The following is a 57671-nucleotide window of genomic DNA, read 5'->3' on the forward strand; positions in this document are numbered from 1 at the left end:
CAGTCGCGCAGATTAAGGCTGAGCGTCTCGCGAGTTGTATCATTCATCCCACCTTTGGTCGCCATATTGACCATGTTGTCCTGGAACTCATACGGCAACTTCCAGTCGGGGGCTTCAACATTGAATACTTTGCTAAATTGCCCGGCAAATGTGTGGGTTTTCTCCATCAGATTAGCGCGGCTGCGGCTATTTTCCTCCAGGCGGAGAGCGGAATCGGCAAGCCGCTGCGTTAGTTTGATAACTGTCGCTTGCTGAGTAGAGAGAGCTAACAATGTTCTGGCGTTGAGTGAGCCGTAACGGGCTATTGCCTGCGTCAACGTCTCATTACGCGCCTGAAGCTGGGTAATAATATCGTTGGCCAAAATTGTTTCTCTTATAGATTGGTGATGGCCCGCTGGTTAGTTTTCTGAAAAATGGGCTGGGAAGAAATAAACCTGGCGGGCTTTGAAGAACTCGCAGACATCAGGTCTGCGAGTCATATTCGATCTTTATTTGAGCGCTGGCTTCATCCAGCCAGTTGCTAAAGTCATCTATGGTGAGCGCGTCTATCTCACTGGGCGGAAAGCGAAACCATCTCGCCAGTAACGCCATCGCTTGCCATAACAGTGGCGGATTCTGTAGCCACGCTAAGCATGGATTGAAATCGTTTCTGCAATGCCTGGTAATCCAGCAAATCCATTTCAGCTAAATCTTCTGGCACCAGTCCGGTCATTGCCGCCATTAGCGGTTCATCCCATTCTTCTGGTTTTTCGCTGATCCGGCGCGCGTTGCGCATATCTTTTACTTTCAGGCGACGTAATTGCAGCGTGTCGATATTATTTCCTGCTGCCGACGTAAATGGAAACTGCAAGATATAATGTTCTTTCATTTTGTGTCCTTATTTATTTTGCAAAGTTCGGGGCCGTAGCCCCGAATAACTTAGCCACCGATGTTATTGCGATAGGTACTTAATTGATCCACACCATTAACCCGGAAAATATTGGCCATATAATCAAGTTCAAGCAGCGTTTCACCATCAACTACTTGTTTAATATAAGTGCAACCAAAGGCGCTGCTGAATTCCGGGTTTTCATTCTGTTTAAATGTGCCCAGTGGATTCTTTTTAAACATCACGGTTAAATGTGTCACTAACGCTAATTGATTCGCTTTCCCCTGGGAGTTATAGCAATCAATACTGGAGCGGCACTGTAATGCCACCGCCTGCCACGGGTTTGCCGTTTTACGCATGACGTCCTGATAAAAGGAGTTCCATTTAATTTCGCCCTCCAGTTTATCGAAACCTGCCGGGAGTTCGATTTTGCCGACCATACCCAGTGCCTTATGCTCTTGCATAATTAAACTGACATCCGGCAATTTAATTTCGGTTGCACGACCTAAAAGGTTATTACCATCGAGATAAATATTGGCGTTGGTAATACGGTTAATTTGAATTTTTCCAGCCATTAGCTATTGCTCTCCAGAGAGACTAAATATTCAGAAGTAATTTCAGTTTCAAACGTCAGACGTTCCAGCGGCGGTGGCGGGGTGAATTTATAGCTCAGCAATAAATGCCCGGCGCTGAGTTCGGTCGGTGAATTTCGCGCCGGATCGTACCAGCACTCAAAGCCAAGCAGTGCGCCGTCGGCAATCAGCTTACGGCCCCAGGTATTTACCGATTCGGTCAGGGCATCAATCAGCGCCTGATTAATCGGCATATCAATATACTGCTGACTGAAATAACGGATTGACTCATTAATTACATCGCCTGTCCGGCGGGCGTTTTCAAAGTTACGCATATGGGTCACGGTAGGCCATGCCGCTGTGCGGTTGCCCCACAAGCGCAGACCAGAGCCGTAACTATTGAAAATAGTGGTAATGCCGTTTTCGTTGAGCTGATTCACTTCGCTTTGAGGATCATCAATCATTGCGGAAAGCGAACGTTCAATACCGGTAATACCCTGAATTTCCTGGTTTGAGTTGCTCCACCAGAAACCTTTTTCGAGGTCTACTTTGGCACGTAGCCCGGCAGCGCGCGAAGAGAGCGGTTCGAGAACTTCCTGGTTAGTGATGCCATCGTAAACTTTGACGTGTGGGTAACATAAACGCGCACGATCAGAGCTGGTGTTGAAGTTGATAGCCCCTTGCGAACCGCGTCCTGCCAATACCTGCTGGAATGTCGTCCCAATCGGGGCATCAATGTAGGTAATCGCACCAAGTTTTTCCGCTTGTGCAATCAGCTCGGTAGTTACTGATTTTTGCGTACAGAACACGGGAGCAAGCAGGATTTTGGCGTAGAAACCATACAGGTTATAGGTGTCCTGTAGCAGTTTCATCCCCGTGCGATCGCCTGCGGTATTAACGGCACCGATAATATCGGCTGCGGTGACCTTTGTAGGGTCGCACCAGGAATAATAGGCGCAAACTTTCGCACCAGGAGGAATGTCGGCTCCTGTACGGGTAATTATGCCTGTTTGTTCATCTACGCTAAATGCTGCGGTGTTATAGGTTGATGAATTTGATGAAGAGGGCTTTAGAACCACGTTACGCACATTGCGGTGAGCGAGTTTCGCCTGGTTGTTAGCGTCAAAAGTGATACTCTCATTGCTGATGTTGGAGCCATGTTTTGCCGGATCCAGCACGTTAATCACCACCACCGTACCGGCACCGTGGTCATAAATCGCCTTCAGTGCCTGCGGGATCGTAAAGTTAGCCTGAGTCGAACCAAACTGCGCAGCATCGCTTTCAGAAAGGCATAATGTTGGTTTATTTACCGGACCACAGGGGGCCGTACCGATTAAAGCGATGACGGCGGATTTTACCGCTTTAACCGGACGCGGGCCGGTTTCAATTTCAATGGTTTCTACACCGTGCAGATAATTAGCTGCCATGTACAATTTCCTCTCCGTTATTTTGTTCTTCCTGAGTGATGACAGGTGTCAGATGATTGCGGGCAATCATGGTCATGACCCACTCGTTGTCTTCTGGCAGATCAATTTCACTGTTCGGCCACAATAAGATTTCTTGTCCGTCGGCAAGGGTGACGCCGCTTGCCGGGCCGTTGTAGATGTATTTCATTCAGTTTCCTCGTAATTAACTTCAGTAAGCAGGGTAAGGTCCGTGCTTTCCCGTTTCGCGATAAACAGCGAGCTGGTCGCCATTTCCAGGATGTAGCGGCAGAAACCACCGCTCTCGCCTGCATTGATTTCTTTTTCAAGCCAAAGAAGACGCTCGCAATCAGGAAGCTGGATCCCCCCCAGTGCGCTGCGTATGCGGTCCAGTGCGTTTAACGCGTCACAATTTTTGCCAACAATAACGGTGGCAGTTAAACGGAGCGTTTGCTGTTGCACGAGAGCATCACTGCTTTCAGACATGGCAAATAGAGAACCGCTATAATTAATAATCACTGTAACTTGCTGCGTCTGCGGAATATATTTATGGGCATCAACCGATGAAATAGATACATCCATTTCGGGATTCTGTTCACATAATCTGGTCACAACAGAATTCATTACTGATAAAATTTCCATATAGGGTATCCCTTAATTATCGCTGATTCGTTAACGCTCACTTCGTTATCGTTGAAATGTATTCTGACGTAGTGAAGGTGAAGGATCTTTTAATCTGCTTTAGAGAAAAAATTGAATTTAATAGCTACCGCGTTGTAATAGCTCTATTTTGCTATATAAGGCATCCAGCTTTGCTTCTAATACTGCCTGGCCACGAAGATAATCTTCTCTGCGGACATAATGCAGCGGAAGCTCGGCACGAAATTCGAGAAATTCTCTTTCCAGTTTCGACCAGTTTGTTTCTGATTCCCGGCGCGCGTTTTCCAGAGATTCAAAACGCTCATTAAGTCTTTTTTCAATTTGCGCTAACAGCAATTTTCCGGCAGCAAACATTAATCCAACGAAGGAAAGCATAAGGGAGATCACTTCCCAAAAATCGATACTGAGTTTCATCGGCCCCTCTGATTAGTGAAGACAGCTTGCCTGTCCCCAGAGTAAATAGCGGGCGGCGTGTTGATAGAGAATCATCTTTGGATAGCGACGATTTTCTCGCCAGTTCGTGGCGCTGCGCCCGGCGTTGACTTGCTCAACATGACCAAACCAGAGAGTGGCATCTAGCCCTTTGGATACAGCCAGTTTTTTATCCCGATTAACCCATCCCTGACCGCCGTTATAGGCGCTTAGGGTAAACGCCATACGCTGACAATCATTTTTCGCAGAGATGTTTTTCCACAAATACTGGTCATATTGCACCAGCGCGCGAATCGCCCAGGTTGGGTTATACGGTTTGTTTTCACGCAACTGCGGATACAACTGGCTTACCCATGTCGCTGTAGCAGGCATGAATTGCGCCATACCTTGTGCGCCAACGGGGGAACGTACCATTGGCTGCCAGGCGGACTCCTGGTGTAATTGCCCGGCAAAGTCGGCCACTGGGGCATTCAGTCCCCAGACTTCTCGAGCGGTACGAATTAGTTCGTTTCGCCATGCCAGAGAGGCTCTCGGCGGTTCAGAGGCGTTGAGTGGGAAAAGAACGAAAATAATCATAGACGCGATATATTTCAGCCACATCACTATAGCCCTAACGCGACGGAAAGGCAGACGGCAGCAACGATGATAGCCCGGCGAATCATTGCCGCCGCGCAGCAACGCGGTTCCTTCCAGGGGCAAAAAGAGTCAGGCCGTGCCCAGGGGAACAAACTGCGATCGAGCCAGTATCCCAGCACCGCGGAAAGCGAAACCAGGCTTAGTTTATAAATGACGACCGGGATTTGTGCTGAAGAGGTCCAGCCGATCACGACAAACAGCGCGACGGAAGCGACCAGCCAGCCGGAAAGCCGGGGAAATGTGATTTTTTTCATACGATATCTCCTGATAAATGAGCGTTTAGTGTCGTCAGAACCCGCCAGTGAAGAATGAAAAAAGCTTTAATAAATAAGTTTAAAAAATAGATTCTCTATAAATGAACATGCCCGCTAATAAATCCACCCGTCAATAAAAGAGCAAAAGGTGACCTGGCGAACAAGTGCATCATTATGCAGGGGAAAGATGATGGTGGATCGTAGGAATATTCGATAGTTATTTGATTTTTAAAGTTTGTTTAAGAAAGTCAGCGACTGTGAGGGAAACGATCTTTTTACACTACAAGTAAAAATAATACTGTATGTGTATACAGTATCGTGTAAAATGATACACCTGTTGACAAGAAACATAACGCAAACAATATATCTATTTCATGAATTTATGGCGTTCATTAATATTAAAAATTTATATTTTTGTTAATTGTTTATTTGTTTGTTGAATGTATTGAGTAGCAGTAATGACAACTGCTTAGCGTATATCCGTGGTTTTACACGCATCGGGTCTTATTCAGGATGCAAGATATATGGAGATGAAAAATGATACGAAAATCAAAAGAGATGGCCCGGACACCGGAGATCATTAACGACCTGGCTTTTCATGCATCGCAAGTTCTGATTGAAAGCATCAATCTCGACAGTTCATCGGCAGAAAATGTGGGCTTTGCCATTGCCGACCGAATGATGCGTAACTGGGGCGGACAAAGCATTTATTTCCCTAAGGGGATCTCCGGACGAGCATCGGAGCGTGACTACCAAATCTATAGCGAGTGCGATGGGCGCAACTACGCCGAATTAGCGAAGAAATATAATCTGACGCTGCAATGGATTTATAAGATTGTGAAGCGGGTGCACGCAGAAAAACAGCAGCAACGTCGGATGTAAATCGTCAGCATAAATGAGTCATTTAAAGGCTAATATCAGAAGTGGCTTGTCATGGTGTAAGCGCTATAAGATAGCGCTTACACCAGCAAGACGATTTACGCCGCCGTGATATTGGGTTTAGATAATACGCCGGGTGTAATTCCCGGCGTTATTTCACGCCATCAGCCCTTATTATTCTTGTGAATTCCCGCTGATTTCATTCTGGATAAGCGTCGCAATATTGTCATTCGATGCCGCTTGTGAACTAAATATCATCTTCTCACGCGCATACACCGCAAACTTATCTGCCAGATTCGAAGCAAACACCTTACTGGCATTCTCTGTCAGCAAATCGGTGACGATATCATGGTGATTTTTATCCACTTTTCGGGCGATATTTCCCGCCTCTTTGTCCTTATTATACCGTTCATTGGTGCTTTCCCAGCTTACCGTCGCTGAGGTGGTTTTTATCATGACGTTTGTTTGGTAGCCTGCATCTTTGAGTTTTTTTAATGTTTGTAGCGGCGTAGCGGCATTACGAAATGTTCCTTCGACAACAATGTTGAGTTTACCGACTATCGCTCTCTCAATTGCTCGTTCGACCGTTTCGCCGGAAAATTTCGCCGTATGGGTAACAAAATCATCCCCATAAGTTTGGTAGATATAATTAAAATCAGGGTGTAGAAACCGGAAATCATCACCGTTAATAATCATTATATTATTCTTTGTTTCCCTTTTTGCTAATTCAATCAGCGATGATTTACCCGCTCCGGGTTGCCCACCTAAAACAAAACCAATGGGATGCTGTTGCGGTGTGACTTCATGATTTGTCAGACGCTGCCAAATAGAATCAAAAGATACTTTATTTTCTGAATGTGCAGTATTATTGAATTCACGCTGATATTGAGTTCTTACCTGCTGAAGGTGACTCTTTCCCTGTGTAAAATCAACAAATTCAGCTGGAGTGGAATAAAGATAATCGCGATAGCCGACTAATCGTGTGAGATCATCGACTGAATCCTGACATGACGAAATGGAGCGATTATCAACGATATTTGATAAAAACGCGATGCACTGACTGGCTCCGTTTAAAAGAGCATCTTTTTCCATTAATGTAGCCATTAACACTCCTGTTAAATGATATTTTTCGGTGATTATAATACTGTTCTACAGGAGTGATTTTATTTTTCAGATATTATTTGATCTATGTTTTCAGTGAGGATGGCGTATAACAATTGGTGAGCGTTATACGCCAGTAGGAAAATATTACTCAAACAAATTAAAATGCAGCTTCTGCACAACTTTCTCGGCATCTTCGCCTGGCACCAGGAAGCACAGGTTATGGCTGGAAGCACCATAGCAAATCATGCGAATATTAAACGGTTCCAGCACGCCAAAGACCTCTTTGCCAACGCCGCAGGCTTTTGACAGGTCATTACCAATCAATGCCACCAGCGCCAGACCTTCTTCCACTTCTACCCGGCACAGTGCAGACAGCTCCATCAACAGGGATTGTGTTAACAGGGTATCTCCCGTTGACGTCGAACCCGTAGTGTCGAGAGTCAATGCGATACTAACTTCAGAGGTCGTGATCAAATCAACCGAAATATTATGCCGTGCGAGAATGCCAAAAACTTCTGCAAGAAACCCGCGAGAATGCAGCATATTCAGGCTGTGCAAAGTGAGCAGAGTCTGATTGCGACGAAGCGCCAGCGCACGGAACAATGGCGGGTCTTCGGTTTTATTACACACCAGAGTGCCACCAGCACGAGGATCTTTGCTGGAACCGACAAACACCGGGATATCGCTGCGCACTGCAGGCAGTAACGTTGCCGGATGAAGTACTTTGGCACCAAAGGTTGCCATCTCAGCCGCTTCTTCAAAGGCGATTTCATCAATTCGTTTAGCATCAGGCACAACGCGCGGATCAGTAGTATAAATTCCCGGAACATCTGTCCAGATATCGACACGAGCAGCGTGTAATGCTTCTGCCAACAGTGCTGCGGTGTAGTCACTACCGCCGCGACCAAGTGTTGTAGTGCGCCCTTTACTTTCACTACCAATAAAGCCCTGGGTGATGACTAATCCTTCACTGAGACGTGGGGTCAATTGCAGCGCAGACAGTTCCGCCAGCGCAGCAATATCTGGTTCTGCGCGGCCAAAACGATCATTAGTACGCATCACTTTACGCACATCGAACCACTGAGCCTGAACATTGCGTTCACGCAGAATCTCCACAAACAGCAGGGTAGACATCAGTTCGCCGTGGCTGACCAGTTCATCTGTTAATGCCGGAGAAGTTGCCAGCGCAGCTGCTTCCGCCAGCACCGTAATATTCTCCATCAGCCGTTCAATCTCATCACGGATGACATTAGGGTAGCGCAGACGTTCTACAATTGAGAACTGAATATTGCGAATAGCATCGAGTTTTTCGAAACGTTCAGTAGGTTCCAGACCTTCAGCCAGTGCCACCAACAGATTAGTGATCCCGGCGGAAGCTGAGAGGACGACTAAACGTACATTGGTATCAGAAAGCACAATGTCAGCACTGCGATTCATGGCGTCAAAATCAGCAACGCTGGTACCACCAAATTTAGAGACAACAATATCGGGCATAACTACCTCGTGTCAGGGAGTGAAAGAAGCGACCATGGCACAAAGGCAGAACTGAAACCGGTGCAGGCGCAAACCGTATTTATAAATAAAAGGTGCGGGGGAGGCTGTCAACGCTGGGATTATGCGGATTTTTCATGCAGCGGGGATGCTCAGAAACTGTGCTTATAACAGCTATACTTTTTATCCTCTTTCGCAGTTCGCCGAGCTAACGGCACTAAAACCATCACATTTTTCTGTGACTGGCGCTACAATCGTCCACAGTCACAATTCTCAAATCAGAAGAGTATTGCTAATGAAAAATATCAATCCAACGCAGACCGCGGCCTGGCAGGCACTACAGAAACACTTCGATGAAATGAAAGACGTTACGATCGCCGATCTTTTTGCTAAAGACGGCGATCGTTTTTCTAAGTTCTCCGCAACCTTCGACGATCAGATGCTGGTGGATTACTCCAAAAACCGCATCACTGAAGAGACGCTGGCGAAATTACAAGATCTGGCGAAAGAGTGCGATCTGGCGAGTGCGATTAAGTCGATGTTCTCTGGCGAGAAGATCAACCGCACCGAAAACCGCGCTGTTCTGCACGTAGCGCTGCGTAACCGTAGCAATACCCCGATTCTGGTTGATGGCAAAGATGTTATGCCGGAAGTCAACGCGGTGCTGGAGAAGATGAAAACCTTCTCGGAAGCGATTATTTCTGGTGAGTGGAAAGGCTATACCGGCAAAGCAATCACTGACGTAGTGAACATCGGGATCGGCGGTTCTGACCTCGGCCCATACATGGTGACTGAAGCACTGCGTCCGTACAAAAATCACCTGAACATGCACTTTGTTTCTAACGTCGATGGGACTCACATCGCGGAAGTGCTGAAAAAAGTGAACCCGGAAACCACGCTGTTCCTGGTAGCATCTAAAACCTTCACCACTCAGGAAACCATGACCAACGCCCATAGCGCGCGTGACTGGTTCCTGAAAGCGGCAGGTGATGAAAAACACGTTGCGAAACACTTTGCGGCGCTCTCCACCAATGCCACAGCCGTTGGCGAGTTTGGTATTGATACCGCCAACATGTTCGAGTTCTGGGACTGGGTCGGCGGCCGTTACTCTTTGTGGTCAGCGATTGGCCTGTCGATTGTTCTCTCCATCGGCTTTGATAACTTCGTTGAACTGCTTTCTGGTGCACACGCGATGGACAAGCATTTCTCCACCACGCCTGCAGAGAAAAACCTGCCTGTACTGCTGGCGCTGATTGGCATCTGGTACAACAATTTCTTTGGCGCGGAAACTGAAGCGATTCTGCCGTATGACCAGTATATGCACCGTTTTGCGGCGTACTTCCAGCAGGGCAATATGGAGTCCAACGGTAAGTATGTTGACCGTAACGGTAACGTTGTGGATTACCAGACTGGCCCGATTATCTGGGGTGAACCTGGCACGAACGGTCAGCACGCGTTCTACCAGCTGATCCACCAGGGTACGAAGATGGTGCCGTGCGATTTCATCGCCCCGGCTATCACCCATAACCCGCTCTCTGATCATCACCAGAAACTGCTGTCTAACTTCTTCGCTCAGACCGAAGCGCTGGCGTTTGGTAAATCCCGCGAAGTGGTTGAGCAGGAATATCGCGATCAGGGTAAAGATCCGGCAACCCTGGACTATGTGGTGCCGTTCAAAGTGTTCGAAGGTAACCGCCCGACCAACTCTATCCTGCTGCGCGAAATCACTCCGTTCAGCCTGGGTGCGTTGATTGCGCTGTATGAGCACAAAATCTTTACTCAGGGCGTGATCCTGAACATCTTCACCTTCGACCAGTGGGGCGTGGAGCTGGGTAAACAGCTGGCGAACCGTATTCTGCCAGAGCTGAAAGATGACAAAGAAATCAGCAGCCACGATAGCTCAACCAATGGTCTGATTAACCGCTATAAAGCGTGGCGCGGTTAATTAAATAACCTTAATAACAATGCCGACTATAAGTCGGCATTGTTTTATCAGATAAATCCCCTTGTCTGTGATTTAACAGAAATCATACCGTGAGGTTAATCCTAAAATAGATTTTTAATTGCGGTTGATTTCGGAAAATACGCAGGTTCATTCCTTTTTGTTTTATTTTAAGTTTATGATTTTCAATGTTATTTATATATAAGGTGAAACTTATATTTGATAATCATTCCAATTATCTTAAAACCCCATCACTAATTACCCGCACCGTAATTCGCATGCTTTAGTTGTGTATACTCGATCCCGCCCGAAATGTTTTTGGGTAAATCTCCATTCATTCAATGAAGGGAAATTGTTATGAAAAAAGTTCTGTATGGCATTTTTGCCATATCTGCGCTTGCGGCGACTTCTGCGTGGGCTGCACCTGTACAGGTGGGCGAAGCGGCAGGGTCGGCAGCAACGTCGGTTTCGGCGGGTAGTTCCTCCGCGACCAGCGTCAGCACCGTAAGCTCGGCGGTAGGTGTCGCGCTCGCGGCAACCGGTGGCGGTGATGGTTCTAATACCGGGACCACAACAACCACGACCACCAGTACCCAGTAATAAAGTATGTATCCCCAAAATAATTTGAGTCATCGCATCTGTGGCTTGAAGTATGACGGGGATTAACCATAACCACACTCCGGTGTGGTTATTCTGCCCCTCTGGAGAAGAGTCGTGAAGCGACCTGCACTCATTCTTATCTGCCTGCTATTACAGGCCTGTTCAGCCACGACTCAAGAGCTGGGCAATTCACTGTGGGACAGTCTGTTCGGTACGCCAGGCGTACAGCTGACGGACGATGATATTCAAAATATGCCCTACGCCAGCCAGTACATGCAGCTTAATGGCGGGCCGCAGTTGTTTGTGGTGCTGGCCTTCGCTGAAGACGGACAACAAAAATGGGTCACTCAGGATCAGGCCACTCTCGTCACACAACATGGTCGTCTGGTGAAGACTTTGCTTGGCGGCGACAACCTGATTGAAGTGAATAACCTTGCCGCCGACCCGCTGATTAAACCCGCACAAATTGTTGATGGCGCAACATGGACGCGCACGATGGGCTGGACCGAGTACCAGCAGGTACGCTACGCCACCGCGCGCTCAGTCTTCAAATGGAATGGCACCGATACCGTCAAAGTCGGCAGCGATGAAACCCCGGTTCGCGTGCTGGACGAAGAAGTCTCCACCGACCAGGCGCGCTGGCATAACCGCTATTGGATCGACAGCGAAGGGCAAATTCGCCAGTCGGAACAGTATCTCGGCGCGGATTATTTCCCGGTGAAAACCACTCTCATCAAGGCGGCAAAACAATGATTAAACAAACTATTGCTGCGTTGATTATGAGCGTGGGAGCGTCATCGGTCTTTGCGGCAGGAACCGTCAAAGTGTTCAGCAATGGCAGCAATGAGGCCAAAACGCTAACGGGCGCAGAGCATTTAATCGATCTGGTAGGCCAACCGCGGCTCGCAAACAGTTGGTGGCCCGGAGCGGTGATTAGCGAAGAGCTGGCAACGGCGGCGGCATTACGGCAGCAGCAGGCGTTGCTGACAAGGCTGGCAGAACTGGCGGCAGACTCCAGTGCTGACGATGCTGCCGCCATTAACGCCTTACGCCAGCAAATTCAGGCGTTGAAGGTGACGGGCAGACAAAAAATCAATCTTGATCCTGATATCGTGCGCGTTGCCGAACGCGGTAACCCGCCGTTGCAGGGCAACTACACGCTGTGGGTCGGACCACCGCCGTCCACGGTCACGTTGTTTGGGCTTATCAGCCGTCCTGGCAAGCAGCCATTCACTCCCGGTCGCGACGTGGCGAGCTATCTCTCCGGGCAAAGTCTGCTTAGTGGTGCGGATCGCAGCTACGCGTGGGTGGTTTACCCGGATGGACGCACGCAAAAAGCGCCGGTGGCTTACTGGAACAAGCGTCACGTAGAGCCGATGCCCGGCAGCATTATTTATGTTGGCCTCGCGGACTCCGTCTGGAGTGAGACGCCTGATGCCCTTAACGCTGACATTCTTCAGACTCTGACGCAGCGGATACCGCAATAATGAAAAAAAGACATCTGCTTAGTTTACTGGCGCTGGGCATTAGCACGGCTTGCTATGGCGAAACATATCCTGCGCCCATTGGTCCGTCGCAATCGGATTTCGGTGGTGTAGGATTATTACAAACACCTACCGCGCGCATGGCGCGGGAAGGGGAGTTGAGTCTGAACTATCGCGATAACGATCAGTACCGTTATTACTCAGCTTCAGTGCAACTCTTCCCGTGGCTGGAAACAACGCTGCGTTATACCGACGTGCGCACTCGGCAGTACAGCAGCGTCGAAGCGTTCTCTGGTGATCAAACGTATAAAGATAAAGCCTTCGATCTCAAACTGCGTTTATGGGAAGAGAGTTACTGGCTGCCGCAGATAGCGGTTGGTGCGCGGGATATCGGCGGTACGGGGCTGTTCGATGCGGAATATCTTGTCGCCAGCAAAGCCTGGGGGCCATTCGATTTTACGCTCGGCCTGGGCTGGGGATATCTGGGCACCAGCGGTAACGTGAAAAATCCGCTCTGTTCAGCCAGTGACAAATATTGCTATCGCGATAACAGCTACAAACAAGCGGGATCTATCGACGGCAGCCAGATGTTCCACGGTCCGGCCTCACTGTTTGGCGGCGTGGAATACCAGACGCCCTGGCAGCCGCTGCGTCTGAAACTGGAGTATGAAGGCAATAATTATCAGCAGGATTTTGCCGGGAAGCTGGAGCAAAAAAGTAAGTTTAACGTCGGGGCGATTTATCGCGTTACCGATTGGGCCGACGTTAACCTTAGCTATGAACGCGGTAACACCTTTATGTTTGGCGTCACGCTGCGTACCAACTTTAACGATCTACGCCCGTCCTACAATGATAACGCCCGTCCGCAATATCAACCGCAGCCGCAGGATGCCATTTTGCAGCATTCGGTGGTGGCGAATCAGTTAACGCTGTTGAAATACAACGCCGGACTGGCCGATCCGCAGATCCAGACGAAAGGCGATACGCTGTACGTCACCGGTGAGCAGGTGAAATATCGTGATTCGCGTGAAGGGATCATCCGTGCTAATCGGATCGTGATGAACGATCTGCCGGAGGGGATCAAGACGATCCGCGTTACAGAAAATCGCCTTAACATGCCGCAGGTGACGACGGAAACCGATGTAGCCAGCCTGAAAAATCATCTTGCCGGAGAGCCGTTGGGCCACGAAACGACGCTGGCGCAAAAACGCGTCGAGCCGGTAGTTCCTGCGTCCACCGAGCAGGGCTGGTATATAGACAAATCACGCTTTGATTTCCATATCGATCCGGTGCTGAACCAGTCGGTCGGTGGCCCGGAAAACTTTTACATGTACCAGCTGGGCGTGATAGGAACGGCGGATTTGTGGCTGACGGACCATCTGCTGACCACCGGTAGTCTGTTTGCTAACCTGGCGAACAATTACGACAAGTTTAATTACACCAATCCACCGCAGGACTCGCACTTACCGCGCGTTCGTACCCATGTGCGTGAGTATGTGCAGAATGATGTCTATGTGAATAACCTGCAAGCCAACTACTTCCAGCATCTGGGCAACGGCTTCTACGGTCAGGTCTACGGTGGTTATCTCGAAACCATGTTTGGCGGCGTGGGGGCAGAGGTGTTGTATCGCCCGCTGGATAGCAACTGGGCGTTTGGTCTGGATGCTAACTACGTTAAACAGCGCGACTGGCGTAGCGCGAAAGATATGATGAAATTCACCGATTACAGCGTGAAAACTGGTCATTTGACCGCATACTGGACGCCATCTTTCGCTCAGGATGTATTAGTGAAAGCCAGCGTCGGGCAATATCTGGCAGGGGATAAAGGCGGCACGCTGGAAATCGCCAAACGCTTTGACAGCGGCGTGGTAGTGGGTGGGTATGCCACGATCACGAATGTTTCGAAAGAGGAGTACGGCGAAGGGGACTTCACCAAAGGCGTGTATATCTCTGTACCGTTGGATCTCTTCTCGTCTGGCCCGACTCGTAGCCGGGCGGCAATTGGCTGGACGCCGCTGACGCGCGACGGTGGTCAGCAACTTGGGCGTAAGTTCCAGTTGTATGACATGACCAGCGACCGAAGCGTCAATTTCCGCTAACAAGCAGCGCCGAATACAGGAATCGTATTCGGCGTTGAACAAAACATACACAAAAAATATAGATCTCCGTCACATTTTTGCGTTATACAGGAAGCTCGCCATTGTGAAGGAGGTACTGCTATGACGTCACTCTCTCGTCCGCGCGTGGAGTTTATCTCCACCATTTTGCAGACCGTTCTCAATCTTGGCCTGTTGTGTCTCGGCCTGATTTTGGTTGTCTTCCTCGGCAAAGAAACGGTGCATCTGGCTGATGTGCTGTTCGCGCCAGAACAAACCAGCAAATATGAGCTGGTGGAAGGGCTGGTGGTTTACTTTCTCTATTTCGAATTTATCGCGCTGATTGTGAAGTACTTTCAGTCCGGTTTTCACTTTCCCTTACGTTACTTTGTCTATATCGGGATCACCGCCATTGTGCGCTTGATCATCGTCGATCATAAATCACCGCTGGATGTGTTGATCTACTCGGCAGCGATCCTGCTACTGGTGATCACCTTATGGCTGTGTAATTCGAAACGGCTGAAGCGGGAGTAAAAAGACAGCACGCCGAACTGGCGCGGCGTGCTGGACAGGAAGATTACAGCGTAGCAGTTTGTTGTGTTTTCTTCGTTTCCGGTTCCCAGAGCGCTTCCAGCTCCTCAAGGGTTTTACCTTTAGTTTCCGGGACAAATTTCCACATAAACAGTGCCGCCAGAACGCCCATACAACCGTAAATCCAGTAGGAGAAACCGTTGTGGAAATGGGCCACCAGCCAGGAGTTTTTGTCCATCATCGGGAAGGTCCAGGAGACGAAGTAGTTCGCCAGCCACTGGGCCGCCACCGCGATTGCCAGTGCTTTACCACGAATGGCATTCGGGAAGATTTCCGACAGCAGTACCCAGCATACCGGACCCCAGGACATGGCAAAGGCGGCAACATAGAACAGCATCGATAGCAGCGCCACAATACCCGGTGCCTGAGTGTAAAACGCAGTACCGAGGCTAAACATACCGATTGCCATTCCGAGCGCGCCGATAATTTGCAGTGGCTTACGACCAAATTTATCCACCGTCATAATTGCCAGAACGGTGAAGGTGAGGTTGATAACTCCGACAATAATGGTCTGCAACAGCGCGATATCGGTGCTGGCCCCCAGCGTTTTGAACACTTCCGGCGCGTAGTACAACACCACATTGATGCCAACAAATTGCTGGAAGATGGAGAGCATAACGCCGATTACAATCACGCCCACGCCAAACATCAGCAGACGACCACCGGTTTTGCGGCCATGATCCAGGGAGTGTTTAATTTCCTGTACTGCCTGAGTTGCAAGGGTGTTGCCCATAATTTTGCGCAGGATACCTTCCGCCTGTTCCTGTTTGCCGCGCGACATCAGCCAGCGAGGACTTTCTGGAACGGTATACAGCAGCATTAAGAACAGCAGTGCAGGGATACATTCCGAGGCGAACATATAACGCCAGCCGTCAGTATTCAGCCAGGTGGCATCGCCGGAACGGGCAATAAAATAGTTCACGCAGTAAACTAAAAGTTGCCCGAAAATAATGGCAAACTGGTTAAAAGAGACCAGTTTCCCGCGAATATGAGCTGGAGCCAGTTCCGCAATATACATTGGCGAGAGCATTGAGGCTAAACCAACACCAATACCGCCAATAATGCGATAAATAACAAATTCCGGGACATAACCTGCCAGATAAACAGGCACTGTGTTGTCCGGGTTTATTGAGGTAAAACCAAGTTCTGGCCAGGCAGAACCTACACCAGAAATAAAAAACAGGACAGCAGCAATCTTAAGTGAATCACGACGACCGAAGCGGTTACTGCAATAACCACCGAGGGCACCGCCGATGATGCAACCAATCAGAGCGCTGGCTACGCAAAACCCTAACAGGGAATTGGCAGCGGATTCACTTAAGTTTTGTGGAGCAACAAAGACGGTATTGAGTGACTCAACAGTACCGGAAATAACGGCGGTGTCGTAGCCAAATAATAAACCACCTAATGTAGCGACTAAGGTAATCGAAAATATATAACTGGAATTATACTGGGTACTCATTCAGACCTGCCTTAGGCTATTCCATTATTTTATCAGTACATTGATGTTGGAATTGTCTGGCAGTTATGACAATTATCATTTTTTACAACGCTTTTACGTTATGTATTTTCTGTGATCTTAATTCGGAAAATTTGTTGCAATTGATGAAAAAAAGAGTGTTGCCGTGACTCAGAGCACGAATAAGAATTATCGTAAGTATAAAAACATATAACGTAATAAATTTTGTATATTGGAAAATATTAATCGTTGAATAATAAAACTTGTGATTGGACGAAAAAATGGCGCTCCGTGGAGCGCCGAATAACAGTCACAAGATGGAATAACAGACTTGAGGGTGCAGTGGCATAGCCCGTTTCCGGGCTGGGTTACAGCTAAATATCGACAACAATTAACCTTTCACACCACCCGCCGTCAGGCCGTTGACCAGCCAGCGTTGGGCCAGCAGGAAAACCAGAGTGATAGGAATGGCTGACAGCACCGCCGCTGCAGCAAAGTCGCCCCACAGATAGTTTTGTGGGTTGAGATACTGCTGCATACCAACAGCCAGCGTGTAGCTGTTTACATCACGCAACAACAGTGATGCGACAGGAACTTCGGTGATTGCGGCGATAAACGACAGAATAAACACGACTGCCAGAATCGGTACTGACAATGGCAGTAGTACCAGACGGAAGGCTTGCCATGGTGTTGCGCCATCCAGCGCCGCAGCTTCTTCCAGTGACCCATCGATGGTTTCGAAATAGCCTTTAATTGTCCAGACATGCAGGGCAATACCACCGAGGTAGGCGAAAATCACACCGCCATGAGTGTTCAGACCAATAAACGGGATGTACTGGCCGAGGCGATCAAACAATGCATACAATGCCACCAGCGAAAGCACTGCCGGGAACATCTGGAAAATCAACATTCCTTTCAGCAGTGTTGCTTTCCCCGGAAAACGCATTCGGGCGAAGGCGTAGGCGCAAGTGGTGGAAAGCGCCACAATACCCAGCGCGGTGATGCCAGCAATTTTTACCGAGTTCCACAGCCACAACAGTACCGGGAAAGGTGGTGGTGTGACGCGACCGTCGGCGTGCTCTACGCTGAAACCTAATGCCAGTTTCCAGTGCTCCCAGGAGATATGTTCCGGGATCAGGCTACCCGTGGCGAAGTTACCTTCGCGCAGGGAGATGGTGATAACCATCAGCAACGGGAACATAATTGCTGCGATGAAAACCAGTAACCCTACGTGGGTGATGAATAAACGCAGTTTTTGCGATTTAGGTTGGACCATTGCCATATCTATTGTTCCTTAATCAAACTTCATCCGCGTGGCTTTCAAATTCACAATCGCCAGTGCACCAACCAACAGGAAGATCAGCGTGGCAATCGCTGCCGCAAGCCCAAAGTCCTGCCCCCCGCCACCTTCAAAGGCGATACGGTAGGTGTAGCTAACTAACAAGTCGGTGTAACCGGCTGGCGTGGTGGTGCCGAGTCGATCAGGTCCGCCATTAGTCAACAGCTGAATCAGTACAAAGTTATTGAAGTTAAAGGCGAAGCTGGCAATCATCAGCGGTGTCAGCGGTTTGATCAACAGCGGTAATGTGATCTTGAAGAAGTTCTGTAACGGACTCGCACCGTCCATTGCTGATGCTTCGTACAGGTCGTCAGGAATCGCTTTTAACAAGCCCATGCACAAGATCATCATGTATGGATAACCGAGCCAGGTATTGACGATGATAATCATCAAACGGGCGGTATTCGGATCGCTGAACCAGGCCGGTTTAATGCCAAACAGCGAACTGAGCATCATGTTGATTTCACCGAAGCTCTGGTTAAACAACCCCTTGAAGATCAGAATCGAGATAAATGACGGCACGGCGTAGGGCAATATCAGCAATACGCGATATATCGCTTTACCTTTTAACGCTTCCCATTGCACCAGGCAGGCCAACACCATGCCTACCGCGACGGTCAGCAAAACTGTTAACACTGAGAACACCACGGTCCAGGCGAAGATGGCCAGGAACGGCTTCTGAATACCTTCATCGGTAAAGACGCGGGAGAAATTGTCCCAGCCGGTGGTGACGGTATAACCGGGACTTAATTTTTCATCGCCCCAGTGACCATCAGCGGTCAGTGACTGGTAGTAACCAATCTCATTGTTCGGGCGATATTTCACGCCGCTCTGATTATTGGTCAATGTGCCATCTTCAGACAGCGTGTAGAGCGGCTGCGTGCCGGAAAACTGGCGCAGCGAACTCATTATCACTTTGTTGTCATTAGGCAATATGGCGGTGATATCGTTTAATGCCTGGCGGTTTTGCGTGATAACGCGCAGTGTTGCGCGTTCGCCTTCAGGAAGCGTATCGCTCTCTTTCAGTTGTAGCTTCTGCACGCCGCCAAATTTAAAGGCATCTGAAAGATAATATTTGCCACTTTCTCCATCAGTAAGGGCCAGTTGCCACTCATCACCCGCTGGATAAAGGCCAAAGTTATAGGTTTTTCCTGACTGCCAGGTACGGTCTAACAACACTTCCTGCGCGCGTTCAAAAGTCAGCTGGTTAGTGCTGCTGTAGTTGGTAAAAGCAATAGCGATGGTACAAACCAATGGGAACAGGACAAATAGCCCCATACCCGCCATACCAGGGTAAACATAGCGCCAGGCGTAAGTCTTACGATTGGCAAAAATATACAGGCCAGCAGAGCTTAAAATCAGCGTCATGATGGCGAACAGGTATTCCCCTTGTGCGTACATTAAAACAACAAGGTATCCCACCAGCAGACTTAGCAGACCAATAACTGACCATTTCAGTGTGTCGCTTTGCCACCAATGTTTCTTTTTAATGACATCCATGGGGATCTTCCTCATTCCAGAACGGATAAAGCGTTTACGCTGCATCCGACAACAACCGCCTGATACGACGCTGACGCGTCTTATCAGGCTTACATTCGTTTCGGTTTTGTTGGCCGGATAAGGCGTTCACGCCGCATCCGGCATTTCACAGCATTACTTGGTGATACGAGTCTGCGCGTCTTTCAGGGCTTCATCGACAGTCTGACGACCGCTGTCAGCGTTAATTACCGCAGTACGTACCGCATACCAGAAGGCAGACATCTGCGGAATATTCGGCATAATTTCGCCTTTCTGGGCGTTATCCATGGTGGCGGCAATACGCGGATCTTTCGCTAACTGCTCCTGATAAGATTTCAGTGCAACAGCGCCCAGCGGTTTGTCTTTATTCACTTCTTCCAGACCCTGATCGGTCAGCAAGTAGTTTTCGAGGAACTCCTTCGCCAGTTCTTTGTTCGGGCTGGCGGCGTTAATACCGGCACTCAGAACACCAACGAACGGTTTAGACGGCTTACCTTTGAAGGTTGGCAGCAGCGTCACGCCGTAGTTCACTTTGCTCTTATCGATGTTGCTCCATGACCACGGGCCGTTGATGGTCATCGCTGTTTCGCCTTTGTTAAAAGCTGCTTCTGCGATGGAGTAATCGGTGTCTGCGTTCATGTGTTTGTTTTTGATCAGATCAACCAGGAAGGTTAAACCGGCTTTCGCCCCTGCGTTGTCCACACCGACATCTTTCACGTCGTATTTGCCGTTCTCATACTTGAAGGCGTAACCACCGTCAGCGGCAATCAGCGGCCAGGTGAAGTACGGTTCCTGCAGGTTGAACATCAGCGCGCTCTTACCTTTCGCTTTCAGTTCTTTATCCAGTGCCGGAATTTCTTCCCAGGTTTTCGGTGGGTTCGGAACGAGATCTTTGTTGTAAATCAGAGACAGCGCTTCAACCGCAATCGGGTAGGCGATCAGTTTGCCGTTGTAACGAACGGCATCCCAGGTGAAGGGATAGAGTTTGTCCTGGAAGGCTTTATCCGGGGAGATTTCTGCCAGCAGGCCAGACTGTGCATAGCCACCAAAACGGTCATGCGCCCAGAAAATAATATCCGGGCCGTCGCCAGTAGCAGCTACCTGCGGGTACTTCTCTTCCAGTTTATCCGGATGTTCGACAACGACTTTGATACCCGTGTCTTTCTCGAATTTCTTACCGACTTCAGCCAGGCCGTTATAGCCTTTATCGCCGTTAATCCAGATGACCAGCTTGCCTTCTTCAATTTTGGCGAGTGCCGTGGCGGAAAACATCAGTGTTGTCAGGGCCGACAAAGCAAGGATGCGTGCGCCAGTTTTAATTTTCATATAACCCGTCCTTTTCCATTTGTGTATATTGCTCGTGGATACGCAGAGGTCGCTTAACGGTCTTTAGTTTCTTTCTATGACATCCTCTTTCCATCCTCCTTTCCCCTACGCCCCATTGCTGCTTTATGTGATCTGTGTTGCATAAATGAGCGTAATGCGGGGTGGCGCACATAAAATAGACATGTTTTTTGCAACGGGGGTCACGAAATTCCTCCTGGTTGCCAGCCATCCGTCGCAGTACCTGCTTTCTCATCCTCCCGCCTCCTCCCCCATAAAAAAGCTGGGGGGTGGAGGATTTACCTAATCATCTGATGCCGCATAGTCAGCCCATCATGAATGTTGCTGTCGATGACAGGTTGTAACGAAGGGAGAAGGGCATGGCGAGCGTACAGCTACGAAATGTAACGAAGGCCTGGGGCGAAGTGGTGGTATCGAAAGATATCAATCTCGACATCCACGAAGGAGAGTTCGTGGTGTTTGTCGGGCCATCAGGCTGCGGTAAATCAACATTACTACGTATGATCGCCGGGTTAGAAACCATCACCAGTGGAGACTTGTTTATCGGGGAAAAGCGGATGAACGACGTGCCGCCTGCGGAACGCGGTGTCGGTATGGTGTTCCAGTCCTATGCGCTTTACCCCCATCTCTCGGTTGCGGAAAACATGTCGTTTGGCCTGAAGCTGGCGGGCGCTAAAAAAGAGGTGATTAACCAGCGAGTTAATCAGGTCGCTGAGGTGCTGCAACTGGCACATCTGCTGGATCGTAAACCAAAGGCGCTTTCTGGTGGGCAACGTCAGCGTGTGGCAATAGGCCGTACGCTGGTGGCGGAACCCAGTGTGTTTTTACTCGATGAACCGCTCTCCAACCTTGATGCCGCGCTGCGCGTACAGATGCGTATCGAAATCTCCCGCCTGCATAAACGTCTGGGCCGCACCATGATTTATGTCACTCATGACCAGGTCGAGGCAATGACGCTGGCGGACAAAATCGTGGTGCTGGATGCCGGTCGTGTGGCGCAGGTCGGCAAGCCGCTGGAACTTTACCACTATCCGGCGGACCGCTTTGTCGCAGGCTTTATTGGTTCACCGAAGATGAACTTCCTGCCAGTGAAAGTGACCGCGCTCGCCATCGATCAAGTGCAAGTTGAACTGCCGATGCCAAATCGCCAGCAAGTCTGGTTGCCGGTAGACAGCCGCGATGTCCAGGTTGGGGCCAACATGTCATTAGGTATTCGCCCTGAACACCTGTTACCGAGCGATATCGCTGATGTCACGCTGGAAGGCGTGGTGCAGGTGGTAGAGCAACTGGGCAACGAAACGCAAATTCATATCCAGATCCCTTCAATACGTCAAAACCTGGTGTACCGCCAGACTGACGTGGTGTTGGTAGAAGAGGGTGCCACATTCGCTATCGGCCTGCCGCCAGAGCGTTGTCATCTGTTCCGTGAAGATGGCACTGCATGTCGTCGACTGCATCAGGAACCGGGCGTTTAAGCATTCCACAACAGACACAACGTCTCTACAAGGCGATGTGTAAAAAAAGAAAAGCAATGATCTCAGGAGATAGAATGATGACAACTCTGCGCAAACTCCCCCTGGCAGTTGCCGTCGCAGCAGGCATGATGTCTGTTCAGGCAATGGCCGTGGATTTCCACGGTTACGCTCGTTCCGGTATTGGCTGGACGGGTAGTGGCGGTGAACAGCAGTGTTTCCAGACCACCGGTGCACAAAGTAAATACCGTCTTGGTAACGAATGTGAAACCTATGCGGAATTGAAACTGGGCCAGGAAGTGTGGAAAGAAGGCGATAAGAGTTTCTACTTCGATACCAACGTAGCCTATTCCGTAGCACAGCAAAACGACTGGGAAGCTACCAGCCCGGCCTTCCGTGAAGCGAACGTTCAGGGTAAAAACCTGATCGACGCGCTGCCGGGTGCCACCATCTGGGCAGGTAAACGCTTCTACCAACGTCATGACGTTCACATGATCGACTTCTACTACTGGGATATTTCAGGTCCTGGTGCCGGTCTGGAAAACATCGATCTCGGTTTCGGTAAACTTTCTCTGGCAGCTACGCGTTCTTCTGAAGCGGGCGGTTCTTCCTCTTTCGCCAGCGATAATATCTACGATTATGTTAACGAGACCGCGAACGATGTGTTCGACGTACGTTTAGCACAAATGGAAATCAACCCAGGCGGTACTTTAGAACTGGGTGTGGATTATGGTCGTGCAAACTTACGTGATGATTATCGTCTGGTTGATGGCGCTTCTAAAGATGGCTGGATGTTCACTGCTGAACATACCCAGAGCATGTTAAAAGGCTTCAACAAGTTTGTTGTTCAGTACGCAACTGACGCAATGACTTCCCAGGGTAAAGGTCTGAACCAGGGCTCGGGCGTCGCGTTTGATAACGAGCACTTTGCTTACAACATTAACAACAACGGTCATTTGTTGCGTATCCTCGACCACGGTGCAATCTCCCTGGGTGATAACTGGGACATGATGTATGTCGGTATGTATCAGGATATCAACTGGGATAACGACAACGGCACCAAATGGTGGACGGTCGGTATTCGTCCGATGTACAAGTGGACGCCGATCATGAGTACCCTGCTGGAAGTGGGCTACGACAACGTCGAATCCCAACGCACTGGCGACAAGAACAACCAGTACAAAATCACCCTTGCTCAACAATGGCAGGCTGGCGACAGCATCTGGTCGCGTCCGGCTATTCGTGTGTTCGCCACCTACGCCAAGTGGGATGAGAAATGGGGTTATGACTACAACGATAACTCCAAAACTAACCCGAACTACGGCAAAGCCGTTCCGGCGAATTTCGAAGGCGGTAGCTTCGGTCGTGGCGACAGCGACGAGTGGACCTTCGGTGCCCAGATGGAAATCTGGTGGTAATAACGCACTAACCTGACCTGATGAGGGGCGTAAGCCCCTCTGTTTATCGGGTTTGGCGCGCTATTGCCTGGCTACCGCCTGACCCCCGCTTTCTGAGGTGATAACAATGAAAATGAAAAAAAGTCTCGTCGCCCTTTGTTTATCTGTAGGGCTATTGGCTGGCGCACCGGGAATCACTCTGGCAGACGTTAACTACGTACCGCAAAACACCAGCGATGCCCCCGCTATTCCCACCGCTGCGCTGCAACAACTGACCTGGACGCCCGTCGATCAAGCTAAAGTCCAGACCACACAGTTGGCAACGGGCGGCCAACAACTGAACGTAGCAGGTATCAGCGGCCCGGTTGCGGCGTATAGCGTACCGGCTAATATCGGTGAACTGACATTGACGCTGACCAGCGAAGTGAATAAGCAAACCAGCGTATTTGCACCGAACGTATTAATTCTTGATCAGAACATGACGCCTTCTGCTTACTTCCCCAGCAGCTATTTTACCTACCAGGAGCCTGGTGTAATGAGCGCCGATCGTCTTGAAGGGGTAATGCGCCTGACGCCTGCTTTGGGTCAGCAGAAAATTTATGTTTTGGTCTTTACTACTGAGAAAGATCTCCAGCAAACCACAAAACTGATTGATCCGGCAAAAGCCTATGCCAAAGGCGTGGGTAACGCCGTACCGGATATTCCTGATCCGATTGCCCGCCATACCACTGATGGTTTGCTGAAACTGAAAGTGAAAACCAATAGCAGCTCCAGCGTTCTGGTTGGGCCACTGTTTGGTTCTTCCGGTCCGGGGCCGGTCACTGTAGGCAACACTGCTGCGCCTGCTTATGCAGCACCAGCACCGACAGCAACGCCAGCACCAGCGAAGAAAAGCGAACCGATGCTGACAGATACCGAAAGCTACTTTAATCAGGCGATCAAAGAGGCGGTGGCAAAAGGTGATGTCGATAAAGCGCTGAAACTGCTTGATGAAGCTGAACGTCTGGGCTCGACCTCTGCCCGTTCCACTTTTATCAGCAGTGTAAAAGGCAAGGGGTAACCACTCCCCGCAGTGCTGATTTTGCAACAACTGGTGCGTCTTCTGGCGCACCTTTTTTTATCATTTTTTGCGATTGTTGCGTTTTTGTTGCGCAATAGATCACTTAATTTTGTTTCCTTCTCCCGTAATCTCTTTTCTGCGATACAATGCCTTCACGTTATAGAACGGAGAGTTCGCATGTCACATCCCGCGTTAACGCAACTGCGTGCGCTGCGCTATTTTGCTGAGATTCCGGCGCTTGATCCCGCACAACTCGACTGGTTATTACTGGAAGATTCCATGACCAAACGTTTTGAGCAGCAGGGAAAAAAGGTGAGCGTGACAGTAATCCGCGAAGGCTTTGTCGGGCAACAAGATGTTGCCCTGGAGTTATCGCAGTTGCCGCAAGAGCCTCGCTACTGGCTGCGGGAAATTTTACTTTGCGCAGATGGTGAACCCTGGCTTGCGGGGCGCACTGTGGTGCCAGAATCAACGTTATCTGGCCCTGAACTGGCATTACAAAAACTGGGTAAGACCCCGTTGGGGCGCTACCTGTTTACATCATCAACGTTGAGCCGTGATTTTATTGAGATTGGTCGTGATGCAGAGCTATGGGGGCGGCGTTCACGTCTGCGGTTAAGCGGTAAGCCCCTGATGCTTACTGAACTGTTTTTGCCTGCATCACCGTTGTACTAAGAGGAAATAAAGATGGAGTGGAGTCTGACGCAGAATAAGCTGTTGGCGTTTCACCGCTTAATGCGTACGGATAAGCCAATTGGCGCGTTACTACTGCTCTGGCCAACCCTGTGGGCACTTTGGGTGGCTACACCAGGCGTGCCACCATTGTGGATTCTGGCAGTATTTGTGGCTGGAGTCTGGCTAATGCGGGCCGCCGGGTGTGTGGTTAACGATTATGCTGATCGTAAATTTGACGGTCATGTTAAACGCACCGCAAACCGACCGTTGCCCAGCGGTGCGGTAACCGAAAAAGAAGCCCGGACGTTGTTTGTGGTGTTGGTGCTGCTGGCATTTTTGCTGGTACTGACACTGAACACGATGACGATTCTGTTATCTGTAGCCGCACTGGCACTGGCCTGGGTTTACCCATTTATGAAGCGCTACACGCATTTACCGCAAGTGGTATTGGGCGCGGCATTTGGTTGGTCGATCCCTATGGCTTTTGCTGCGGTTAGTGAGTCGGTGCCGCTTAGCTGCTGGTTGATGTTCCTTGCGAATATCCTTTGGGCAGTTGCTTATGATACTCAGTACGCGATGGTTGACCGCGATGACGATGTTAAAATTGGCATTAAATCCACGGCGATCCTGTTTGGGCAATACGATAAATTTATTATCGGCGTATTACAGATTGGCGTGATGGTATTAATGGCGCTGATTGGTTGGCTTAACGGCCTAGACTGGGGCTATTACTGGTCGATTCTGGTTGCAGGTGGTCTGTTTGTTTATCAACAAAAGCTGATTGCCAACCGTGAGCGTGAAGCCTGTTTTAAGGCGTTTATGAATAATAACTATGTTGGCCTGGTGCTGTTTTTAGGGCTGGCAATGAGTTACTGGCATTTTTGATTTTGTTAATTTAATAAAAAAAACCGGTCACTTGACCGGTTTTTTATTATCTTGATTTACTCGCCCTGCGTCGCACTTTCAATCGTCAGACGCACATCAGACGTAATCAACTCCGCCAGCATCTGATACACCTTCAATGTCTCTGCCGGTTCGGCGTCGCCACTATCGCTGATGTAACCTTCATCACGCAGAGTCAGTACCAGAGAACTGAACACTGCTTTGTCGAAGAACTCCGGCGCGTTAATGCCATGCAACACTGACAGACGTTGCGCCACGGTGCGACTCTCTTTCTCCAGCGAACTGCGGTTGATTGCCGGATTAGCGCTTAGCAGCCAGAAAGTGATGGCATAACGCTGCAATGTTTCGCGTGCACCAGCGGCCAGCAACTGCAATGTGCGGGAGTGTGAAGGATTAATTTGCAACTCGTCATTTTGCAGGGTAATCAGCCCTTGACGCGCCATCTCACGCGCCAGTGCATCAATAACATCTGGTAATTCGTCGCGATCCCAACGCAGGAACAGCTCAGCTTTCAGCATTGGGTACAGCACTTCAACGTGGTGCAACAATGCCTCACGGGAGATGTGACGGTGCTGCGTGACAATTGCTGCCATCAACGAAGGCAGTACCAGCATATGTGCAATGTTGTTGCGGTAATAGGTCATCAACACTGCCTGTTCACGCGGCAGAATGATGATGTCACCAATGGTGTCTTTCTCCACCTCAAACTTATTCATCTGCAGCGCGTGGTCAATCAGTTCACTGGCGCTGGCAGAAGGTACAGTCGCATCGGGGGAGTACGGCACATTGCGTAACAGATCAAGATAGCAATCTAACTGCTCGGTCAATTGCTCACGGGTAAGTGAACGCTGACGAGATGCCAGTAACGCAGTACAACACAGGTTCATGGCGTTAGCCGCCCCGGCGTTATTAATACGCACCATCAAATCGGCAGCAATGTTATTTACCGTCGGTGTTAACCAGGCCGGACGCACCGCTTCGATCGGGTCGATAGATTCGCGCCATTCTGGTACGTGCTGGTTGAGATAGGTCATCAACGGAATGGGTTCGCCAAAATTGACATAGCCCTGACCGAGATTACGCAGCTTGCTTAGACCACGCAGCATCTGCGCCATGTTCTCTTTCTCTTTGGTTGCCCCACGCAGTTCTTTCGCGTAGGTGCCCACCTCCATCACGTGCTCATAACCGATGTAAATCGGCACTAAGGTAATAGGACGAGTACCGCCACGCAACATTGCCTGAATGGTCATCGACAACGTACCGGTTTTCGGGTCCAGCAGACGACCAGTACGTGAACGGCCCCCTTCAACAAAATACTCTACAGAATAGCCACGGCTAAACAGCTCACCCAGATATTCACGGAATACAGTAGAGTAGAGTTTATTGCCCTTAAAGGTACGGCGGATAAAAAATGCCCCCAGACGGCGGAAAATCGGCCCTGCTGGCCAGAAGTTCAGGTTAATCCCGGCGGCAATATGTGGCGGTACCAGCCCCTGGTGATATAACACATAGGAAAGCAGCAAGTAGTCCATATGGCTGCGATGGCACGGCACATAAACAATTTCATGACCATCGTGCGCCAGTTGCCGTACACGCTCGGCATTATGAACATTAATGCCCTGATAGAGACGGTTCCAGGTAAAACCGAGAATACGGTCGGTAAGACGGATCATCTCATAAGAGAAGTTAGCTGCGATCTCTTCCATCAATGCGACGGCATTTTGCTGCGCTTTTTCATGGGAGATTTTCTTGCTACGCGCTTCGTCTTCTACCGCTTTGGCGATCGCACGGGAGGCGAGCAGTTTATTAAACAGATCCTGACGGGCAGGCAGGCGCGGGCCAACTGCTGCAAGTCGCTGACGAGCGAAGTGCATACGCGCGACACGTGCCAGTTTCTGAGCAATAGTTTTATCCGTGCCGTGTTCATCCGCCATATGGCGTAAAGAAACGGACGGCGAGAAACGCACAAAGCTGTCACGGCCTAACCACAGAACAGCAAAGAATTTTTGCACGCCGTTGAGCATACGCAATGGTGGATTAACTTCGCCTTTTTCACGCCCTGGTGAACGACCAAACATTACCGATACTGGCACCATCTGGACGTCGAGATTGGGGTTACTGCGGTGTAAGTCGAGATAGTCGTGAAACAGCTTGATCGACTCTTCTTTTGGCGTGTAATAAGTGAACACGCGTGGACCGCCGTGAATAAAGACATAGCGAGGCAGCAGCGTACCGTCGATCTCCAGTGGATCTAACGGGTCAGGGAGATCGTGCGCCAGACACTGGGCACGTAGGGTCAGCAAATCCGCTTTTGAGTTGTACGGTAAAACGTACATAATTGGACGAGAGGTATCGAGCCCCAGTTCCGGGGCAGGATCTGCCGGAATAGACTTGCTTTTTACCAGGATGCTTAATGGTAAATTCAGTAATTTGTAGTAAATTCGTGGCCAGCCGGACATAAACGATGTAAAGCCTCTGGTTAATAATGCAAATGCGCCGCAAGGATAGCAGAAAGTCGGTTGAAATTCTGTTGTATCCCTTCAACCTTCGCGTCGCGTTGTTGTCACCCGAATTACACGGGTAAACAGTTCTTTTTTATTGACGCTAATAAAGCAAAAAGGTTCTTTCAATGGCCAATAATACCACTGGATTCACCCGGATTATCAAAGCAGCAGGCTATTCCTGGAAAGGTTTTCGTGCTGCATGGGTTAATGAAGCAGCATTTCGCCAGGAGAGCGTCGCTGTATTGCTAGGCGTGGTCATCGCCTGCTGGCTGGATGTCGATGCGATTACCCGCGTATTATTAATTGGTTCAGTAATGCTGGTGATGATTGTCGAAATCCTTAACAGTGCGATCGAAGCAGTGGTTGACCGCATTGGTTCTGAATATCACGAACTTTCCGGGCGAGCCAAAGATATGGGGTCTGCCGCCGTTTTACTTTCTATTATCGTCGCACTGATAACCTGGGGCATCCTGTTGTGGTCGCATTTCCGATAATGCTTCCAGATTTCGCTAAAACTCTCGTTTATCGTGTATTTTGTGATTCCAAATTCGCCTTTCGCTGTATATACTCACAGCATAACTGTATATACACCCAGGGGGCGAAATGAAAGCGTTAACGGTCAGGCAGCAAGAGGTGTTTGATCTCATTCGGGATCACATCAGCCAGACAGGTATGCCACCGACGCGTGCGGAAATTGCGCAGCGCTTGGGGTTTCGTTCCCCAAACGCTGCTGAAGAACATCTGAAGGCGCTGGCACGTAAAGGTGTCATTGAAATTGTTTCTGGTGCTTCGCGTGGTATCCGACTGTTGCAGGAAGAAGAAGAGGGGCTGCCGCTGGTTGGGCGTGTAGCTGCTGGTGAACCACTTCTGGCACAACAGCATATTGAAGGCCATTATCAGGTCGATCCTTCTCTCTTTAAACCCAATGCGGACTTCTTACTTCGCGTTAGCGGCATGTCGATGAAAGACATTGGTATTATGGACGGCGACCTGCTGGCAGTACATAAAACACAGGACGTACGTAATGGCCAGGTCGTTGTGGCGCGTATTGATGACGAAGTTACCGTTAAGCGTTTGAAAAAACAGGGTAACAAAGTCGAACTCCTGCCAGAAAACAGTGAATTCAAACCTATTGTTGTCGATCTTCGTCAACAGAATTTCACTATTGAAGGTCTGGCTGTAGGCGTAATTCGCAACGGCGACTGGCTGTAATCAAGCTTTTAATACCGCGATGCATCAGGCATCGCGGTCTGTTTTTCACTTCTTCTCATCAGGCTTGTCTGCATGGCATTCCTTACCTCATCTGATAAAGCACTCTGGCATCTTGCCTTACCCATGATCTTCTCCAATATCACCGTCCCGTTACTGGGTCTGGTCGATACGGCAGTTATTGGTCATCTTGATAGTCCGGTTTATTTGGGCGGTGTGGCTGTAGGGGCAACGGCGACCAGCTTTCTCTTTATGTTGCTGTTGTTTTTGCGTATGAGCACCACCGGTCTTACCGCCCAGGCTTATGGTGCAAAAAATCCTCAGGCTTTAGCACGAGCACTGGTGCAACCGCTGTTGCTGGCATTAGGGGCTGGAGCATTAATTGCTCTGTTACGCACACCGATAATCGCTCTTGCTTTACATATTGTCGGTGGCAGTGAGGCTGTACTGGAACAGGCACGACGCTTTCTGGAAATCCGTTGGTTAAGTGCTCCGGCATCACTGGCTAATCTGGTATTACTTGGCTGGTTACTTGGCGTGCAATATGCCCGTGCGCCGGTTGTTCTGCTGGTGGTCGGTAATATCCTCAACATTGTGCTCGATATCTGGCTGGTGATGGGGCTTCATATGAACGTGCAGGGCGCGGCGCTGGCGACGGTTATTGCGGAATATGCAACATTGCTGATTGGTCTGCTAATGGTGCGTAAAATCCTCAAACTACGCGGTATCTCCGGTGAAATGCTGAAAACAGCCTGGCGAGGCAACTTCCGCCGCCTGCTGGCACTTAACCGCGATATCATGCTGCGTTCGTTATTGTTACAACTCTGTTTTGGCGCAATAACGGTTCTTGGCGCGCGACTGGGAAGTGACATTATCGCCGTCAACGCGGTCCTGATGACGCTACTCACCTTTACCGCCTATGCGCTGGATGGTTTTGCCTACGCGGTTGAAGCGCATTCAGGTCAGGCGTACGGTGCACGCGACGGGAGCCAGCTACTGGAGGTCTGGCGTGCAGCGTGCCGCCAGTCGGGGATCGTAGCGTTGCTGTTTTCTGTGATTTATTTGCTGGCGGGTGAACATATCATTGCCTTACTGACCTCGTTAACCCAGATCCAACAACTGGCCGATCATTATCTTTTCTGGCAAGTCATTTTGCCGCTGGTGGGGGTCTGGTGTTATCTGCTGGATGGCATGTTTATTGGTGCAACACGCGCCGCCGAAATGCGCAATAGTATGGCGGTCGCAGCAGCAGGATTCGCGCTTACGTTACTGACCTTACCGTGGCTGGGTAATCATGGTTTGTGGCTGGCATTAACCGTATTTTTGGCACTGCGAGGGCTTTCTCTGGCTTATATCTGGCGTCGTCACTGGTGTAATGGCACTTGGTTTGCAGAAACGTGATGGTTAAAAATTCTGATAAATAATTCTGATTCCAGATTCCTGACTACACTTAATCTCACGTTCAGCAGAAAACATAGCGATGTTGGACGCGACACTCTCGCTATTCACAACCTAACGATGAGGACTTGAATATGAATAAAGACGAAGTCGGCGGTAACTGGAAACAGTTGAAAGGTAAAGTGAAAGAGCAATGGGGCAAACTGACCGATGATGATATGACGGTCATTGAGGGCAAACGCGATCAGCTGGTGGGGAAAATCCAGGAACGTTATGGCTATCAGAAAGATCAGGCGGAAAAAGAGGTCGTAGACTGGGAAACCCGTAACGACTATCGCTGGTAACCCTCATGCCTGCAAGTACAAGGATGTACTCCCTCTGTAAGACAATGTTGTTAGCGCGGCTTTTTCTTCACCTGAATGGAATGGTCGTGCTGGCACTTTTCAGGATGACGACACGCTTCAACTTCAACACACGCTGCACATAATCCATGTGCTTCAATCACATTATGCCGCAAGGCAAAGCCCATTTTTGCCGCCAGAGTATGCATAATATCTTCCACACCTTCCGCACACTCTTCTTTCACCGCGCCACAACGATCGCAAATAAACATCGCAGACGTATGGGTCGGCTGATCAAACAGATGGCAGAGTACATAGCTGTTGGTGGATTCCACCTTATGTACAAATCCCTGCTCCAGCAGAAAATCCAGTGCACGATAAACCGTCGGTGGTTTGGCTTGTGGTTCGGATTCGCGCAATAAATCCAATAGATCGTAAGCACTGATAGCGCCTTCCTGGAGGCTCATCAGACGTAGCACTTCGAGGCGCTGCGGAGTCAGGCGCACATTACGCTGGCTGCAGAGTTTTTCAGCCTGCGCCAGTAACTCCTGCGTTGTGGTCATTTCCATTTAGCACCTCAAAATATGGGAAATAAGGAAGTCCTTACTTTATCATGTTCTCTGTTAAACGCCGAGATCCCCGGTTACTCAAGCCCTTCACCAGAGCATTGCCTTCTGGCTTAATCGTTATGCTATAGTAGCGCCCCCATTTACCAAATGATTAAAAAATCGCCATGTCAGCAGAATCACAAACCGCTTATCCCGCTTACCGTTTCTCCATTGCTCCGATGCTCGACTGGACAGACAGGCACTGCCGTTATTTCTTGCGTCTGCTCTCTCGTAATACGCTGCTGTATACCGAGATGGTGACCACGGGGGCGATTATTCACGGTAAAGGTGATTACCTGGCATACAGCGAAGAAGAGCATCCGGTGGCATTGCAACTGGGTGGTAGCGATCCGGCGGCGCTGGCACAGTGTGCGAAACTGGCGGAAGCGCGTGGATATGATGAAATCAACCTCAATGTGGGCTGCCCGTCTGATCGCGTACAGAACGGTATGTTTGGTGCGTGCCTGATGGGTAACGCGCAGCTGGTGGCGGACTGCGTGAAAGCGATGCGTGATGTGGTGTCGATTCCGGTGACGGTGAAAACGCGTATTGGTATTGACGACCAGGACAGCTACGAATTTCTTTGTGATTTTATCAACACCGTTTCCGGTAAGGGTGAGTGTGAGATGTTTATCATCCACGCCCGTAAAGCCTGGCTTTCCGGTTTAAGCCCGAAAGAAAACAGGGAGATCCCGCCACTTGATTATCCTCGTGTCTATCAGCTGAAGCGCGATTTCCCCCATTTAACAATGTCGATTAACGGCGGGATCAAGTCGCTGGAGGAAGCCAAAATGCATCTGCAGCATATGGATGGCGTAATGGTCGGGCGTGAGGCTTATCAGAATCCTGGTATTCTGGCGGCGGTAGATCGAGAAATTTTTGCTTCTACAGATACAGATGCTGATCCGGTCGCAGTGGTGCGGGCAATGTACCCCTACATTGAACGTGAACTTAGCCAGGGAACGTATCTGGGGCATATCACGCGGCATATGCTGGGGCTGTTCCAGGGGATTCCAGGAGCACGTCAATGGCGGCGTTATTTAAGCGAAAACGCCCATAAACCCGGCGCGGATATTAACGTACTGGAACATGCTTTAAAGCTGGTTGCAGATAATCGTTAATTTTTAACCAAAACTTAGTCAAATTCACCACGCCCTGCGTTAACTCGCGGGGCGTTTTGTTTATAAATCAATAGATTATTTGTTGGCATGATTCTTGTAACGCCAGCAAGAGAATTCATTTTTGGGAGAACATCATGCTGGAACTACTTTTTGTGATTGGCTTCTTTGTCATGTTGCTGGTCACCGGCGTCTCTTTTCTCGGGGTAATTGCTGCCCTGGCAGTGGCGACCGCATTTATGTTTTTGGGCGGTATGCTGGCACTGATGATTAAGTTATTGCCGTGGTTGTTGTTAGCCGTTGCGATAGTGTGGGTTATCAGGGCGATTAAATCGCCAAAATTGCCACAATATCAGCGCAATAACCGCTGGCGTTACTAAGGGATTGTGCGGAGGATCACAACCTCAGTTTTTGCCCTTAGAACAAAATAGGAATTGATAATTAAATCTGTCACTATTGCGCGTCAAACAAATTCATCGAGCTGTACCCTACATACAGCCGAACTAAAAAAGAAAGGGCTTCCCAGGTGGAAGCCCAATTTCTTTCTACAATACTCAAGGAATCAATAAACTGGAGCCTTGTGTCGCCCGGCTTTCCAGAACTTCATGGGCACGCTGCGCCTCAGTAAGCGGATATTTTTGCGCATCCGCAACATCCACTTTAATCACGCCGCTGGCAATCAATGAAAATAGCTCATTGCTGGCTTCGCTCAATTCATCTCGCGTGGTGATATAGCCTTGCAGGGAAGGGCGCGTCACATACAACGAACCTTTCTGATTCAAAATCCCTAAATTAACCCCGGTTACTGCGCCAGAAGAGTTACCAAAACTGACCATCAGACCACGACGTTGCAGGCATTCGAGCGACGCCTCCCAGGTATCTTTACCTACCGAGTCATAGACCACACGGAGTTTCTTGCCGCCAGTAATCTCTTTGACTCGCTCGACCAGATTCTCTTCGCGATAATTAATAACCTGCCACGCTCCTGCTTTTAACGCGCTCTGTGCTTTTTGCGCTGTACCAACAGTGCCGATAAGTTTGGCCCCTAATGCCTTCGCCCACTGGCAGGCGATCAGACCGACTCCGCCCGCAGCAGCATGAAACAGAAATTGTTCGTCAGGTTTTATTTCATAGGTTTTACGCAGCAGATAAAACACCGTTAAGCCTTTCAGGAACGACGCGGCTGCCTGTTCAAAAGAAATGGCTGCTGGCAGAATTGCGGCTTTATCGGCATTAACATTATGTACGGAGCTGTATGCGCCCAGTGCCGACTGCGCATAAACCACGCGATCACCGGCTTTGATATGCTTCACGCCGCGACCGACCTTGCTCACTACCCCCGCCGCTTCTGTACCTAATCCACTGGGCATAGACGGTGGCGGATAAAGACCACTACGGATATACGTGTCGATAAAATTAACGCCGATGGCTTTGTTTTCTACCTGGATTTCATTCTCTGCCGGATCGGTAGGAGTGAACTCCACGGTTTGCAGAACTTCCGGGCCACCATGTTGGTGAAATTCGATTTTTATTGCCATCGTTCGCTCCTGTACTGTGCGGAAATTACCCAATAAGCCTAACAGTAAGAACTTAAGTACGGGTAATTATTTATACCCAGAAGTTAGTTGCATCGGCTGGAAAGGAAACTGATAAGCTGATGAGGTCAATAAATCCAGGGAGTGGTGATAATGAGTGGTGGATTGTTAGATTTCTCGAGTTTAGTTATAACATTTGGTTTGGTCCTTATCCTGGTTGCAGGACTAATATGGCTTTTGGGAAATAGCTTCAAATCAAAACCAATCAAGACAATATGCAGACTTATTAGTACGGTGATTTTTTCCTTTGCCGTTGTTTTGCTTCTGGATGAGTATGATCTTATAGATACGCCATTGTGACATGCTGGTGAGCCACTTTGTCTGTCGACCGACCTGGCCAATTCTCATATCCACCGGAAAGCGGGGACGTTAAATGCTGTAGCGAGAAACTGTTTCTCGCTATACTCTCTTGTCCCCCATTCAACAGCAGGTAACACCATTCGTTATGGCAGGCAATAAACCTTTCAACAAACAACAGACTGATAACCGCGAGCGCGATCCTCAAGTTGCCGGGCTGAAAGTGCCTCCGCACTCGATTGAAGCGGAGCAATCAGTGTTGGGCGGTTTAATGCTGGATAATGAACGCTGGGATGATGTGGCTGAGCGCGTTGTCGCGGATGATTTCTACACCCGACCGCATCGCCATATCTTTACCGAAATGGCGCGTTTGCAGGAAGGCGGTAGCCCGATTGATCTGATAACACTGGCGGAATCACTGGAGCGCCAGGGGCAACTTGATAGCGTCGGTGGTTTTGCTTATCTGGCTGAACTGTCAAAAAACACCCCAAGTGCGGCGAACATCAGCGCTTATGCTGACATCGTGCGAGAACGTGCCGTTGTTCGCGAGATGATTTCCGTTGCTAACGAGATTGCCGAAGCCGGTTTTGATCCGCAGGGGCGTACCAGTGAAGACCTGCTGGACCTGGCTGAGTCTCGCGTCTTTAAAATTGCCGAAAGTCGGGCGAACAAAGACGAAGGACCGAAGAATATCGCCGATGTACTCGACGCAACCGTCGCGCGTATTGAGCAGTTGTTCCAACAGCCGCACGATGGCGTGACGGGGGTAAATACTGGCTATGACGATCTGAACAAAAAAACCGCTGGCCTGCAGCCGTCGGATTTGATCATTGTTGCAGCGCGTCCGTCGATGGGTAAAACGACATTTGCGATGAACCTCGTCGAAAATGCGGCGATGTTGCAGGATAAACCGGTGCTTATCTTCTCGCTGGAGATGCCATCGGAACAGATTATGATGCGTTCTCTGGCGTCGCTGTCGCGCGTTGACCAGACTAAAATCCGTACCGGGCAACTGGATGATGAAGACTGGGCGCGCATTTCCGGCACGATGGGCATTTTGCTGGAAAAACGTAATATCTATATTGATGATTCCTCCGGCCTGACGCCCACAGAAGTGCGCTCCCGCGCCCGCCGCATTGCCCGTGAACACGGCGGCATCGGGCTTATTATGATCGACTACTTGCAGTTGATGCGTGTACCGGCACTTTCCGATAACCGTACCCTGGAAATTGCTGAGATCTCCCGCTCATTAAAAGCCCTGGCGAAAGAACTCAATGTGCCCGTGGTGGCGCTCTCACAGTTGAACCGTTCTCTGGAACAGCGTGCCGACAAACGCCCGGTTAACTCCGACCTGCGTGAATCCGGCTCCATCGAGCAGGATGCGGACTTGATCATGTTTATTTACCGTGATGAGGTTTATCACGAGAATAGTGATTTAAAAGGCATCGCGGAAATTATTATCGGTAAACAACGTAACGGCCCTATCGGTACGGTACGTTTGACCTTTAATGGTCAGTGGTCACGCTTCGATAATTACGCAGGGCCGCAGTACGACGATGAATAACATTGAGGCCAGCTAAACACTGGCCTCAAAAATTATTCTGCCGGGCTTTCAATCCCTTTTTTTAGCCACTCTTTAAGGCTCAGAACCGAGTTATCTTCGTCTTCGTGGAATATGATATTGTCGATCCGCCAACAGCCATCATCAGCGGAACGCGCCATTAGCGCTTCGTCCTGCCAGGCCTTTTTATCATCAACGGTAAAATGAAAATGGAGGGCGACAGTGACGTTGTTATCACCAGGTTTATACGATGACGGTAGTGTCACGCCATCAAATTTCTCATAGTAACTATCCGAAGGATAAGACGTGAAAATAATCCCGTCACCAAAAGTAGGTTTGGCCGTGGGATCGATGGCGTAGTCGCGTTTATTTCTGTCATACGCGCCAACAATCAGTTGATAAAGCGAGGGGGTGAGGTATTTCTGAAAAAATGCCAGCTGGTCTTTTTCACTCTTAAAGCTGGTATCAGAAAAAACATAGGTTGAGTAAAACTTATCTGCGACACCGTCAGGTGTCTGCGCCGGGCAAGCCCCCGTCGCGGCAGGCGTTATACCTGCGATTAGCAGAAAAAAGAAAACAAATTTTATCTTTGTCATGGCTGAAAATCCGATATCATCTTGCCGTTTATAAACCCATCCCTGGATGTGGAATAGCATACTCCGGTCCTATCTGTTTAGCGAGGTTTTGCACGGGTGGGCAGAACCTGAAAAAAAGGAATACAAATGCAAGCGGCAACTGTTTTGATTAACCGCCGCGCTCTGCGACACAACCTGCAACGTCTGCGTGAACTGGCCCCCGCCAGTAAACTGGTTGCGGTGGTGAAAGCGAACGCCTACGGTCACGGTCTGATTGAGACCGCGCGAACGCTCCCCGATGCTGACGCCTTTGGCGTTGCCCGTCTCGAAGAAGCCCTACGGCTGCGAGCGGGGGGCATCACGCAACCTATTTTGTTACTGGAAGGTTTTTTTGAAGCAGACGATTTGCCGACGATCTCCGCTGAACATCTGCAAACCGCAGTCCATAATGAAGAGCAGCTTGTCGCCCTCGAAACCGCTGAGCTTAAAGAGCCTGTCATCGTCTGGATGAAGCTCGATACCGGAATGCACCGTCTGGGCGTATTGCCGGAACAGGCCGAGGCGTTTTATCAGCGTCTGAGCCAGTGTAAAAATGTCCGCCAGCCGGTGAACATTGTCAGTCACTTCGCCCGTGCCGATGAACCGCAAAGCGGCGCGACTGAAAAGCAGCTCGATATCTTCAACACCTTTTGTGAAGGTAAACCGGGGCAACGCTCAATTGCGGCATCAGGCGGCATTTTGTTATGGCCGCAGTCGCATTTTGACTGGGCGCGTCCGGGGATCATTCTTTACGGTGTTTCGCCGCTGGAAGATGGCACGACCGGGGCGGATTTTGGTTGTCAGCCAGTCATGTCTTTAACCTCCAGTCTGATTGCCGTACGGGAGCATAAAGCCGGAGAGCCAGTAGGTTATGGCGGAACCTGGATTAGCGAACGTGATACCCGTCTTGGTGTTGTGGCAATGGGCTATGGCGATGGTTATCCACGCGCTGCGCCGTCTGGTACTCCGGTACTGGTCAACGGTCGTGAAGTGCCCATTGTCGGTCGGGTGGCAATGGATATGATCTGTGTGGATTTAGGTCCGCAGGCGCAAGATAAAGCCGGAGATCCGGTCATTCTGTGGGGTGAAGGGTTACCCGTTGAGCGTATCGCTGCAATGACAAAAGTAAGTGCTTACGAACTTATTACGCGCCTGACCTCAAGGGTAGCGATGAAATACGTGGATTAATAATCGTCTCCAGGGAGGGACAATGTCTTATTCAGAAATCGCCGCGTGTCTGGCATACGCGGTTTCCGTCTGGCTGGCCGCCAGAAACAATGTGCATACCTGGTGGATCGGCATTATTGGCTGCATTTTGTACGGTTGGGTTTTTTGGTCCGTGCAGCTCTACGCTGATGTGACACTCCAGTTGTTCTTCATTGCAACCAGCATCACTGGCTGGATCCACTGGCTGAAAGGTCAGGGTGGCGACATCTTGCCGGTGCGTCGTACACATGCGAAACACTTTTTCCTCTTGTTGCTTTGTGCTGTTGTTGTTGCAGGCGGCTACGGCTTTTTACTCCACACCTTTACCAATGCCTGGGCCCCCTGGCTGGACTCACTGATTTTGACTTTCAGTGTCCTGGCGCAATTCATGTTGATGGGAAGACGTATCGAAAACTGGTACGTCTGGTTAGCGGTGAATACCCTGGCAGTACCGCTGTATATGACACGTGGGTTGAATTTGACCGCGGGTTTATATTTCTTGTTCTGGATTAACGCCTGGCATGGTTTGTATCAGTGGCGCAAGGAGCTACAGGCATAATGAAACCTTTCTCAACGGGTCTGGTGGTCGGCAAGTTCGCTCCCTTACACTGTGGTCATGAACGGTTGATTAATACCGCACTGGCGCAGTGTGAAGAGTTATACATCATCAGTTATTCCGTACCAGAAATGCCAGGCTGTGAACCGGAGAAACGGTTGAGTTGGTTACAATTACGCTTCCCGCGAGCGAATATCCTGGTCCTTACTCCTGAACTTGTTGCGAGCTATAACCTGACTGCAATACCGCCTAATGATGCAGATGAGGATATTCATCGCCATTATGTCGCGACGATATGCCTGCAAGTATTACATTGTCGTCCACAAGCCGTCTTTACTGCGGAAGATTATGGAGATGGCTTCGTTAAGGTGCTGGCACAGCGATTTGCACAGCCTGTTAAGCATATTCGATTGCAGCGTCCTGTTGGCGATGAAGCGCCTTCGGGAACACTGATTCGTTCCGATGTTCACCGTTACCGCTACATGTTGGCCTACGACGTATATCGTAGTTTTGTTCACCGGATCTGCCTGCTTGGTGGGGAATCGACAGGTAAAAGCACGCTTTCAAAAGCGCTGGCGGAGGTGCTTGGTACGACGTATGTCGCTGAATTTGGGCGTGAGTATTGGGAAGAGAAAAACGGTATCCTCACTGGAAATGATTTGCTGCATATTGCTCGTGAGCAGGTACGCCGGGAACAACATTCTTCAGCAAATCATTATCTTATTTGTGATACGTCGCCCCTTACAACGTTGTTTTATATGCTTGATCAATATGGTCATGCGCCACAAGAGTTACATCGTTTGGCAGAACGGGAATATTCACTGGTCGTGCTTTGCGGTGCTGAATTTCCGTTTATGCAAGATGGCACCCGGCAAGGAGAAGCATTTCGTGCGCGTCAGCAGGCGTGGTATGAAATGGAATTAACGCGGAGGAATATTCCTTATCTTTCCGTTGCAGGTTCGTTGGCTGAACGATTAAGACAAATTCTCGACCATCTACCCGATAGACTTTAAACATCCTCTCGATCTTCTCCCGCTTCCGGTTTATTGTGTTTTAACTACCTGCCTGTAAACCTGGAGAACCATCGCGTGTTTCAAAAAGTTGACGCCTACGCTGGCGACCCGATTCTGTCGCTTATGGAGCGTTTCCTGACCGACCCCCGTAGCGACAAAGTGAATCTCAGTATCGGTCTTTATTACAACGAAGACGGCATTATTCCGCAGCTTAATGCTGTCGCAGAGGCTGAAGCACGGCTTAATGCGCAGCCGCATGGCGCTTCACTTTATTTGCCGATGGAAGGGCTGGGAAGTTATCGACAGGCCATTGCTCCGCTGCTGTTTGGTGCGGAACATCCGGTTGTTGAGCAACAGCGTGTGGCAACCATTCAAACGTTGGGCGGTTCCGGCGCGTTAAAAGTGGGTGCAGATTTTTTGAAACGTTACTTCCCTGATTCTGGCGTCTGGGTAAGTGATCCCACATGGGAAAACCATATTGATCTGTTTGCCGGTGCGGGTTTTGAAGTCAGTACTTACCCCTGGTATGACGAAGCCACTAACGGTGTACGCTTCAATGACTTACTGGCAACACTAAAAACATTACCCGCGCGTAGCATTATTTTGCTGCATCCTTGCTGCCATAACCCGACAGGGGCTGATCTCACCAACGACCAGTGGGATGCGGTAATTGAAATTCTCAAAGCACGTGAATTAATCCCGTTCCTTGATATTGCTTATCAGGGATTTGGTGCAGGAATGGACGAAGACGCATATGCACTTCGCGCCATTGCCAGTGCAGGTTTACCGGCATTAATCAGCAATTCATTTTCGAAAATCTTCTCTCTGTACGGCGAACGCGTTGGCGGTCTTTCGGTCATTTGTGAAGACCATGAAGCCGCAGAGCGTGTACTGGGGCAACTGAAAGCCACGGTACGGCGTATTTATTCCAGCCCGCCGAGTTTTGGCGCTCAGGTTGTGGCGACCGTGCTGGGTGATGAAGCGCTGAAAGCCAGCTGGCTGGCGGAAGTTGAAGCAATGCGTACCCGTATTCTGGCGATGCGTCAGGAAATGGTGAAAGTGCTACGCGCAGAAATCCCCAATGGGAATTTTGATTATCTGCTTAAGCAGCGGGGCATGTTTAGTTACACCGGACTAAGCGCTGCTCAGGTTGATCGCCTGCGTGAAGAATTTGGCGTGTATTTGATCGCCAGCGGTCGCATGTGTGTTGCCGGACTTAATGCGCAAAATGTACATCGTGTTGCGAAGGCATTTGCTGCGGTAATGTAATTGGATTCAGCAGGCGGGTATCTCTCCCGCCTGTTCCTGACACCAGCCATCTTCTCTTTCCCTGTTCCATTTTTCACTCACCTTTGCATGGATTCGCAGAGATAACTTTATGAAAAATAATGTTTTTAACTGTTGGTACGGATTGTGCAATACCGTTGCCGTCTATGACCATCAGGAGAAAAACATGGAGAACATGACCTCGCCCGGCACGCTGCTTAGTGGAGATAACGCGACCTGGCTTGAAGAGTACTACCAGACCTGGTTGCGTGCGCCGGAACAACTCCCGGAAGACTGGCGGCGTTTTTTTCTTTCACCTGAACTGACTGTCCAAAGCGTATCCGGTGATAACAACGTCAGCGGTACGACCTTAAAAAAACAGGCTGCGGTAATACAACTGATCAATGCCTGGCGCACGCAGGGGCATTTGCGCGCAAAGCTTGATCCCCTTGGTTTGAATCCCCCGGCTGACGTTCCCTCCCTCCAGCCGGGCTTTTGGGGATTAAGCGAAGAAGACCTGTTGCAGGAATTTAGCGTCACCTTTGGCGCACACACCACGCAAATGCCACTTAAGCAACTGCTTAACCTGCTGGAGCAAGCCTGGGCGGGTAGCCAGGCTTATGAACTTGCTCATCTGGAAAATCGTGAAGAAATCAACTGGCTGTTATCACGGATTGAGAGCAGCAATGCGCCACAAGCTGATGCCCAAACCTGCATTGCCCGTTTTGAAAAACTGATGGCGGCAGAGACGTTAGAGCGTTATCTGCATACCCGTTATGTTGGGCAGAAACGGTTTTCTCTGGAAGGAGGAGAAAGTGCAATCCCGGCACTCGATACGCTGACAAAACGCCTGCGTGCGCAAGGCGTAGAGGAAATGGTCATTGGCATGGCGCATCGGGGAAGACTCAATGTGCTGGTGAATCTGCTGAATAAAGATCCGGCGCAGCTGTTTGCCGAGTTTGAAGGTAAGCAGATGATCGGCAGTGGTTCAGGTGATGTGAAATACCACATGGGATATTCCAGTAACCTGGAAACACCTGCCGGTTCGCTGCATGTGGCGCTGGCGTATAACCCCTCACATCTGGAGATCGTGAATCCGGTGGTGCTGGGCCAGGTGCGAGCCAGGCAGGAACGCCGTGGTGAGGATGGTCAGGCAAAAGTGGTGGGCGTACTTATTCATGGGGATTCCGCGTTGGGCGGCCTCGGCGTCAACCAAACCACGTTTAACTTATCGCAGACCCAGGGCTACGGTACGGGCGGCACGCTACATCTGGTGATTAATAATCAGATTGGTTTCACCACTTCCCGCTTGCAGGATATGCGTTCATCACGCTACTGCACCGATATCGCCAAAATGGTTGCGGCACCGGTTATCCATGTTAATGGTGATGATGTCGATGCTGTTTGCCAGGCAATAGCGTTGGCGTGCGACTGGCGAAATACCTTCCGGCGCGACATCATCATCGATATTTGCTGCTTCCGTAAGCACGGACACAACGAAAGCGATGAGCCACGTCTTACCCAGCCACAAATGTATCAGGCAGTGGATGCTCACCCTGGTACCCGCGCCCGTTATGGTGAATCTCTTGCCCGCCGTGGCCTGTTAACTCAGACGCAACAAGATGAGATGACGGCACGCTATCGTGACTGGCTGGATAGCTGTCAGAAACGTGAACCGCTGCCTGTGACACCCGCGACGCATTCTTTTAGCGCCAACTGGAGTGGGCTGACGAATCCTCGCTGGAGCAGTCCCGTAGCGACGGCATTACCCCTTCAGACACTGGCAGCGTATGGTGAAATCATTTCTACACTGCCGCCAGATGTGGTCGCGCATCCCACCATTAAACGTCAACTGGCATTACGCCAGGAGATGGCCGCAGGTACTCAACCAGTAGACTGGGGTATGGCGGAAATGTTGGCCTATGCATCGCTTGTGGATGCGGGTGTTGGTGTGCGTCTTTCTGGTGAAGACTCAGGGCGTGGCACGTTCAGTCATCGTCATGCAGTGGTACATCATCAAACTGAAGCCCGTCGTTATCTGCCGTTACAGCATATCCGCGCTGGTCAGGCATTCGGTGCTTAATGAAGAAGCGCTATTGGCATTCGAATATGGTTATTCAACGTCTGCGCCTCAGCAACTGGTTATTTGGGAAGCACAGTTTGGTGACTTTGCCAACGGCGCTCAGGTTGCTATTGACCAATTTATCTCGTCTGGCGAAACCAAGTGGGATCGCTATAGCGGTTTAACCATTCTTCTGCCGCATGGCTATGACGGACAAGGGCCGGAGCACTCTTCCGCACGCCCTGAGCGCTGGCTGCAACTGTGCGCAGAAAACAACATGCAAGTGGTGATGCCCAGTGAGTCGGCACAGATGTTCCATTTGTTGCGCGGTCAGGCATTACGCCCAATGCGCAAGCCGTTAGTAATAATGATGAGTAAGCGTTTACTTCGCGTTAAAGGCGCAATGAGCGATCTTTCTGAATTCACTGATGGCGCTTATAAACCGGTAATCACCGATCCGCAATTGCATCAGTCCCAGAAAGTGAAGCGCGTCATTTTGTGTAGCGGTCAGGTCTATTACGACGTACTGGAAGCCCGTAAGCAGCGTGAGTGTGAAGACGAGGTGGCGATTGTTCGCCTGGAGCAACTCTACCCGTTCCCGGTTACAGAACTGAATGATGTTCTGGCGAATTGGCCGAATTGCTGCGAATGGATTTGGTTGCAGGAAGAGCCAGAAAACCAGGGTGCGTGGCGGCAGATTCGTCATGAGCTGGCGGCACTGAAAATTAACACTCCTTACTGGCAGTATGCAGGCCGCCCGGCAGCGGCAGCTCCGGCGACCGGTTATGGGCGTGTACATAAACAACAAATCGACGAATTTCTTGCTGCTGCGTTTGCAGATATTCAGCCATGAAAGGCGCACAAAAATAATAAGGAGAACATTTTATGATCGAAATTACTGTCCCTGTATTACCGGAATCTGTCACGGAAGGCACGCTGACAACCTGGTGTAAACAAGAAGGCGAGCACGTAAAGCGTGATGATGTGATTGCCGAGCTGGAAACCGATAAAGTCATTCTGGAAATCCCGGCTCCGCACGATGGCGTGTTAAGCAATATTATCGTCAGCGAAGGTAGCACGGTCACGTCAGCGCAACTGTTGGCGCATCTTAAGCCGCAAGCTGCAATAGAAGAAACTGTCACACCAGTCACCGAAATCCTGGCGATGCCTTCCGCGCGGCTGGAGGCACAGCGTAGTGGTGTCGAACTTACTGATGTTGCGGGGAGCGGGAGAAATGGACGTATCCTGAAAGAGGATGTGCAGCGCGTAACTCCTGCACCAGCCACTCAGCCTGAACGGGTGGTGGAGATCGCGCCAGCTACACCTGTGACACCGGGTGCTCGTCAGGAACGTCGTGAGCCGATGTCGCGCTTGCGCCAGCGAATTGCTGAGCGTCTGCTGGCTTCCCAACAAAACAACGCCATTCTCACCACGTTCAACGAAGTAAATATGCAGAGCGTGATGGATTTACGCGCCCGCTGGAAAGATCGTTTTGCCGGGAAGCACGGCGTGAAGCTGGGCTTTATGTCCTTCTTTGTTAAGGCCGTTACCCGGGCGCTGGAACGCTTCCCCATTGTTAATGCCAGCGTCGATGGCAACGATATTATCTTGCGCGATTACTGTGATATTGGCATTGCGGTTAGCAGCAACCGTGGTCTGGTGGTGCCCGTATTACGCAATGCGCAATCACTCTCTTTGGTGGAAATTGAACGGCAAATTGCCGAATACGCCACACTGGCACGCAATGGCAAATTGCCGCTGGAGGCGTTACAAGGTGGTACGTTCTCTATCACCAACGGCGGAACTTTTGGTTCGATGATGTCAACGCCAATCATTAACCCGCCGCAGTCAGCCATTCTCGGTATGCATGCCATCACGCCGCGTCCGGTGGCAGAAAATGGTCAGGTTGTTATTCGTCCGATGATGTACCTTGCTCTCAGCTATGACCATCGCATTATTGATGGTCAGGAAGCCGTGCAGACGCTGGTGGCAATACGCGAGCTACTGGAGTCACCGGAACAACTGTTGCTGGATCTTTAAGGAAAGCGCCAATGATTACAATTTTCGATGTGGCAGTTATAGGTGGTGGGCCAGGTGGTTACGTAGCGGCACTGCGGGCTGCGCAGAATGGGCTTTCCGTAGTATGTATTGATGATGGTGTGAATGCTCAGGGCGAACCTTCGCCTGGCGGTACGTGCCTCAATGTCGGCTGCATTCCGTCAAAATCGTTACTGCAATCTTCTGAGCTGTATGCGCAAGTACAGCATGAGGCAAGCATTCATGGCGTTAACGTTGAAGGCGTATCTTTCAATGCTGCCGCGATGATTCAACGCAAAGACGCCATAGTAAGCCGCCTGACAATGGGCATCAGCTTGCTGTTTAAGAAAAATAAAGTGAAGCACCTGTGCGGCCTCGCAACGTTAGAATGTGCTCAGGATGAGATTTGGCAATTACGCGTAAACGATCAACACCTTCACGCCCGTAATGTAGTGATTGCAACAGGTTCTCAGCCGCGTCAGCTGCCTGGCGTTACCATTGATAATCAACAGATCCTCGACAATCGTGGCGCCCTGGCATTGAGCGAAGTGCCACCGCGTCTCGGTGTGATCGGTGCTGGCGTGATTGGCCTTGAACTGGGGTCTGTGTGGAATCGGGTCGGTTCAGACGTCACGTTGCTGGAGATGGCGCCAATGTTCTTGCCTGCACTGGAAGCTCGCCTGTCGAACGAAGTCCGTAAAGCAATGATTGCCAGTGGGATGAAAATGCAACTGGCAGTAGAGATTGAGGCTATTGAACAACGGGATGACGGTGTGCATGTGCGCTGGCGGCAGGGTGAGAAGCAAGAAGAAAGCCACTTCGATAAATTAATTCTTGCCATTGGGCGTGTACCGCGACTTTCTGGTGTCGATCTCGTGCAGCTCGGTCTGGAAGCCGACAACCGTGGCGGTATTGCCGTCGATAACTTATGCCGTACCGGGAAAGCCGGGCTGTGGGCGATTGGTGATGTCGTACGAGGGCCGATGCTGGCGCATAAAGCGATGGCCGAAGGTGTGGTGGTGGCTGATCAAATTGCCGGACTGGCGGTAGAGCCGGTTAATTTCGTGCTGATCCCTTCGGTGATTTACACCCAACCGGAAGTCGCGTGGGTAGGGGAAAATGAGGCCTCACTGAAAGCCGCTGGCAGAGCCTTTAACAAAGGAAATTCTCTGTTTGCCGGTAACGGTCGCGCCTTAGCATTAGGTCAGGAAGGTGGGCGTTGTACGTTATACAGCGATAAACACTCTGACCGCGTACTTGGCGGAGCGATTGTTGGCCCGCAGGCATCGGAGCTGATTAATGAAATTGCGCTGGCGATGACTTTTAGCGCCTCTGGCGAGGATATTGCCTGTGCGGTACATGCGCATCCGACGTTAAGCGAAGTCATCCACGAAGCAGCAATGGCCTTGAATAATAAAGTATTACACGGATAACACACACCACTGAGGGAATATATGAATTTACATGAGTATCAGGCCAAATCGTTACTGGCTGGCATGGGGATGCCGTGTCCAAAAGAGATAGCTATCCAACAGATTTCGCAACTGGCAGATGCCTGGCAACATATTGCTTGCCCGAGTAAAGGCGCGGTACTTAAAGCGCAGGTACACGCTGGTGGGCGCGGTAAAGCTGGCGGCGTAAAAGTGCTTAAGCAGCTGCCGGAAGCACAGGCTTTTGTACAGCAAATGCTGGGATCGCAACTGGTGACTTATCAGACCGGGCCAGAAGGGCAGTATGTCAGCAGTATTTTGCTGTGCGAAAACATTTATCCGGTACGCCAGGAACTCTATTTTGGCATGGTGGTGGATCGTGAAAGCCAGCGGGTCACGTTTATTGTCAGCCCGGAAGGTGGTGTGGAAATTGAAAAAGTCGCCCATGAGACACCGGAGAAAATCAGCAGTGTCAGCATTGATCCACTGACAGGCGTGCAGCCTTGCCATATCCGCGAAATGTTTGCTGTTCTGCAACTGGAACACGGGCTATTTGCTGCCTTTAGTCGCCTGGTTAATCAGGCGTGGAAAGCCTTTAACGAACTGGATTTTGCCCTGCTGGAAATTAACCCTCTGGTGTTGCGGGAAACGGGCGAATTTATGTGTGCAGATGCGAAAGTATCGTTGGATGATAACGCGCTGTATCGCCACCCGGAACTCCAGGCGCTACGCGATGAAACCCAGGAAGATCCGCGCGAAAGCCAGGCGGCGAAGCTTGATCTTAACTATGTCTCGCTGGACGGAAACATCGGCTGCATGGTCAATGGTGCCGGATTGGCTATGGCAACCATGGACATCATCAAACTGTACGGTGAACAACCAGCAAACTTCCTGGATGTTGGCGGTGGCGCAACTCAGGAGCGCGTCAGTGAAGCCTTTCGTCTGATTGTTTCCGACAGCAAAGTGAAAGCCATTCTGGTCAATATTTTTGGTGGGATTGTTCGTTGCGATATGATCGCCCGAGCCATTATTCATGCACTGAATGAGGCCAGCATCACCCTGCCTGTCGTGGTGCGTCTCTCCGGTAATAACGCCGTCGAAGGGCAGCGGTTACTGGCAGAAAGTGGCCTGACGGTGGAAGCCGTCGATTCTCTGGATGATGCCGCGAAACGCATCATTGCGTTACTGAATTAACAGGAGGTTAAGATGAGCGTTTTGATCAACAAACACACGCGGGTACTGGTGCAGGGCATTACTGGCAAAAACGGCACATTTCATACAGAGCAGGCTATTGCGTATGGTACTCAGATTGTCGGTGGAGTGACGCCTGGCAAGGGCGGGCAACTGCATCTGGATCGCCCGGTTTTTGATTCAATGAAAGAAGCGATGCGACAAACTGAGGCTGATGCCAGCGTAATTTATGTGCCTGCGCCGTTTGTGCTGGATTCTGTCGTTGAGGCTATTGAGTCTGGCGTCAAATTGATTGTGGTGATTACCGAAGGTGTGCCAACACTGGATATGGTGAAAGTTCGTCGGTTGCTTGACTGCCACCCGGATGTGCGGCTGATTGGGCCAAACTGCCCAGGAATCATCACACCGGGCGAGTGCAAAATCGGCATTATGCCGGGAGAAATCCACCGCCCAGGGCGTATTGGGATTGTTTCCCGCTCCGGTACATTAACCTACGAAGCTGTAGCGCAAACCACGGCGCTGGGACTTGGGCAATCCACCTGTATTGGTATTGGCGGCGATCCGGTTCCGGGGACTAACTTTATTGATGCGCTGCGTTTATTCGAAAATGATCCGCAAACAGACGCGGTAATTATGATCGGTGAAATTGGTGGTAATGCGGAAGAGCGCGCTGCAGAATTTATTCGCCATGAAATGAATAAAACGGTCGTAGGTTATATTGCCGGTGTTACTGCACCAAAAGGAAAACGCATGGGGCACGCCGGAGCCATTATTTCTGGCGGTAGCGGCAGTGCGGAGGATAAATTCCGTGCGTTCGATAAAGCAGGCATGGCATGGACAAGAAACCCGGCGTTACTTGGCGAAACATTATGGAATGTCATTAAGTAATCCATAAATCTATCTCAAGGGAGCATATCGCTCCCTTTTTTTATCTGTGTGGTAAGGGAATCATCTTTTAATAATTGTGCGGAAAACCGCGCATAAAATAAAAAGGATAAATAGTTAAATCATTAAATAACAAAGCATTATTAAAAAATTAAAGATGGCATAGCTCCTGCAATAGCCAGGCAGGTTTTTTATTTTTCACAATGAGGTGAATATGTCATCAATATCCCATGACGCGTCACAAAAGCGTCGAATTATCCCTAATCCCGGCCTGTGGTTGGCGATCATTGCCGGAATTATTATTACCCTTCTGCCACTGGGCGATACATTGCCCGTCGCCGGACAAAATATGATCGCCATTCTGGTGTTTGCCATTATTGTCTGGATCAGCGAAGCGATGGATTACACCGCCAGTGCAATTGTTATTTCCGCACTGATTATCTTTATGGTTGGTTTTGCCCCGGATATGAATCACCCGGACACGATCCTTGGCACCGCGAAAGCGCTGAAAATGACTCTGTCGGGTTTTTCTAATTCTGCTCTGGCGCTGGTGGCAGCAGCAATGTTTATCGCGGCGGCAATGACCATTACCGGGCTGGATAAACGCATTGCGCTATTTACTATGTCGAAAATAGGTGCCAGCAGCCGTAGCATTATTATCGGTGCCATTGTGGTGACCATCGTCCTGAGTCTGGTCGTACCCAGTGCCACTGCCCGTACGGCTTGCGTGGTGCCGATTATGATGGGCGTCATTGCGGCATTTAAGGTGGATAAACATTCACGTTTAGCGGCGTCAATGATGATTGTTATCGCCCAGGCGACCAGTATCTGGAACGTTGGTATTCAAACATCGGCGGCGCAAAACCTGCTTTCTATCGGTTTTATCAATAAAACTTTCGGCGCCGGGCATTCTGTCAGCTGGCTTGACTGGCTGTTAGCGGGCGCGCCCTGGAGCCTCACCATGTCGGTGATCCTCTATTTCCTCGCACGTAAATTGTTGCCGCCAGAAACGGAAGCTGTTGAAGGGGGGAGCGATGCCATTAAAAAAGCACTCGCAGAGTTAGGACCAACCACCGGTAAAGAAAAACGCTTGATCGGTATTTCGCTGTTGTTACTGCTCTTTTGGTCTACTGGCGGAAAATTACACAGTATTGATACCACCTCTGTCACCCTTGCCGGACTGGCGATTATGTTGCTGCCTGGCATCGGTGTAATGAGCTGGAAAGAGGTCGAAAAACGTGTGCAGTGGGGCACGTTGCTGATGTTTGGTATTGGTATCAGTCTGGGGTCCACGCTGCTTGATACACAGGCAGCTTCATGGATGGCGAACTATGTGGTGAAAGGTTTTGGTCTCGACGGCTTGCCATCATTAGCCATCTTCGCGATTCTCGCGGCTTTCTTGATCATCATCCATCTGGGCTTTGCCAGCGCTACTGCATTAACTGCTGCTTTGCTGCCTATCCTGATTAGTCTGTTAAGCAGCCTGCCGCCAGAACTCGGTGTTAACCCGGTCGGCATGACCATTTTGCTGGCCTTCAGTGTCAGTTTTGGCTTCATTCTGCCAATTAACGCGCCACAAAATATGGTGTGTATGGGTACAGATACCTTCACGCCACGCCAGTTTACTCGTGTGGGACTGTACCTGACAGTGATCGGCTACCTGCTATTACTGCTGTTTGCCGCCACATGGTGGAAGATCCTGGGACTGATGTGAGGAAACCAACGATGTCATTACAAATTGCGGTAGAAAAAGTGCGTTGGTTGACGGCCGGATTGCTGGAACTTAATGGCTGCGATGCTGATATCGCTCAGGATGTGGCAGAACATATGATTGAAGCTGAACGTTATGGCTTTGCCAGCCACGGCGTCACGCTGCTACCGAAATATCTGGAAAATATCGCTCGTGGCGATGTAACCGCGAATGCCCGCCCGGAATGCTTAACAAGTGAAGGTAATTTACAACGTTTTCATGCCCACAATGGCTTTGGTCAACACGCCGGAAAAGTGGCGGTAAATGCTGCCATCGAACAAGCAAAACACCGCGGTTTTTGCCTGTTAACGTTGTGCCATGCGCATCATTTAGGGCGTATGGGGCATTACGGGCAAATGGTTGCTGATCAAGGCCTGGCGATGCTGGCCATGAGTAACGTCACCGGGCGTCCGGCACTGGTCGCGCCCTGGGGCGGTGCGGAACCGCGTATGACCACTAACCCTTTCTGCTTTGCCTGGCCGTTCAGTGATGGGCGTCCGCCGATTCTGGTTGATTTTGCCACCAGTAGCATGGCGCTAAATAAAGCACGGGTAATGTCGTCCACCGGGAAGCAGGCCGCGCCGGGACAATTGATCGATGCACAGGGGAATCCAAGCAATGATCCTGGGGTGTTATTCAGCAATCCTCCAGGGGCGTTACTGCCATTTGGTGAGCATAAAGGATTTGGCCTGGCACTGATGATTGAAATGATGGCGGGGATCTTATCTGGTGGTGACACGATCGCCGAAGATCATCAGGCGGATGGATCTGCGCATAATCATCTTTTTGCGTTGGTCATCGATCCTGATCAATTCACCGATCTGGCAGGGGAGAAAGGGCTGTTCTTTGCGAATTATCTGTTAGCCACGCAGCCTCAACCTGGCGGCAATCCGGTGATTTACCCCGGTATGCCAGAAGCTGCCAACCGGGAACGCAATGCGAAGATGATTACGATCCCGGTGTCATTCTGGTCCTGGGTAGTTGAACATTACGCCCGCAAAGGTATCGATTTGGGGTTACATCCTCAGGAATCAGCATTAGCTGGATGATTCTGGTCGATAAACTTGCGGTTGAATCTGATGTTTGTTGAGTTTGTCATATAAAGTCTTGCGCGGCAGCTGTAATAGCCGCGCTGTCAAACTGACCTGGCCTTCCGTTTGTCGCAGCATATCTTCGATTAACTTTTTCTCGAAAGCATCAATGCAGGCGGTAAGGCCACTCTCTTCTTGCTGAGTCATTGGCACTGGCTGGTGGTGGGTCAGTAAACCGAGAACAAAACGCTCTGCATTGTGTTTAAGTTCACGTACATTGCCAGGCCAACTTTGTGATTGCAACCAGGCCAGTAGCATGGGAGAAATATCAGGCAGAGGGCGATTATATTTTTGTGCCGCCTGACTGGCGAACCAGTAAAACAGTTCAGGGATATCTTCTCGTCGCTGGCGTAGAGGTGGAATATTCAGGTTAACCACATTCAGACGATAATAGAGATCGAGGCGAAACAGATGTTCTTCGCTGCGACGCAGTAAATCTTCCTTGGTCGCTGCGATAACACGGCAATTCACCGGAATTAATTGATTGGCACCTAATCGTTCAATGGTTCTTTCCTGCAATACACGCAGCAGTTTTACCTGCATCCCTGATGGCATTCCCTCTATTTCATCGAGAAATAACGTACCACCATTTGCATGTTCAATTTTTCCAATACGCTTTTTAACCGCACCGGTAAATGCGCCCGCCTCATGACCAAATATTTCGCTTTCAAACAGCGTTTCTGGTAAGCCTGCACAGTTTAAGGCAACAAACTGCCCCTGACGGCGGGTACTCCAGTGATGCAGCATTCTGGCGACGACTTCTTTACCACAACCTGTTTCACCATAAATAAGGACATCGGCACCGGTATCTGCGACATTAAGGATCATTTTACGCAATTGCTGCATCTGCGGACTACGACCAATCAGCACCGGGCCATTTTCCTGTTGCAGATTCGCCAGTAATTGCTGATTCTCTAAAACCAGCCGTCGCTTTTCTACTGCTCTGGCAATAATACTGAGTAATTTATCTGAGCTACAGGGTTTCTCAATAAAATCAAACGCGCCATTACGCATCGCCTCAACAGCCATTTCCACATCACCATGCCCGGTAATTAAAATGACTGGAATCTTGTTGTCCATTTCATTGATATAGTTTAATAACTCCAGTCCTGAGATACCCGGCAACCTGACATCAGTGAGGACAATTATATTTTGCAGGCTTTGGATTAAAGGAAAGCTGTGTTCTGCATCGCAACAGGAAATAACACGATAACCAGCCAGCGTGAGCGTTTGTTCACAGGCAAATCGGACATCATCGCTGTCTTCAATATAAATAATGGTAATGTCATCGGACTTATTTATCATGATCTTCTCGCCATTCTGGCCAGGTTAATGTCATCACCGCGCCGCCTTCAGGATGATTACTGGCGTGGATAGTACCGCTTGAATTTCGGACAATTTCGCTGACGATCGCCAGCCCCAGTCCCATTCCTCTGCGTTTAGTAGTAAAAAAAGGTTCAAATATACGATCGATAACTTGTGGAGCAAACCCTGCGCCACTATCTTTAAGTGTAATAATGACTTTGTTATCGGTTTGGCGAATGGCAATATCCAGTCTTTTATTAGGACGGCCCTCCATAGAATCTAAGGCGTTACTAATTAAATTACTGAATATCTGCTCAAGTCCGAGTTCATCGCAATTGACAAATAATGGCATGGAGGGCGCTTTTATTCGCCGCTCAACATTATTTTTTTCCATACTGTGATTAAGTAGCGCCACGGCGCTATACATTACTTTGATGACATCGGCAGAACCTTTTGGTACGCGATGGCGTGAGGCAAATGCTTTAAGCTCGGATATAAGCTGTGTCATCCGTTCAATCACTGAAATAATATGTTTCAGATTCTGTTCAACCTGCGGATACATCTCTTTTTTCAGCATAATACGCGCGTTATCCGTAAGAGCATAAATGGCAGCTAATGGTTGATTTTGCTCATGGGCAATTTCGGTTGCCATCTGCCCAAGTGCCGCCAGTTTGCTGGACTCTGCCAGTTCACTGCGCGTAATTTGTAATACTTGCTCAGCCTGACTGCGTTCTTTCATCTCCTGGAGTAATTTTTGATTGATCAATTCCAGGGCAGATGTACGCTCTTTAACTTGTTTTTCTAATGTTTCATTTGCCAGCGTTAATAATTGTTGTGCATGGGATCGCATTCGCCAGTATTTAATAAATAACAAAAAGAGCAGATAAATAATTAGTGTTATAACTAACGAAATAGCCCATGACCAGTACAGGTTATCTAAGGGAACCATAATTATCATTTTCCAGTTAAATTCTGGAATGGCGATTTGCTGTGTATAATATTTTGGAAATAAGCAGAGTTGTTCTTTTTTATCTTTCAGGAAAGTATAATTGCTAACGGTATAACAAGGGTAATAATCCGCCGGTAAAAGATTGTCGAGACTATATTGACGGGTAGATTGTAGTTTTTGTTTTGCCTGAACAGGTAACGGTTGCAGCGTTCTCATTCGCCATGGCGATTTTGAACTTAAAAATATAATCCCATGTTCATCATTAACGATGATGTTTTCAGGACCTTCGGACCAGGCTTTTTCAATTTCATTAAGACTTATTTTAACTACTACAACACCGACAATTTTTCCTTTATCTTTAATACTTGTAGAGAGGAAAAAACCTGGTGTATTCGTGGTGCTGCCGATACCGTAAAAGCGTCCATTTAAGCCAGACATGGCGTGTTTATAATAGGGGCGATAGCTATAATTTTGCCCCACATAGCTGCCGGGTTCCTGCCAGTTGCTGGAAGCGATGGCTTTACCTTGGGTATCCAGAATAAATATTGCAGCGGTTTTGAGTTGTGTATTGAAATGAGCAATTCGTTGATTGAGCTCGCTGGACATCATATCGGCAGGCGTAATTACTGCCTGACGGATGATATGGTCTGTTGAGAGCATATAGGGTAAAACATAAAATTGCTCGATGGTGGAATATAATGTGGACTTATACATTTCAAGCCGCATTTTATCGGTGCCGGATAATGTTATAAAACGCAAGTGCAAAAAAGCGATTGAAACCGCTAACATGATAAGAAAAAGTGAAATGCTTGTAATGTGAAATCGCCATTCGTTCTTAAATATATAATTCCACGATATTTTCATTCATCATCCATTGAATGTGTTTATATTTAACCTCAGTATATTCCCTGAAGAATGTTCGCGAGAACCAAAAGAGTGTCATTGTGTGAATGTGTAAGCAGAATAACCGTGGCAATGTGTGGTTTATCGCACAGGTATTCCAAATGTGATCGTGCTCTTTTTCTCTAACAAAACCGCAGATAATCCTTCCTTTCCCTTGCTGCTGGCGTTATGGTCAGATGGTTTTTTCAACAAATCACATAATAAAAAATCCAACAAACTGATTATTTAGGGAAAAATATGCGCAAGATCACACAGGCATTGAGTGCCGTTTGCTTATTGTTCGCTCTAAACAGTTCCGCTGTTGCCCTGGCCTCCTCACCTTCACCGCTTAACCCTGGTACTAACGTTGCCAGACTCGCAGAGCAGGCTCCTGTTCATTGGGTTTCAGTCGCACAAATTGAAAATAGCCTCACAGGGCGTCCACCGATAGCGGTGGGGTTTGATATTGATGACACGGTGCTTTTTTCCAGTCCGGGCTTCTGGCGTGGCAAAAAAACCTTCTCGCCAGAAAGCGAAGATTATCTGAAAAATCCTGTATTCTGGGAAAAAATGAACAATGGCTGGGATGAATTCAGCATTCCAAAAGAGGTCGCTCGTCAGTTGATTGATATGCATGTACGCCGCGGTGACGCGATCTTCTTTGTGACTGGTCGTAGCCCGACGAAAACAGAAACGGTGTCAAAAACGTTGGCGGATAATTTTCACATTCCTGCCACCAACATGAATCCAGTAATTTTTGCGGGCGATAAACCAGGGCAAAATACAAAATCGCAATGGCTGCAGGATAAAAATATCCGAATTTTTTATGGCGATTCCGATAACGATATTACCGCCGCACGCGATGTTGGCGCTCGTGGTATCCGCATTCTACGCGCCTCCAACTCTACCTACAAACCCTTGCCACAAGCGGGGGCGTTTGGTGAAGAGGTGATCGTCAATTCAGAATACTGACAGAGCGGGAGAGCGTGATGCTCTCCCGAATGCTGTTTTTTTAATCACACCTTTATCCTTTCGCTGTCTTGCTGCAAACTGATTAAGAGAGTTTTATCAAGGAGCAGCACATGTGGTATCAAAAGACGCTCACGCTTAGCGCCAAATCTCGTGGGTTTCATCTGGTAACGGATGAAATTCTGAATCAGCTGGCTGATATGCCGCGCGTTAACATCGGCTCACTGCATCTGTTGCTGCAACATACCTCCGCCTCTCTGACACTTAATGAGAACTGCGATCCCACCGTACGCCACGACATGGAGCGTTTTTTCCTCCGCACCGTTCCCGATAACGGAAATTATGAGCATGACTATGAGGGTGCAGACGATATGCCTTCTCATATCAAATCCTCAATGTTGGGAACATCGCTTGTATTGCCGGTGCATAAAGGGCGTATTCAGACCGGCACCTGGCAAGGCATCTGGCTGGGGGAACATCGTATCCACGGCGGATCGCGTCGCATCATCGCGACACTACAAGGGGAGTAAAAAATGACCATTTCGGAGTTGCTACAATATTGCATGGCAAAACCAGGCGCAGAACAGAGCGTGCATAACGACTGGAAAGCGACGCAGATCAAAGTTGAAGATGTGCTTTTTGCGATGGTGAAAGAGGTTGAAAATCGCCCGGCCGTTTCGCTGAAAACCAGCCCGGAGCTGGCTGAGCTGCTACGACAGCAGCACAGTGATGTGCGCCCCAGCCGCCATCTGAACAAAGCACACTGGAGCACCGTGTATCTCGACGGATCGCTGCCGGATTCGCAAATCTATTATCTGGTGGATGCGTCTTATCAGCAGGCGGTGAATTTGCTGCCGGAAGAAAAACGTAAATTGCTGGCGCAACTCTGAAAGAAAAAGGCCGCTCAGAAAGCGGCCTTTGCGATTACAGCATCGGCTTAAGGAAGCGCGCCGTGTGTGATGCTTCACACTCCGCGACGGTTTCTGGCGTACCGGAGACGAGGATTTCGCCGCCACCACTGCCGCCTTCCGGTCCCAGGTCGACAATCCAGTCAGCGGTTTTGATCACGTCGAGATTGTGCTCAATCACCACAATGGTGTTGCCCTGATCGCGCAGTTTATGCAGTACGTCGAGCAGTTGCTGAATATCGGCGAAGTGCAGACCGGTGGTCGGCTCATCAAGAATATACAGCGTCTGCCCGGTGCCGCGTTTTGACAGCTCACGCGCCAGCTTCACGCGCTGGGCTTCACCACCAGAAAGTGTGGTTGCGGACTGCCCGAGGCGAATATACGTCAGGCCAACATCCATCAGCGTTTGCAGCTTACGCGCCAGTGCAGGTACGGCATCAAAGAACTCACGCGCCTCTTCGATGGTCATATCCAGCACTTCGTGGATGGTTTTGCCTTTGTACTTAATCTCCAGCGTTTCACGGTTATAGCGTTTGCCTTTGCACTGGTCGCACGGTACGTAGATATCCGGCAGGAAGTGCATCTCCACTTTGATCACGCCGTCGCCCTGACAGGCTTCGCAGCGTCCGCCACGGACGTTAAAGCTGAAACGTCCTGGCGTATAACCGCGCGCACGGGATTCCGGTACGCCCGCAAACAGTTCGCGCACAGGCGTAAACACGCCGG

54 protein-coding genes and 1 pseudogene (2 of these 55 cut by a window edge) are annotated in these 57671 nt (G+C 49.7%); 33 read left to right on the plus strand and 22 right to left on the minus strand.

The window, feature by feature from the left end; translation table 11 throughout:
• The 9 genes from EFER_RS20470 to EFER_RS20510 form a co-directional block, all read right to left on the minus strand.
• On the minus strand, positions 1–362 hold the 5' portion of the coding sequence (locus EFER_RS20470) for a phage tail tape measure protein (protein ID WP_001262475.1). The gene continues 2014 nt to the left of window position 1, outside the view; only the first 362 of its 2376 coding nucleotides appear in the window; its start codon is at positions 360–362; its stop codon lies off the left edge, out of view.
• 188 nt (positions 363–550) lie between these two features.
• On the minus strand, positions 551–868 hold the full coding sequence (locus EFER_RS20475; RefSeq protein WP_000658216.1) for a phage tail assembly protein: 318 nt from the start codon (positions 866–868) through the stop codon (positions 551–553).
• 50 nt (positions 869–918) lie between these two features.
• Positions 919–1443 carry a phage major tail tube protein gene (locus EFER_RS20480; protein ID WP_000907502.1) on the minus strand — a complete coding sequence of 175 codons (525 nt, stop codon included), beginning with the start codon at positions 1441–1443 and terminating at the stop codon, positions 919–921.
• A complete protein-coding gene (locus EFER_RS20485; RefSeq protein ID WP_000729836.1) occupies positions 1443–2867 on the minus strand; it encodes a phage tail sheath subtilisin-like domain-containing protein in 1425 nt (474 codons plus the stop codon). The genes EFER_RS20480 and EFER_RS20485 overlap by 1 nt, the downstream gene beginning before the upstream one ends.
• A complete protein-coding gene (locus EFER_RS20490) occupies positions 2857–3054 on the minus strand; it encodes a hypothetical protein (RefSeq protein ID WP_000875309.1) in 198 nt (65 codons plus the stop codon). Before EFER_RS20490 ends, EFER_RS20485 begins: the two co-directional genes overlap by 11 nt.
• A complete protein-coding gene (locus tag EFER_RS20495) occupies positions 3051–3506 on the minus strand; it encodes a Gp37 family protein (RefSeq protein ID WP_000404766.1) in 456 nt (151 codons plus the stop codon). Before EFER_RS20495 ends, EFER_RS20490 begins: the two co-directional genes overlap by 4 nt.
• 117 nt (positions 3507–3623) lie before the next feature.
• Complete coding sequence (locus EFER_RS20500; protein ID WP_000777271.1) at positions 3624–3938, minus strand: hypothetical protein; 315 nt, start codon at positions 3936–3938, stop codon at positions 3624–3626.
• A 12-nt stretch (positions 3939–3950) separates the two neighbouring features.
• Positions 3951–4556, minus strand: coding sequence for a transglycosylase SLT domain-containing protein (locus EFER_RS20505; protein ID WP_000266450.1), 606 nt, complete (start codon positions 4554–4556; stop codon positions 3951–3953).
• Positions 4557–4558: 2 nt separating this feature from the next.
• Complete coding sequence (locus tag EFER_RS20510; RefSeq protein WP_000724378.1) at positions 4559–4846, minus strand: putative holin; 288 nt, start codon at positions 4844–4846, stop codon at positions 4559–4561.
• 537 nt (positions 4847–5383) lie between these two features.
• On the opposite strand from EFER_RS20510, the gene EFER_RS20515 reads away from it, so the two are divergent.
• Entirely contained in the window at positions 5384–5728 is a 345-nt protein-coding gene (locus EFER_RS20515) for a Mor transcription activator family protein (RefSeq protein ID WP_000619863.1), read from the plus strand.
• A 171-nt stretch (positions 5729–5899) separates the two neighbouring features.
• On the opposite strand, the gene EFER_RS20520 is transcribed toward EFER_RS20515, so the two are convergent.
• Together EFER_RS20520 and lysC are read right to left on the minus strand one after the other, a co-directional pair.
• A complete protein-coding gene (locus EFER_RS20520; RefSeq protein ID WP_000212698.1) occupies positions 5900–6829 on the minus strand; it encodes a zeta toxin family protein in 930 nt (309 codons plus the stop codon).
• 144 nt (positions 6830–6973) lie between these two features.
• Positions 6974–8323 carry a lysine-sensitive aspartokinase 3 gene (gene lysC, locus EFER_RS20525; protein ID WP_001112915.1) on the minus strand — a complete coding sequence of 450 codons (1350 nt, stop codon included), beginning with the start codon at positions 8321–8323 and terminating at the stop codon, positions 6974–6976.
• A gap of 292 nt (positions 8324–8615) precedes the next feature.
• On the opposite strand from lysC, the gene pgi reads away from it, so the two are divergent.
• The 6 genes from pgi to psiE all read left to right on the plus strand — a co-directional run bounded on the left by pgi (position 8616) and on the right by psiE (position 14976).
• Positions 8616–10265: a glucose-6-phosphate isomerase gene (gene pgi / locus EFER_RS20530; protein WP_000790002.1), complete on the plus strand. Its 1650-nt coding sequence runs from the start codon at positions 8616–8618 to the stop codon at positions 10263–10265.
• A 354-nt stretch (positions 10266–10619) separates the two neighbouring features.
• Positions 10620–10862, plus strand: coding sequence for an exopolysaccharide production protein YjbE (yjbE, locus tag EFER_RS20535; RefSeq protein ID WP_000757333.1), 243 nt, complete (start codon positions 10620–10622; stop codon positions 10860–10862).
• Positions 10863–10976: 114 nt separating this feature from the next.
• The gene (locus EFER_RS20540; protein WP_015953922.1) at positions 10977–11615 is read left to right on the plus strand and encodes a YjbF family lipoprotein; all 639 of its coding nucleotides are present in this window, start codon (positions 10977–10979) and stop codon (positions 11613–11615) included.
• Positions 11612–12349, plus strand: coding sequence for a capsule biosynthesis GfcC family protein (locus tag EFER_RS20545; RefSeq protein WP_000595511.1), 738 nt, complete (start codon positions 11612–11614; stop codon positions 12347–12349). The genes EFER_RS20540 and EFER_RS20545 overlap by 4 nt, the downstream gene beginning before the upstream one ends.
• Complete coding sequence (locus EFER_RS20550) at positions 12349–14445, plus strand: YjbH domain-containing protein (RefSeq protein ID WP_000745723.1); 2097 nt, start codon at positions 12349–12351, stop codon at positions 14443–14445. Before EFER_RS20545 ends, EFER_RS20550 begins: the two co-directional genes overlap by 1 nt.
• A 120-nt stretch (positions 14446–14565) precedes the next feature.
• Entirely contained in the window at positions 14566–14976 is a 411-nt protein-coding gene (gene psiE / locus EFER_RS20555) for a phosphate-starvation-inducible protein PsiE (protein WP_000202902.1), read from the plus strand.
• A 43-nt stretch (positions 14977–15019) separates the two neighbouring features.
• On the opposite strand, the gene xylE is transcribed toward psiE, so the two are convergent.
• From xylE to malE, 4 genes are all read right to left on the minus strand, one after another.
• Positions 15020–16495 (minus strand): D-xylose transporter XylE, encoded by a 1476-nt coding sequence (gene xylE / locus EFER_RS20560; RefSeq protein WP_000107424.1) that lies wholly within the window; start codon positions 16493–16495, stop codon positions 15020–15022.
• 388 nt (positions 16496–16883) lie between these two features.
• A complete protein-coding gene (gene malG / locus EFER_RS20565; protein WP_001252083.1) occupies positions 16884–17774 on the minus strand; it encodes a maltose ABC transporter permease MalG in 891 nt (296 codons plus the stop codon).
• Positions 17775–17786: 12 nt separating this feature from the next.
• Positions 17787–19331 carry a maltose ABC transporter permease MalF gene (gene malF / locus EFER_RS20570; RefSeq protein WP_015953923.1) on the minus strand — a complete coding sequence of 515 codons (1545 nt, stop codon included), beginning with the start codon at positions 19329–19331 and terminating at the stop codon, positions 17787–17789.
• A gap of 153 nt (positions 19332–19484) precedes the next feature.
• Complete coding sequence (gene malE, locus EFER_RS20575; protein WP_000695373.1) at positions 19485–20675, minus strand: maltose/maltodextrin ABC transporter substrate-binding protein MalE; 1191 nt, start codon at positions 20673–20675, stop codon at positions 19485–19487.
• A 377-nt stretch (positions 20676–21052) separates the two neighbouring features.
• Here malE and malK point away from each other — a divergent pair, with 377 nt between their 5' ends.
• The 5 genes from malK (at position 21053) to ubiA (ending at position 26182) form a co-directional block, all read left to right on the plus strand.
• A complete protein-coding gene (gene malK / locus EFER_RS20585; protein ID WP_000179181.1) occupies positions 21053–22168 on the plus strand; it encodes a maltose/maltodextrin ABC transporter ATP-binding protein MalK in 1116 nt (371 codons plus the stop codon).
• 74 nt (positions 22169–22242) lie between these two features.
• Positions 22243–23583 (plus strand): maltoporin, encoded by a 1341-nt coding sequence (locus EFER_RS20590; protein ID WP_000989133.1) that lies wholly within the window; start codon positions 22243–22245, stop codon positions 23581–23583.
• Positions 23584–23689: 106 nt separating this feature from the next.
• Entirely contained in the window at positions 23690–24622 is a 933-nt protein-coding gene (gene malM, locus EFER_RS20595; RefSeq protein WP_000782489.1) for a maltose operon protein MalM, read from the plus strand.
• Between the two features lie 177 nt (positions 24623–24799).
• Entirely contained in the window at positions 24800–25297 is a 498-nt protein-coding gene (gene ubiC, locus EFER_RS20600; RefSeq protein WP_000019212.1) for a chorismate lyase, read from the plus strand.
• A gap of 12 nt (positions 25298–25309) precedes the next feature.
• On the plus strand, positions 25310–26182 hold the full coding sequence (gene ubiA, locus EFER_RS20605) for a 4-hydroxybenzoate octaprenyltransferase (protein ID WP_000455219.1): 873 nt from the start codon (positions 25310–25312) through the stop codon (positions 26180–26182).
• A 56-nt stretch (positions 26183–26238) separates the two neighbouring features.
• On the opposite strand, the gene plsB is transcribed toward ubiA, so the two are convergent.
• Positions 26239–28659, minus strand: coding sequence for a glycerol-3-phosphate 1-O-acyltransferase PlsB (gene plsB / locus EFER_RS20610; protein WP_000017352.1), 2421 nt, complete (start codon positions 28657–28659; stop codon positions 26239–26241).
• A gap of 170 nt (positions 28660–28829) precedes the next feature.
• On the opposite strand from plsB, the gene EFER_RS20615 reads away from it, so the two are divergent.
• The 4 genes from EFER_RS20615 to EFER_RS20630 all read left to right on the plus strand — a co-directional run bounded on the left by EFER_RS20615 (position 28830) and on the right by EFER_RS20630 (position 31655).
• Entirely contained in the window at positions 28830–29198 is a 369-nt protein-coding gene (locus EFER_RS20615) for a diacylglycerol kinase (protein WP_000002903.1), read from the plus strand.
• A gap of 109 nt (positions 29199–29307) precedes the next feature.
• Positions 29308–29916 carry a transcriptional repressor LexA gene (gene lexA, locus EFER_RS20620; protein ID WP_000646099.1) on the plus strand — a complete coding sequence of 203 codons (609 nt, stop codon included), beginning with the start codon at positions 29308–29310 and terminating at the stop codon, positions 29914–29916.
• Positions 29917–29988: 72 nt separating this feature from the next.
• Positions 29989–31314, plus strand: coding sequence for an MATE family efflux transporter DinF (gene dinF, locus EFER_RS20625; RefSeq protein ID WP_000874974.1), 1326 nt, complete (start codon positions 29989–29991; stop codon positions 31312–31314).
• A 131-nt stretch (positions 31315–31445) separates the two neighbouring features.
• Positions 31446–31655: a CsbD family protein gene (locus EFER_RS20630; protein WP_001030605.1), complete on the plus strand. Its 210-nt coding sequence runs from the start codon at positions 31446–31448 to the stop codon at positions 31653–31655.
• A 50-nt stretch (positions 31656–31705) separates the two neighbouring features.
• On the opposite strand, the gene zur is transcribed toward EFER_RS20630, so the two are convergent.
• Positions 31706–32221 (minus strand): zinc uptake transcriptional repressor Zur, encoded by a 516-nt coding sequence (gene zur / locus EFER_RS20635; RefSeq protein ID WP_000426182.1) that lies wholly within the window; start codon positions 32219–32221, stop codon positions 31706–31708.
• 164 nt (positions 32222–32385) lie between these two features.
• Here zur and dusA point away from each other — a divergent pair, with 164 nt between their 5' ends.
• Together dusA and pspG are read left to right on the plus strand one after the other, a co-directional pair.
• Entirely contained in the window at positions 32386–33381 is a 996-nt protein-coding gene (gene dusA / locus EFER_RS20640; protein ID WP_001272044.1) for a tRNA dihydrouridine(20/20a) synthase DusA, read from the plus strand.
• 134 nt (positions 33382–33515) lie between these two features.
• The gene (gene pspG / locus EFER_RS20645; RefSeq protein WP_000891392.1) at positions 33516–33758 is read left to right on the plus strand and encodes an envelope stress response protein PspG; all 243 of its coding nucleotides are present in this window, start codon (positions 33516–33518) and stop codon (positions 33756–33758) included.
• 174 nt (positions 33759–33932) lie between these two features.
• On the opposite strand, the gene EFER_RS20650 is transcribed toward pspG, so the two are convergent.
• The gene (locus EFER_RS20650) at positions 33933–34916 is read right to left on the minus strand and encodes a quinone oxidoreductase (RefSeq protein ID WP_000985191.1); all 984 of its coding nucleotides are present in this window, start codon (positions 34914–34916) and stop codon (positions 33933–33935) included.
• A 502-nt stretch (positions 34917–35418) separates the two neighbouring features.
• Between EFER_RS20650 and dnaB the strand changes: the two genes are divergently transcribed.
• Positions 35419–36834, plus strand: a complete 1416-nt coding sequence (gene dnaB, locus EFER_RS20660) for a replicative DNA helicase (RefSeq protein WP_002431749.1) — start codon at positions 35419–35421, stop codon at positions 36832–36834.
• A gap of 32 nt (positions 36835–36866) precedes the next feature.
• Here the strand turns inward: dnaB and EFER_RS20665 are convergent, their stop codons facing one another.
• Entirely contained in the window at positions 36867–37427 is a 561-nt protein-coding gene (locus EFER_RS20665; protein WP_002433025.1) for a YqhG/Tai3 family protein, read from the minus strand.
• Between the two features lie 126 nt (positions 37428–37553).
• On the opposite strand from EFER_RS20665, the gene alr reads away from it, so the two are divergent.
• The 11 genes and pseudogenes from alr (at position 37554) to EFER_RS20720 (ending at position 51890) form a co-directional block, all read left to right on the plus strand.
• Positions 37554–38633 (plus strand): alanine racemase, encoded by a 1080-nt coding sequence (gene alr, locus EFER_RS20670; RefSeq protein ID WP_001147286.1) that lies wholly within the window; start codon positions 37554–37556, stop codon positions 38631–38633.
• Between the two features lie 22 nt (positions 38634–38655).
• The gene (gene pnuC, locus EFER_RS20675) at positions 38656–39210 is read left to right on the plus strand and encodes a nicotinamide riboside transporter PnuC (protein WP_000122232.1); all 555 of its coding nucleotides are present in this window, start codon (positions 38656–38658) and stop codon (positions 39208–39210) included.
• The gene (locus tag EFER_RS20680) at positions 39210–40220 is read left to right on the plus strand and encodes an AAA family ATPase (RefSeq protein ID WP_024256569.1); all 1011 of its coding nucleotides are present in this window, start codon (positions 39210–39212) and stop codon (positions 40218–40220) included. Before pnuC ends, EFER_RS20680 begins: the two co-directional genes overlap by 1 nt.
• A gap of 75 nt (positions 40221–40295) precedes the next feature.
• Positions 40296–41489, plus strand: coding sequence for an aromatic amino acid transaminase (tyrB, locus tag EFER_RS20685; protein WP_000486933.1), 1194 nt, complete (start codon positions 40296–40298; stop codon positions 41487–41489).
• 184 nt (positions 41490–41673) lie between these two features.
• Positions 41674–44401, plus strand: a pseudogene (locus tag EFER_RS20690) (2-oxoglutarate dehydrogenase E1 component).
• A gap of 32 nt (positions 44402–44433) precedes the next feature.
• The gene (gene odhB, locus EFER_RS20695; protein ID WP_000570221.1) at positions 44434–45588 is read left to right on the plus strand and encodes a 2-oxoglutarate dehydrogenase complex dihydrolipoyllysine-residue succinyltransferase; all 1155 of its coding nucleotides are present in this window, start codon (positions 44434–44436) and stop codon (positions 45586–45588) included.
• An 11-nt stretch (positions 45589–45599) separates the two neighbouring features.
• Positions 45600–47018, plus strand: a complete 1419-nt coding sequence (gene lpdA / locus EFER_RS20700; protein WP_000628309.1) for a dihydrolipoyl dehydrogenase — start codon at positions 45600–45602, stop codon at positions 47016–47018.
• 21 nt (positions 47019–47039) lie between these two features.
• Positions 47040–48209: an ADP-forming succinate--CoA ligase subunit beta gene (gene sucC, locus EFER_RS20705; protein WP_001048622.1), complete on the plus strand. Its 1170-nt coding sequence runs from the start codon at positions 47040–47042 to the stop codon at positions 48207–48209.
• A 12-nt stretch (positions 48210–48221) separates the two neighbouring features.
• Positions 48222–49094 carry a succinate--CoA ligase subunit alpha gene (gene sucD, locus EFER_RS20710; RefSeq protein WP_000114643.1) on the plus strand — a complete coding sequence of 291 codons (873 nt, stop codon included), beginning with the start codon at positions 48222–48224 and terminating at the stop codon, positions 49092–49094.
• A gap of 211 nt (positions 49095–49305) precedes the next feature.
• Entirely contained in the window at positions 49306–50805 is a 1500-nt protein-coding gene (locus tag EFER_RS20715; RefSeq protein WP_002431748.1) for a DASS family sodium-coupled anion symporter, read from the plus strand.
• Between the two features lie 11 nt (positions 50806–50816).
• The gene (locus tag EFER_RS20720; RefSeq protein ID WP_024256570.1) at positions 50817–51890 is read left to right on the plus strand and encodes an Ldh family oxidoreductase; all 1074 of its coding nucleotides are present in this window, start codon (positions 50817–50819) and stop codon (positions 51888–51890) included.
• Here the strand turns inward: EFER_RS20720 and EFER_RS20725 are convergent.
• Both EFER_RS20725 and EFER_RS20730 read right to left on the minus strand, forming a co-directional pair.
• Positions 51879–53237 carry a sigma-54-dependent transcriptional regulator gene (locus EFER_RS20725; RefSeq protein ID WP_000608870.1) on the minus strand — a complete coding sequence of 453 codons (1359 nt, stop codon included), beginning with the start codon at positions 53235–53237 and terminating at the stop codon, positions 51879–51881. The two genes, EFER_RS20720 and EFER_RS20725, sit on opposite strands and share 12 nt — an antisense overlap.
• Entirely contained in the window at positions 53227–55050 is a 1824-nt protein-coding gene (locus tag EFER_RS20730; protein WP_000704409.1) for an ATP-binding protein, read from the minus strand. Before EFER_RS20730 ends, EFER_RS20725 begins: the two co-directional genes overlap by 11 nt.
• A gap of 276 nt (positions 55051–55326) precedes the next feature.
• Here EFER_RS20730 and aphA point away from each other — a divergent pair, with 276 nt between their 5' ends.
• The 3 genes from aphA to EFER_RS20745 all read left to right on the plus strand — a co-directional run bounded on the left by aphA (position 55327) and on the right by EFER_RS20745 (position 56927).
• Positions 55327–56040: an acid phosphatase AphA gene (aphA, locus tag EFER_RS20735; protein ID WP_001226935.1), complete on the plus strand. Its 714-nt coding sequence runs from the start codon at positions 55327–55329 to the stop codon at positions 56038–56040.
• A 110-nt stretch (positions 56041–56150) separates the two neighbouring features.
• On the plus strand, positions 56151–56567 hold the full coding sequence (locus tag EFER_RS20740) for a secondary thiamine-phosphate synthase enzyme YjbQ (protein WP_000270379.1): 417 nt from the start codon (positions 56151–56153) through the stop codon (positions 56565–56567).
• 3 nt (positions 56568–56570) lie between these two features.
• Positions 56571–56927 (plus strand): MmcQ/YjbR family DNA-binding protein, encoded by a 357-nt coding sequence (locus tag EFER_RS20745; RefSeq protein ID WP_000155656.1) that lies wholly within the window; start codon positions 56571–56573, stop codon positions 56925–56927.
• A 34-nt stretch (positions 56928–56961) separates the two neighbouring features.
• On the opposite strand, the gene uvrA is transcribed toward EFER_RS20745, so the two are convergent.
• Positions 56962–57671 carry the 3' portion of an excinuclease ABC subunit UvrA gene (gene uvrA / locus EFER_RS20750; RefSeq protein WP_000357763.1) on the minus strand. It continues 2113 nt past the right edge of the window, so 710 of the gene's 2823 nt are visible here — the last part of the coding sequence; its start codon lies beyond the right edge, outside the window — the gene reads right to left on this strand; its stop codon occupies positions 56962–56964.

The organism is Escherichia fergusonii ATCC 35469 (genome assembly GCF_000026225.1).
Lineage (GTDB): Bacteria > Pseudomonadota > Gammaproteobacteria > Enterobacterales > Enterobacteriaceae > Escherichia > Escherichia fergusonii.

Coding starts and splice junctions, on each gene's coding strand:
- EFER_RS20650 (WP_000985191.1), bottom strand. CDS start 34,916: ATGGCAATAAAAATCGAATTTCACCAACATGGTGGCCCGGAAGTTCTG.
- sucD (WP_000114643.1), top strand. CDS start 48,222: ATGAGCGTTTTGATCAACAAACACACGCGGGTACTGGTGCAGGGCATT.
- EFER_RS20715 (WP_002431748.1), top strand. CDS start 49,306: ATGTCATCAATATCCCATGACGCGTCACAAAAGCGTCGAATTATCCCT.
- pgi (WP_000790002.1), top strand. CDS start 8,616: ATGAAAAATATCAATCCAACGCAGACCGCGGCCTGGCAGGCACTACAG.
- EFER_RS20495 (WP_000404766.1), bottom strand. CDS start 3,506: ATGGAAATTTTATCAGTAATGAATTCTGTTGTGACCAGATTATGTGAA.
- EFER_RS20720 (WP_024256570.1), top strand. CDS start 50,817: ATGTCATTACAAATTGCGGTAGAAAAAGTGCGTTGGTTGACGGCCGGA.
- lpdA (WP_000628309.1), top strand. CDS start 45,600: ATGATTACAATTTTCGATGTGGCAGTTATAGGTGGTGGGCCAGGTGGT.
- EFER_RS20630 (WP_001030605.1), top strand. CDS start 31,446: ATGAATAAAGACGAAGTCGGCGGTAACTGGAAACAGTTGAAAGGTAAA.
- EFER_RS20510 (WP_000724378.1), bottom strand. CDS start 4,846: ATGAAAAAAATCACATTTCCCCGGCTTTCCGGCTGGCTGGTCGCTTCC.
- EFER_RS20520 (WP_000212698.1), bottom strand. CDS start 6,829: ATGGCTACATTAATGGAAAAAGATGCTCTTTTAAACGGAGCCAGTCAG.
- odhB (WP_000570221.1), top strand. CDS start 44,434: ATGATCGAAATTACTGTCCCTGTATTACCGGAATCTGTCACGGAAGGC.
- EFER_RS20725 (WP_000608870.1), bottom strand. CDS start 53,237: ATGATAAATAAGTCCGATGACATTACCATTATTTATATTGAAGACAGC.
- malK (WP_000179181.1), top strand. CDS start 21,053: ATGGCGAGCGTACAGCTACGAAATGTAACGAAGGCCTGGGGCGAAGTG.
- malF (WP_015953923.1), bottom strand. CDS start 19,331: ATGGATGTCATTAAAAAGAAACATTGGTGGCAAAGCGACACACTGAAA.
- EFER_RS20680 (WP_024256569.1), top strand. CDS start 39,210: ATGAAACCTTTCTCAACGGGTCTGGTGGTCGGCAAGTTCGCTCCCTTA.
- plsB (WP_000017352.1), bottom strand. CDS start 28,659: ATGTCCGGCTGGCCACGAATTTACTACAAATTACTGAATTTACCATTA.
- EFER_RS20490 (WP_000875309.1), bottom strand. CDS start 3,054: ATGAAATACATCTACAACGGCCCGGCAAGCGGCGTCACCCTTGCCGAC.
- pspG (WP_000891392.1), top strand. CDS start 33,516: ATGCTGGAACTACTTTTTGTGATTGGCTTCTTTGTCATGTTGCTGGTC.
- ubiC (WP_000019212.1), top strand. CDS start 24,800: ATGTCACATCCCGCGTTAACGCAACTGCGTGCGCTGCGCTATTTTGCT.
- malE (WP_000695373.1), bottom strand. CDS start 20,675: ATGAAAATTAAAACTGGCGCACGCATCCTTGCTTTGTCGGCCCTGACA.
- EFER_RS20480 (WP_000907502.1), bottom strand. CDS start 1,443: ATGGCTGGAAAAATTCAAATTAACCGTATTACCAACGCCAATATTTAT.
- lysC (WP_001112915.1), bottom strand. CDS start 8,323: ATGCCCGATATTGTTGTCTCTAAATTTGGTGGTACCAGCGTTGCTGAT.
- dnaB (WP_002431749.1), top strand. CDS start 35,419: ATGGCAGGCAATAAACCTTTCAACAAACAACAGACTGATAACCGCGAG.
- sucC (WP_001048622.1), top strand. CDS start 47,040: ATGAATTTACATGAGTATCAGGCCAAATCGTTACTGGCTGGCATGGGG.
- EFER_RS20475 (WP_000658216.1), bottom strand. CDS start 868: ATGAAAGAACATTATATCTTGCAGTTTCCATTTACGTCGGCAGCAGGA.
- zur (WP_000426182.1), bottom strand. CDS start 32,221: ATGGAAATGACCACAACGCAGGAGTTACTGGCGCAGGCTGAAAAACTC.
- EFER_RS20505 (WP_000266450.1), bottom strand. CDS start 4,556: ATGTGGCTGAAATATATCGCGTCTATGATTATTTTCGTTCTTTTCCCA.
- EFER_RS20550 (WP_000745723.1), top strand. CDS start 12,349: ATGAAAAAAAGACATCTGCTTAGTTTACTGGCGCTGGGCATTAGCACG.
- xylE (WP_000107424.1), bottom strand. CDS start 16,495: ATGAGTACCCAGTATAATTCCAGTTATATATTTTCGATTACCTTAGTC.
- EFER_RS20515 (WP_000619863.1), top strand. CDS start 5,384: ATGATACGAAAATCAAAAGAGATGGCCCGGACACCGGAGATCATTAAC.
- EFER_RS20485 (WP_000729836.1), bottom strand. CDS start 2,867: ATGGCAGCTAATTATCTGCACGGTGTAGAAACCATTGAAATTGAAACC.
- lexA (WP_000646099.1), top strand. CDS start 29,308: ATGAAAGCGTTAACGGTCAGGCAGCAAGAGGTGTTTGATCTCATTCGG.
- dusA (WP_001272044.1), top strand. CDS start 32,386: ATGTCAGCAGAATCACAAACCGCTTATCCCGCTTACCGTTTCTCCATT.
- aphA (WP_001226935.1), top strand. CDS start 55,327: ATGCGCAAGATCACACAGGCATTGAGTGCCGTTTGCTTATTGTTCGCT.
- EFER_RS20590 (WP_000989133.1), top strand. CDS start 22,243: ATGATGACAACTCTGCGCAAACTCCCCCTGGCAGTTGCCGTCGCAGCA.
- EFER_RS20500 (WP_000777271.1), bottom strand. CDS start 3,938: ATGAAACTCAGTATCGATTTTTGGGAAGTGATCTCCCTTATGCTTTCC.
- pnuC (WP_000122232.1), top strand. CDS start 38,656: ATGTCTTATTCAGAAATCGCCGCGTGTCTGGCATACGCGGTTTCCGTC.
- EFER_RS20730 (WP_000704409.1), bottom strand. CDS start 55,050: ATGAAAATATCGTGGAATTATATATTTAAGAACGAATGGCGATTTCAC.
- EFER_RS20615 (WP_000002903.1), top strand. CDS start 28,830: ATGGCCAATAATACCACTGGATTCACCCGGATTATCAAAGCAGCAGGC.
- malG (WP_001252083.1), bottom strand. CDS start 17,774: ATGGCAATGGTCCAACCTAAATCGCAAAAACTGCGTTTATTCATCACC.
- dinF (WP_000874974.1), top strand. CDS start 29,989: ATGGCATTCCTTACCTCATCTGATAAAGCACTCTGGCATCTTGCCTTA.
- ubiA (WP_000455219.1), top strand. CDS start 25,310: ATGGAGTGGAGTCTGACGCAGAATAAGCTGTTGGCGTTTCACCGCTTA.
- EFER_RS20665 (WP_002433025.1), bottom strand. CDS start 37,427: ATGACAAAGATAAAATTTGTTTTCTTTTTTCTGCTAATCGCAGGTATA.
- malM (WP_000782489.1), top strand. CDS start 23,690: ATGAAAATGAAAAAAAGTCTCGTCGCCCTTTGTTTATCTGTAGGGCTA.
- EFER_RS20745 (WP_000155656.1), top strand. CDS start 56,571: ATGACCATTTCGGAGTTGCTACAATATTGCATGGCAAAACCAGGCGCA.
- psiE (WP_000202902.1), top strand. CDS start 14,566: ATGACGTCACTCTCTCGTCCGCGCGTGGAGTTTATCTCCACCATTTTG.
- alr (WP_001147286.1), top strand. CDS start 37,554: ATGCAAGCGGCAACTGTTTTGATTAACCGCCGCGCTCTGCGACACAAC.
- EFER_RS20740 (WP_000270379.1), top strand. CDS start 56,151: ATGTGGTATCAAAAGACGCTCACGCTTAGCGCCAAATCTCGTGGGTTT.
- EFER_RS20545 (WP_000595511.1), top strand. CDS start 11,612: ATGATTAAACAAACTATTGCTGCGTTGATTATGAGCGTGGGAGCGTCA.
- yjbE (WP_000757333.1), top strand. CDS start 10,620: ATGAAAAAAGTTCTGTATGGCATTTTTGCCATATCTGCGCTTGCGGCG.